The organism is Chryseobacterium lathyri (assembly GCF_003290185.1).
Classification (GTDB): Bacteria; Bacteroidota; Bacteroidia; order Flavobacteriales; family Weeksellaceae; genus Chryseobacterium; species Chryseobacterium lathyri.
In genome coordinates, this window is record NZ_QNFY01000016.1 from 1 (window position 1) to 57,671 (window position 57,671).

At 37.1% G+C, this 57,671-nt stretch carries 37 protein-coding genes (1 of these 37 running past the window's edge); 21 read left to right on the top strand and 16 right to left on the bottom strand.

Annotated elements, in window-relative coordinates; genetic code table 11:
- Positions 1-65: 65 nt before the first annotated feature.
- The 14 genes from DRF61_RS19575 to DRF61_RS19640 all read right to left on the bottom strand — a co-directional run bounded on the left by DRF61_RS19575 (position 66) and on the right by DRF61_RS19640 (position 20,015).
- Positions 66-2,558, bottom strand: coding sequence for a glycoside hydrolase family 95 protein (locus tag DRF61_RS19575; RefSeq protein WP_111960221.1), 2,493 nt, complete (start codon positions 2,556-2,558; stop codon positions 66-68).
- Between the two features lie 48 nt (positions 2,559-2,606).
- The gene (locus tag DRF61_RS19580; protein ID WP_111960223.1) at positions 2,607-3,509 is read right to left on the bottom strand and encodes an alpha/beta hydrolase; all 903 of its coding nucleotides are present in this window, start codon (positions 3,507-3,509) and stop codon (positions 2,607-2,609) included.
- Positions 3,510-3,629: 120 nt separating this feature from the next.
- On the bottom strand, positions 3,630-3,971 hold the full coding sequence (locus DRF61_RS19585; protein WP_111960225.1) for a cupin domain-containing protein: 342 nt from the start codon (positions 3,969-3,971) through the stop codon (positions 3,630-3,632).
- Between the two features lie 15 nt (positions 3,972-3,986).
- Positions 3,987-4,724 (bottom strand): rhamnogalacturonan acetylesterase, encoded by a 738-nt coding sequence (locus DRF61_RS19590; RefSeq protein WP_111960227.1) that lies wholly within the window; start codon positions 4,722-4,724, stop codon positions 3,987-3,989.
- Between the two features lie 137 nt (positions 4,725-4,861).
- Positions 4,862-5,830 carry a pectinesterase family protein gene (locus DRF61_RS19595; protein WP_111960229.1) on the bottom strand — a complete coding sequence of 323 codons (969 nt, stop codon included), beginning with the start codon at positions 5,828-5,830 and terminating at the stop codon, positions 4,862-4,864.
- A 51-nt stretch (positions 5,831-5,881) separates the two neighbouring features.
- A complete protein-coding gene (locus DRF61_RS19600) occupies positions 5,882-6,793 on the bottom strand; it encodes an alpha/beta hydrolase (protein ID WP_111960231.1) in 912 nt (303 codons plus the stop codon).
- A gap of 33 nt (positions 6,794-6,826) precedes the next feature.
- On the bottom strand, positions 6,827-8,494 hold the full coding sequence (locus DRF61_RS19605; RefSeq protein WP_111960233.1) for a glycoside hydrolase family 28 protein: 1,668 nt from the start codon (positions 8,492-8,494) through the stop codon (positions 6,827-6,829).
- A 164-nt stretch (positions 8,495-8,658) separates the two neighbouring features.
- Entirely contained in the window at positions 8,659-10,302 is a 1,644-nt protein-coding gene (locus DRF61_RS19610; protein WP_111960235.1) for a glycoside hydrolase family 43 protein, read from the bottom strand.
- Between the two features lie 51 nt (positions 10,303-10,353).
- Positions 10,354-11,613 carry a glycoside hydrolase family 88/105 protein gene (locus DRF61_RS19615; RefSeq protein WP_111960237.1) on the bottom strand — a complete coding sequence of 420 codons (1,260 nt, stop codon included), beginning with the start codon at positions 11,611-11,613 and terminating at the stop codon, positions 10,354-10,356.
- Between the two features lie 11 nt (positions 11,614-11,624).
- Complete coding sequence (locus tag DRF61_RS19620) at positions 11,625-12,623, bottom strand: DUF4861 family protein (RefSeq protein WP_111960239.1); 999 nt, start codon at positions 12,621-12,623, stop codon at positions 11,625-11,627.
- Between the two features lie 50 nt (positions 12,624-12,673).
- Positions 12,674-14,086, bottom strand: coding sequence for a pectate lyase family protein (locus tag DRF61_RS19625; protein ID WP_111960241.1), 1,413 nt, complete (start codon positions 14,084-14,086; stop codon positions 12,674-12,676).
- Between the two features lie 40 nt (positions 14,087-14,126).
- Positions 14,127-15,149, bottom strand: coding sequence for a pectinesterase family protein (locus DRF61_RS19630; RefSeq protein ID WP_111960243.1), 1,023 nt, complete (start codon positions 15,147-15,149; stop codon positions 14,127-14,129).
- 81 nt (positions 15,150-15,230) lie between these two features.
- Positions 15,231-17,045 (bottom strand): RagB/SusD family nutrient uptake outer membrane protein, encoded by a 1,815-nt coding sequence (locus DRF61_RS19635; RefSeq protein WP_111960245.1) that lies wholly within the window; start codon positions 17,043-17,045, stop codon positions 15,231-15,233.
- A gap of 12 nt (positions 17,046-17,057) precedes the next feature.
- Positions 17,058-20,015: a SusC/RagA family TonB-linked outer membrane protein gene (locus tag DRF61_RS19640; protein ID WP_238601925.1), complete on the bottom strand. Its 2,958-nt coding sequence runs from the start codon at positions 20,013-20,015 to the stop codon at positions 17,058-17,060.
- A gap of 948 nt (positions 20,016-20,963) precedes the next feature.
- On the opposite strand from DRF61_RS19640, the gene kduI reads away from it, so the two are divergent.
- From kduI to DRF61_RS19680, 8 genes are all read left to right on the top strand, one after another.
- Complete coding sequence (gene kduI, locus DRF61_RS19645; protein ID WP_111960249.1) at positions 20,964-21,800, top strand: 5-dehydro-4-deoxy-D-glucuronate isomerase; 837 nt, start codon at positions 20,964-20,966, stop codon at positions 21,798-21,800.
- 8 nt (positions 21,801-21,808) lie between these two features.
- Positions 21,809-22,591: a gluconate 5-dehydrogenase gene (locus tag DRF61_RS19650; RefSeq protein ID WP_111960251.1), complete on the top strand. Its 783-nt coding sequence runs from the start codon at positions 21,809-21,811 to the stop codon at positions 22,589-22,591.
- Positions 22,592-22,609: 18 nt separating this feature from the next.
- A complete protein-coding gene (gene uxaC, locus DRF61_RS19655) occupies positions 22,610-24,007 on the top strand; it encodes a glucuronate isomerase (RefSeq protein WP_111960253.1) in 1,398 nt (465 codons plus the stop codon).
- Positions 24,008-24,279: 272 nt separating this feature from the next.
- Positions 24,280-25,287, top strand: coding sequence for a sugar kinase (locus DRF61_RS19660; protein ID WP_111960255.1), 1,008 nt, complete (start codon positions 24,280-24,282; stop codon positions 25,285-25,287).
- Positions 25,288-25,365: 78 nt separating this feature from the next.
- A complete protein-coding gene (locus DRF61_RS19665; RefSeq protein ID WP_111960257.1) occupies positions 25,366-26,031 on the top strand; it encodes a beta/alpha barrel domain-containing protein in 666 nt (221 codons plus the stop codon).
- A gap of 15 nt (positions 26,032-26,046) precedes the next feature.
- A complete protein-coding gene (locus tag DRF61_RS19670; RefSeq protein WP_111960259.1) occupies positions 26,047-27,576 on the top strand; it encodes an MFS transporter in 1,530 nt (509 codons plus the stop codon).
- 2 nt (positions 27,577-27,578) lie between these two features.
- Entirely contained in the window at positions 27,579-29,042 is a 1,464-nt protein-coding gene (locus DRF61_RS19675; RefSeq protein ID WP_111960335.1) for a tagaturonate reductase, read from the top strand.
- A 6-nt stretch (positions 29,043-29,048) separates the two neighbouring features.
- Positions 29,049-30,662, top strand: a complete 1,614-nt coding sequence (locus tag DRF61_RS19680; protein WP_111960261.1) for a UxaA family hydrolase — start codon at positions 29,049-29,051, stop codon at positions 30,660-30,662.
- Positions 30,663-30,903: 241 nt separating this feature from the next.
- Here the strand turns inward: DRF61_RS19680 and DRF61_RS19685 are convergent, their stop codons facing one another.
- Positions 30,904-31,932 (bottom strand): LacI family DNA-binding transcriptional regulator, encoded by a 1,029-nt coding sequence (locus tag DRF61_RS19685; RefSeq protein WP_111960337.1) that lies wholly within the window; start codon positions 31,930-31,932, stop codon positions 30,904-30,906.
- A gap of 483 nt (positions 31,933-32,415) precedes the next feature.
- On the opposite strand from DRF61_RS19685, the gene DRF61_RS19690 reads away from it, so the two are divergent.
- From DRF61_RS19690 to DRF61_RS19750, 13 genes are all read left to right on the top strand, one after another.
- Entirely contained in the window at positions 32,416-33,795 is a 1,380-nt protein-coding gene (locus DRF61_RS19690) for a rhamnogalacturonidase (RefSeq protein WP_202974508.1), read from the top strand.
- A 47-nt stretch (positions 33,796-33,842) separates the two neighbouring features.
- Positions 33,843-36,647: a glycoside hydrolase family 2 TIM barrel-domain containing protein gene (locus tag DRF61_RS19695; RefSeq protein ID WP_228452551.1), complete on the top strand. Its 2,805-nt coding sequence runs from the start codon at positions 33,843-33,845 to the stop codon at positions 36,645-36,647.
- 2 nt (positions 36,648-36,649) lie between these two features.
- On the top strand, positions 36,650-37,972 hold the full coding sequence (locus DRF61_RS19700; RefSeq protein WP_111960265.1) for a rhamnogalacturonan acetylesterase: 1,323 nt from the start codon (positions 36,650-36,652) through the stop codon (positions 37,970-37,972).
- A gap of 11 nt (positions 37,973-37,983) precedes the next feature.
- On the top strand, positions 37,984-40,761 hold the full coding sequence (locus DRF61_RS19705) for a glycosyl hydrolase (protein ID WP_111960267.1): 2,778 nt from the start codon (positions 37,984-37,986) through the stop codon (positions 40,759-40,761).
- A 146-nt stretch (positions 40,762-40,907) separates the two neighbouring features.
- Positions 40,908-42,713, top strand: coding sequence for a rhamnogalacturonan lyase (locus DRF61_RS19710; protein WP_238601926.1), 1,806 nt, complete (start codon positions 40,908-40,910; stop codon positions 42,711-42,713).
- A 70-nt stretch (positions 42,714-42,783) separates the two neighbouring features.
- Entirely contained in the window at positions 42,784-43,947 is a 1,164-nt protein-coding gene (locus DRF61_RS19715; protein WP_174772303.1) for a glycoside hydrolase family 88/105 protein, read from the top strand.
- Positions 43,948-44,076: 129 nt separating this feature from the next.
- On the top strand, positions 44,077-45,165 hold the full coding sequence (gene rhaT, locus DRF61_RS19720; protein ID WP_111960271.1) for an L-rhamnose/proton symporter RhaT: 1,089 nt from the start codon (positions 44,077-44,079) through the stop codon (positions 45,163-45,165).
- Between the two features lie 329 nt (positions 45,166-45,494).
- Positions 45,495-48,536: a SusC/RagA family TonB-linked outer membrane protein gene (locus DRF61_RS19725; RefSeq protein WP_111960273.1), complete on the top strand. Its 3,042-nt coding sequence runs from the start codon at positions 45,495-45,497 to the stop codon at positions 48,534-48,536.
- Positions 48,537-48,553: 17 nt separating this feature from the next.
- Positions 48,554-50,632: a RagB/SusD family nutrient uptake outer membrane protein gene (locus DRF61_RS19730; protein ID WP_174772302.1), complete on the top strand. Its 2,079-nt coding sequence runs from the start codon at positions 48,554-48,556 to the stop codon at positions 50,630-50,632.
- Positions 50,633-50,941: 309 nt separating this feature from the next.
- Entirely contained in the window at positions 50,942-53,044 is a 2,103-nt protein-coding gene (locus tag DRF61_RS19735) for a bifunctional aldolase/short-chain dehydrogenase (RefSeq protein ID WP_111960277.1), read from the top strand.
- A 224-nt stretch (positions 53,045-53,268) separates the two neighbouring features.
- Positions 53,269-54,549, top strand: a complete 1,281-nt coding sequence (locus DRF61_RS19740) for a sugar isomerase (RefSeq protein ID WP_111960279.1) — start codon at positions 53,269-53,271, stop codon at positions 54,547-54,549.
- Between the two features lie 338 nt (positions 54,550-54,887).
- Entirely contained in the window at positions 54,888-56,273 is a 1,386-nt protein-coding gene (locus tag DRF61_RS19745; RefSeq protein WP_111960281.1) for an FGGY-family carbohydrate kinase, read from the top strand.
- Between the two features lie 3 nt (positions 56,274-56,276).
- On the top strand, positions 56,277-57,425 hold the full coding sequence (locus DRF61_RS19750; RefSeq protein WP_111960283.1) for an alpha-hydroxy acid oxidase: 1,149 nt from the start codon (positions 56,277-56,279) through the stop codon (positions 57,423-57,425).
- A gap of 153 nt (positions 57,426-57,578) precedes the next feature.
- On the opposite strand, the gene DRF61_RS19755 is transcribed toward DRF61_RS19750, so the two are convergent.
- Positions 57,579-57,671, bottom strand: partial view of a nuclear transport factor 2 family protein gene (locus tag DRF61_RS19755; protein ID WP_111960285.1) — the 3' portion only. The gene runs 351 nt beyond the window's last position; only the last 93 of its 444 coding nucleotides appear in the window; the start codon falls outside the window, past its right edge; it ends in the stop codon at positions 57,579-57,581.

Below are 57,671 nucleotides of genomic sequence, written 5' to 3' on the forward strand. Positions count from 1 at the left end.
TTATATAATTATAATATTATTTATTTAATTTGTTAAATCGATTGCATTTTATTAATTGTTTAATTTTATTTTACATCAAAATTGTAGATCTTACCTTTTTCAGTATTTAAATCAAAAACCTGCGTTTCTGGAACTGTAAAACCTTTCAATTCTGCTTTATCAGAAATCAAAGGAGCTTTAATTGAGTTGATCTGGTAATATTCATTCGGATTATTTCCTTTTGAAGGTTTCAGTTGAGTTTGGGTAGCCGAGGCTTCAGAAGCTACCAACACCACATCTTTAGCTGTTCTGATTCTGCAATTTCCTCCTAAAGCTGATTTAATAATTAATTTCGTCAGCTTTGAATTTTTCCATTCTATATCAACCTCAAATCCGCCACGTGCTTTCAGGCCTTTCACTGAACCATTTGGAAGAGCATCAGGAAGTGCCGGTAAGATGTATAGATAGCCGTCATAACTTTGTAGTAACATTTCTGCAATTCCCGATGTACAGCCAAAATTCCCATCAATCTGAAACGGTGGATGTGCGTCCAGAAGATTGGGATAAGTTCCTCCTGACTGACCTTTTGCTTCCAACGGAGCAGGTGTTAATTGGTCTGAAATGAGTTTGAAAGCACGATTTCCATCCAATAATCTTGCCCACCAGTTTACTTTCCAGCCCATTGACCAACCTGTTGATTTATCGCCTCTGTACATCATAGAATTTTTTGCAGCTTCCGTTAAATCAGGATTTCTGAAAGGTGAAATCTGCCCCGAAGGAAACAATCCGTACAAATGCGAAATATGTCTGTGTTTATCATCGGTTCGGTCCATATCCTTCAGCCATTCCTGCAACTGGGCGTGCTGCCCGATCTGCATAGGCGGAAGTTTATTTAACGCTGATTTTACTTCATCCGAAAGATTTTTATCTTCATTTAAAACTTTTGAAGCATTAATAAAATTATTAAAAACATCAAAAACCAACTGATTATCCATAGTCGTTCCCGCCGTAATTCCGACATCGTTTAAATATTTATTTTCGGGTGACATTGAAGGGGAAACCACCAGGTATTTTTTAGAAGAATCCTGTTGAAGAGCATCCAGATAAAATAGGGCACAACCTCTCAATACAGGATAATATTTCTTTAAAAATTCTTTGTCCCCCGTGTATAAATAATGATTCCAGAGATGCTGTGTGAGCCACGCACCGCCCATCGGCCACATCCCATAAAAACCACCATCCACAATTCCGGTAATTCTCCACAAATCTGTGTTGTGATGCATATTCCAACCTCTTGCATGGTACATTTCTTTGGCAGATTCCTGTCCTGTCACCGATAAATCCTGAATCATATCAAACAAAGGTTCGTGCATTTCGCTCAAATTTGTGTTTTCGGCAGGCCAGTAATTCATTTCTGTATTGATGTTGACGGTGTATTTGCTGTCCCAAGCCGGATTCAACTGGTAATTCCAGATCCCCTGTAAGTTGGCGGGCTGAGTTCCCGGTTGTGAAGATGAAATCAAAAGATAACGACCAAACTGAAAATACAAAGCGACCAGATCAGGATCTTTAGAATGGGCGAATTCTTTAATTCTGATATCTGTTGTTTTTTTCGCCTGATCTGTTGTTCCTAAATTTAAATGTACACGGTTAAAATATTTCTGATATTTTTCGGTATGAGCTTTTAATTCCTCATTATATTTTTTGCTTAAAGCTTTGTTTAAATATTCAGAAACTCTCGCATCCGGATTTCCGGAAATATCATTGTATTTTTTGAAATTGGTAGCGATTGAAATATAAATAATCACTTCATCTGCTCCTGAAATGGTTAATTTATTTTGAGTTGAGGTCAATTTTCCACCTTTTAGAACAGGAACAGCTATCGTTTTGAAATTAACTTTTCCGGTTTTATTATCAGCCGAGCCGCTTGTCCCGGTGATCACCAGTTGATTTTTCTCCGTAAAAATTGATTTTTTTAAGTGTGGAGTAGTAGCATTAATTGAAAAATTTAAATTCCCTTTCTTACTGGAAGATAATTTAATCACAACCACATTATCGGCAAAAGAAGTGAAAATTTCACGCTTAAAAGTCACAGCATTTACTTTGTAAGAAACAGTGCTTACTGCTTTTTCAATATCTAAAGCTCTTTCGTAGTTTTTAAAATTTTCATGACCCTTGAAATCTAAAAATAAATCACCCATCGTCTGATAAGGCATCCCGTAGTTCAGGTCTTTTGGCGCTGCTCGGGGATAAGTTGTATTAGAAAGTTTTTGAGCCTGTTCAAACTGACCTTCATTCAATAATTTCCTGATTTTTTGAATACTGTCGAATGTATTTTTCGGAACATTATTTCCCGGTTCACCCGCCCAGATTGTTTCTTCATTAAGTTGAAGATGTTCCTGTGAAACACCGCCAAAAACCATTGCACCGAGCTTTCCGTTTCCGATGGGAAGCGCTTCGTTCCAGTTTTCTGCAGGTTTGCTGTAGGTTAGTTTTAAATTCTGCTGTGCATGAATAGAAATGGAAATTACCGCTCCAAAAGCCAGTGAAAATATTTTATATTGAATGGTTTTCAGCATACTTTGAATTGTTAAATTTTTTGTGATTACCACGAAATAAACTATTAATTACTTATTACCTATCGTTTTCAGCCAGTCCGAGCATAATTTTTTCCAGTTATCAGTTAGCTCTGATCTATTTGTAATTCCAATTTTGTGTTCACCTTCAGGAAAGATAAACAATGCTCCTTTTACTTTATTTTTTGTCATTTCTTGGTAATAAAGAATGCTGTTCATCACAGGAACTGTTTTATCGTTTTGAGCATGAAATAAAACAGTAGGCGGAGTTTTTTCCGTTACCCGGTTCTGCATAGAGTATTCTTTGATCTTTTCCGGAGAAGCATTTTCACCAAGCAAACTATTGCGACTTCCAATATGGGCAAATTCTCCCAAATCAATAACGGGAGAAACAAGAATCGCAAAATCAGGAATGGTAGGAATATTCTCCCAGTCGCCTTTTAATTCTGTATAATCTGTAGAAATATTACTTACCGTTGCAGCCAGGTGTCCACCTGCAGAAGTTCCGATTACTCCAATCTGATCTGATGAAATGCCATATTGCACCGCATTTTTTCTGAGGTATTTTATAGCCGCCTGAACATCCTGTAATGGAGCAATTTCTTTTTGCTTTAAATCAGGAGAGGTTGGTAACCTGTAATTTAAAACAAATGCAGATATTCCCTGCGTGTTGAACCATTTGGCAATTTGATAGCCACCCAGATCATAGGTAAGTTTATAATATCCACCACCGGGAATGACAATGACAGCCATCTGTTTTCTTTCTTCTTTCGGAGGTAAAAAAGCAAAAAGTTCGGTTTCCTTTATTTGTACAATTCTTCCTTCTTTTTCTTCAGTTTTTAATTGCAATCCTTTGGAATTCGGCATTTGACCTTTTGGCCACAAAATGATTTTTTCCTGTGCAGATAATTGATTTATAAGGAAAAATGCTGTAATAAAAATTGCTTTTTTCATTGGTTTTTGATTAAAAAAAGTCTGTATTCTTCTGGTTAATTGCAATGGTGTAAAGTTTCATTAAATGATTCTTTTTTAAGGCGCAAGAAAATCATTTGCGATTAATTAACATTTTCATATTTAAGAATTAAGAAAATCTTCTCTGAACGGTGTAAAAGCATCAATCAACCGTCCTTCTTCCAGACATTTTACCCCATGAAAAATATTGGGCTGAGCGAAAAAACCGTCACCTTGCTGTAAAATTTTCACTTCATCGTTAACAGTTACTTCAAATTTTCCCGATGCAACATAAGTGATCTGCGAATGAAAATGCTGGTGCAAGGCTCCAACCGCATCTTTTTCAAATTTTACAATCACCATCATTATCTGAGAATTGTACCCGACAAACTGACGGGAAACTCCGCCTCCTAAATCTTCCCATCCGGAATTACCGTTGAAAAATGGTTCTTTTTTGAAATTCATTTTTTATGTTTTGCATTATTTAATATATTTTTCCAACCTGATATTCAAGCTTTTCAAATCCTTCAAAGCCAGTTTTGCAACAGTTTCTGCGCCTAATTTTGATAAATGGGTGTCATCAGCTTTTCCTTTTGGATAATATGGATTTTCACCCTCTACAAAATGAAGATGCAGTTTTTTTGAATTTTCCGGACCGTACGCAATTTCCATTTGCTCGGTTAATAACTGCATATCAACGAACGGAACCTTCATATCATTGGCAACCATTCTTACGACTAACGGATATTCTTTGTGTGTATCAATCAAAACACCATTTTCTGTGAAATTTCTCCTGACAATGGAAGTCATCAGAATGGGGGTTGCGCCCTTGGCTCTGGTTTCATTGACGTATCTTTCTAAATTGGCCCTGTATTGAGTGTATGGATTGGTAAATTTAGTTGAATCCTTCAATTTCTGATCATTATGGCCAAACTGGATGATCACAAAATCTCCTTTTTTAAGCTGTTTCATCACTTTATCCCATCTTCCTTCTGTTCTGAAACTTTTTGAGCTTCTTCCGTTCATTGCATGATTCTGGACTTCAATTCCAGTCGTTAAAAATTGTGGCAAAACTTGTCCCCAACCGTGTTCAGGATTTTTATCAGGATTTTCCTTATTCGCCATGGTGGAATCACCAATTAAAAATAGGGTTGGTTTTTGTTGAGCAAATGTTATTATTGATAGGAATAATAATAGTATGCTAAGTTTTTTATTCATCTTACAATTTATTTTTAATTAAACCTGAAAGATGCTTCGGCTAAGCTCGGCATCGCTACAAATGTGCTGTTAAATGAAGCAATTAGTATTAGAGTTGTCATGCTGAGCCCGTCGAAGCATCTTAGTGATTTATTTCATTATTTATTTGGATTCCAGTCACCCAGAATCTTTTCTAGTGTATAATTTTTCAAATCTTTTTTTGTCAATTGCTGCGACCAACTTACCCGTTTTGAAATATTTCCTCCTTCACCTTTACTCCCAAACTCTGCATAATAAGCTGTTTTTTCTTTATCAGGAAACATTTTATCGCCTTTCCAGGGATTCCAGCCTTCCGGAAGGATGTGTTTTCCCATTTCTGTATTGATAAAAACTGTTTTTGCATAGGGTCTCCAAGGTCTTCCCAGATATACTTTTGTGATGCCTTCTTTGGCAATTAATTTACAGTCTAAAAAGACAAAACCGTACTGTCTGTCGGCTTCTGTTGCGGCTGCGGTGATGTAAGAATCGGCTAAACTTTTAATGGTACAGTTCTTAAAAACAACCGTTGCCTGTCCGAAGATAAAGTCAGTTGTTCCTTCGATATAACAGTTTTCAAAATATTGTCTGCTATGATTGGTAGCGGAATAAACCGTGTCCTGACAACCCAGAATTTTAGAGTTTTTAATCACAAAACGGTCACCTTCCACATGAAGAGAAACTGCCTGTCCTTCGTTGCAAGAACTGTTTTGAATCGTTAAATTACTGATTTTAATATCATCACCCATGACCAATAAAGTGTAGGAATTGAAGGTTGTTTTTTTTTCATTAAATGAATCCAATTTTCCTGAAAAATCACTGTTGGTGATTATAGTATTGTCTTTATCTTCGCCTTCTAAAGTGATTTTATGTTTTGAAGAAGGGATGGTAATTTTTTCATTATAAGTTCCGGATTTAATGAAAATCAATGCTTCCGCAGGTCCTAAATCTCTTACTGAATTTATTGCTTTCTGAATCGATGTAAAATCACCGCTACCGTCTTTAGCTACAGTGATTTTAATGTACGGATCATTTTCTGCTAAGAGAAATTGAGTTATCGAAATGAACAGAATTAAAAATAATTTTTTCATAAAACTTTACTTAAGTTGGTCTTAGCCTTAATCTCAAACTTAACTTTTATCCTATTTCAAAACTTTATTTAAAAAGGCAACAGTATAATTCAATGTTTCCGTAAACCAGGGTTCTGCGCTCCAAAATGAATGCGGAGAATCTTTAATTTCGTGAAATCCAGTCGGAATATTATAGCTTTTCAATTTCTTCATCATATCGTCTCTTCCGGCATGAAAACGAGGTTGAGAACTATTAATGAAAAGAGTAGGAGGTGTATTTTTGTTAATATATTCTAAGGGTGAAGCTTCGGTCCAGTTTTTTAAATTGGCACTCCTGTCACCGCCCAACCAATACGAAGCATATGTACTTTCTTCAGCTGCGGGATGAATAAATGAAACAATTCCATCAATATTGATGATTGCCTTAATTTTATTCTTTGATCGTACACCAACCAAAGTTGCAATTTGTGCCCCGGCTGATTCTCCCAACACTGCTATTTTATTTTGATCTAAAGAATATTTTTTTCTGTTTTTCTTTAACCAATGAATGGCCTCCTCAATATCTTCAACTCCGCCGGGATATTTTGCAACATCGGCCAACCGATAACCGACCGCAATTGCAACATAACCTTTTACAGCCAGTTCCATTGCCATGAATTTTTCATTTTCCTTACTTCCCGAAATCCATCCACCACCATGAACCATTGCGATTCCGGGGTGTTTTTTAGATTTATCGACAGGATAATAAATGTCTGCTTTTAATGAAAGTCCATTAATATTGGCATATTCTACATCTTTATCAATCCCTATATTTTTCGGAACCGGCCGATCTATCGGAGTGATAAAAGTGTATTTTTTCTTTAGTTTTTCATAGGTAGTTTCATTGGTGTAAGGAGTTGCATTCGGCCGTTGAATCTGGCCGAATGCTAATGTTCCTCCCATTAAAAAAATAGAAATATAAGTATGTTTTTTGTTAAAAATCATGTTGTCAAATTTTAAATTTTTGAACCACTAAGATTATTTAACCGCATTTTTAGCTACTTCCGTTGCAATAGAAATTGCAGCTTTATCATTTGCAACTTCTTTGGGTAAGAAGATTGCCCCTGATTTATTTCCTAAAACCTTAACCAACGGTTTATTTTGAGACTCAAATTTTACCGTCGCAAGGCTGATGTTTTTGCTGTTGTAGACTGTTGCTCCTGTTCCTTCAGAATATTTCAGCTTCACATTTTTTAATTGAATTCCGTCTGCATCTACGATAGTAAGAGCCTTTTTCGTGTCAAACTGAGAATCTTCGATCACAATATTTTTAAGATTCATTTCAGCTAAGCCGAATAATGTAATCGCTTCGTAAGAATTAACTGCATTGATGTTTTTAAAGAAAATATTTCTAAAAATCGGAGTTTCCTCTGTTACGGGATAAACTTTTTCCGGTGCTTTGTTTTCTTCTTTTTTTTGTCCGTCTTCCAAAACCGGTGAAGCTCCTTCATAGAACATATTGAAGCCAATTACCTGAGTTGGAATATTAATCATATCGATATTTTTGATGTAAATATTTTCAACGATTCCACCTCTTCCCCGTGTTGTTTTGAAACGAAGACCAATATCTGTTCCGATGAAAGTACAGTCGGAAACGTGAATATTTCTAGCTCCTCCGGACATCTCGCTTCCAACGACGAAACCTCCGTGACCGTGGTAAACGACATTGTTTTTAATGATAACATTTTCAGTTGGTATTGCTCTTTTTCTTCCGTCTTCATTTTTCCCTGATTTGATGCAAATCGCGTCGTCACCAACGTCAAAGGTATTATCATAGATTAAAACATTTTTGCAGGATTCCACGTCTACACCATCGCCGTTTTGTGAAAACCAAGGATTTCTAACGGTAAGATTTCTTAAAATGACATTCGAACACATCAACGGATGAAGATTCCATGCGGGCGAATTCTGGAAGGTCGGCCCGTCCAGCAAAACCTTATCACAACCCACCAAACTTACCATTACGGGACGAAGAAAATCTTTAACCGATTTTAGCTCTTCCTTAGAAATTTTATCAGGAACGTTGAAGCTCGAACTGCTTTCAAATCCTTTTTTATAACTTTCTGATGGATACCAGGTTTTACCGTCTGAAGATAGGATTCCTCCGGATTTTACAATTTCTTTCCATTCAGATTCTGATACTTTTCCTTTTTTAATGGCTCTCCAGGCATCACCGCTTCCGTCAATTACACCTTTTCCTGTGATAGCAATGTTGGTTGCATTTCTTGCTGAAATGGGGGACTGGCAGCGGATTGTATTTAATCCTTCAAAACTTACATCAACTAAAGGATAATCGTTTTTGTCTTTGCTAAATATGATGAATGCTCCTTCTTCTACGTGAAGATTGATGTTGCTTTTCAATTCAATTGGTCCTGTTAACCACATTCCGCGGGGAACAACCAATTTTCCGCCGCCTTTTTTAGAAAGATCATCGATTGCTTTTTTGAAAGCTTCTGTATTTTTTATATTTCCGCCTGCAACTCCGCCAAATTGTGTAATGGAAACTGTGTTTGCAGGAAAAGAGGTTTCCACAACCTGAGGCATCTTAAACTCAAGATTCTTGTAAATATCCAGATTCTGAGCATAGATTTGTCCTGAAAACATCATTGCTGCTGCTAAACCGATAACTTTGAGAGACTGCTTCATTTTATTTTTTTTGAGTTTTATTTTTTTGTTATTGTTTTTTCAAAATCTATGTTTATTTTTTCTCCCACAGATTATACAGGTTTTTACGGATCATTGCGCAAATTTTTTAAACTTATAAGTAAAAATATTACATCAACATCTGTGAAAATCTATGGAGAAGACTATTAATTTTTAGTAATTCTAAACCAATCAAAATCCGCATATCCCCCGCGAGGAGCTTTTGCTGTACTTATGCTATACAAACCGACTTTAGCACCAATCCATTTTCCGGGTTTTGCCTGAAAAACGTCACCTACTTTGGTGAAATTTTTTCCATTTTCGCTGTAACTGAACTGGCACAAACCGTTAGGTTCGTTGACATTTACTTTTAAATAGGCCTCGTTTCCTTTTAATTTTGTTTCAAATAAAACCTTTTCTTCGCCGCCTTTATCTGCCTTTTCGGCTCTTCTTAACTGTAAATAAAACCCGTCCTGTTTATTGGTAATTACGATTGATTCGTGATCTAATCCCATCACTAAGAGTCCTGCAGTTTTTCCTTCTTTAGCATCTTCCGGAGTTAATTTAACTTTCGTGGAAGCAGCAAAATTAGGTGCCGGGAATTTTTGAGTTAATAAATTCGGGATGTTCCACAGGTTTTTTTCACCCTCAGGAAGCTTCATTGAAAATAATCTTAAAAATTTCTGTCCGGGAAGTTTGGATGACCAAACAATATTTTCATTCGCACTCCATTGCCATTGTAATCCTAATTTATCTCCATCAAACTCATCTGTTTCAGGAGGCGTAACGACAGGGTAGGATTGACCGATGTTTGGTTTTTTATAGGTTAAAACCGGTTCCCCGATTCCGTTTTTATTATGGTCAGTTCCAATAACCGGCCAGTCTTTTTCCCATTTCATGGGTTGAAGATGAACGATTCTTCCACCTGCATCAACGTCCTGAAAGTGGTAAAACCAATCTTCACCTGAGGGCGTATCAACCCAGGCTCCCTGGTGAGGCCCGTTGATTTTTGTGGAACCTTGCTCCAGAACAACTTTTTCTTCGTAAGGACCGTAAATATTTTTTGATCTCAAGACCAATTGCCAGCCTGTAGCCACTCCGCCTGCGGGAGCAAAAATGTAGTAATAGCCATTTCTTTTATACATTTTCGGGCCTTCAACTGTCGGATGTGCATCGTGACCATCAAAAACATGAACACCCTTATCCAAAACTTTTGTTCCTTCAGGATTCATTTTATTAATTGAAAGTAAACTTTTCACACCTGCGCGGCTCCCTGCCCAACCGTGAACTAAATATGCATTTCCGTCTTCATCCCAAAACGGACAGGAATCAATCAAGCCTTTTCCTTCCATCACCAAAACGGGGTTTTCCCAGGCTCCCAACGGATCTTTGGTTTTCACCATATAAATTCCGAAATCAGGATCACCCCAATAAATGTAAAATTCTCCTTTGTGAAATCTGATGCTTGGCGCCCAAACTCCGTCCCCTCTTTTTGGCGTGGAAAAATGTCCGGCTGGTAAAATATCCTGAATGGCATAATTCACTAATTTCCAGTTGACCATATCTTTTGAATGAAGAATAGGCAATCCCGGAGCTTCATTAAAGCTTGAAGCCGTCATGTAATAATCTTCACCAACACGAATCGCATCAGGATCGGAATAATCTGCATACAAAATTGGGTTTTTGTAATTTTTGCCCTGATCGGCTGTCCAGACCTCGGAAACATAGTTTTTTTCCTGTGCGTTGAGATAGGTTGACGCAACTGAAAGTATTGTGATTGTTGCTATATTTAAAATGCTTTTTGTCCTCATAAAATCAGATTCATTGTTTAGGCAATAGGAATTGGGTTGCAGGTTTTAGTTTTATTTTTCAAATTCTAAACTAGCCAGGATGAACGGTCCTGTTCCTTTTGCATCGTTTGAACGAACTTCTTCATTGATATAGTATTCATACGACCCGTCTCTGTAAGGTTTTCCACCTAAACCGGCTACTGCGCAACATTTATTTAAATTTACCACTCCATTTTCATCAACTGTAATTAAATTTTTGATGATTCCGTCGTACCCCTTTTTAGCATAAGTTTTATAGGATTTTGGAAGATAACCGTTATTGACCGATTTAATAATTGTGTAAACAAACATTGCTGAAGCCGTAGCCTCCGTATAATTTCCTTTTTCTCCTGCTTTATCCAAAACCTGATACCAAAGTCCGCTGTCTTTATCCTGAACTTTGATGATGGCATCGGTGTAAGATTTTATATAAGAAATTAATCTTGCTCTTCCGGGATGATCTTCAGGTAAATAATCCAGGACATCTACCATTGCCATTCCGTACCAGCCCATCGCTCTTCCCCAGAAATTGGGTGAAAGTCCTGTTTCTTTGTTTGCCCAGGCTTGTTCTTTGCTTTCATCCCATGCGTGATAAAGCAATCCTGTTTTTTTGTCTAAAAGATTCTTTTGAACTGAATCAAACTGAAAAACAATATCATTATAAGCTTTGGTTGCTTCTGCACCTTTTACAAAATCTTTCGTGTAGTGCGTGTAGAAGGGCATTCCCATGTACAGGCCATCCAGCCACACCTGGTACGGATATATTTTTTTATGCCAGAAAGATCCTTCTTTGGTTCTTGGCTGCCCGTCAATTTGGGAACGAAGGGTTTGAAGGGCTTTCAGGTATTTTTCTTTTTTCTCTTTCTCGTAAAGATATAGAAGCACATTTCCGCTGTTCAGCATGTCGATATTGTACTTTTCAAGATCGTAGGTAAGAATTGTACCATCTTCTTTGATCAGTTTTTCTCCAAATTCGCTGATGTAATTATAATATTCTTTTTTACCGGTTTTCGCGTAGAGCTGTTCAGCGGCATCCAGAACAATCGCTGATGGATAGGTCCATTTCGGGCTTTTACTGAAATCAAGCATCCAGGATTCCGGAAAACGCTGCATTTCGGAAAGCAACATTCTTTCAGACCATTTCAGGTTTGTAGGAACTATTTTCCCTGCTTTTGAAGCTTCTGTTGAAGATTTTGAAGCGGTTACAGATTTTGTTTGGGCGCAAGCCAAAAATATTCCTGAACCTAAAGCAGCAAGTGCCAATAATCTTATATTATGGTTAATGAAATTCATTATTTTAAACTTTAAAGTTGATTGGTTTTATCTAAAATATCCAGTTTCTTATCTAAATCCTGATAAAATGCTTCTTCTGTTGCTAAGCCGTTTGGTTCCAGAGACCAGGCTCCCAAAAAGTAATAAGAAACATTCTTCACTTTCTTGAAAATAACGGTATGAGTGGATTTTGTCCTAACATATTTATCAAAACTCTTGAGAGGGTAGAAGACAGCCATTCCCAGATTGTCGTCTTTTTTTGTCTCCGTTTGATTGCCGTAAGTGGCGATATAAGCCCATTTTTTATTTTTACTGATTCCTTGTTTTAACGGAATATTTTTAATGGCAACAATTCCGGTACATAACCCTGAAATAGTGTTGCTTAAGTTTAAATCTACTTTTACAAAACGATCTTTATTAAAAATCGTCAGTTTTGACTGTAAATCTATGGCATCACCCCAGGTTTTCCAGCCCTTATAATCGATGGCTGCATAAGATTGATCTTTTTCATTAACTACTTTTACGGCTGTATTTTTTACAACTTTAAAGGTTTCAATAAAGTCATTCTGCTCGTCATATCTTCCGTAAGAACCGATGCCAATGGTACGGCCGGATTTCAAAATATCCTGTCCCCAGGGTGCATCGTGATGATAGGATTCAAAACCGTCTTGTCCGACTTCAGGCAAGGCCAAGGTGTTTACTTTTTTACCGAAAATATCAGTTGCATTCCTCCAGTCTAAATATAGTCTGTAGCCGATCTGGTTGTTTTCCAGACCGATACCTTCATATCTGATATAATAAGAATGATCGGTATGTTCGGCAGGAAGCACAAGCTGGTTGATGTTTTTAAAAGTTCCTCCAATGTACTGATTGCCTTCCCATTTCCCACCTTCTTTTACGGAAAGCTCCGCATATGAAAAGGGAACTTTTGGATTTTCTTTAATTTTTTCAATCACAGAAGTTTGAGCCACAGAAAATGTTGAACTCAAAAATGCTCCTGCAATGACTATTCTAAACAAACTGAATTTCATAATATTTTTTTATTAGATAACTGGTTTTTAACTAAAAGTCTTCATGGTTATTAGTGTTGTCTTTCGGTTATTTTTCTAACCAGATCGTTAAAATATACTTCGATATTATCGTAATTTTTATCTAAATCCCGTCCGTTGGAATTGGCAACTTTAGGATTTAATTTATTTTTAATTTCCCACTCATCAGGCATTCCGTCGCTGTCTGAATCGGGGAGAGGTTTTCCTGGATTTAAATTGGGGAATCCACCTACATCATTTTGAGAATCAATGATTCCGTTGGCACTTCCTTTTGAACCTTTGTAGGTGAAGCTTCCATTTTTCACATCTTTTAAAACGTGCAGATCAATTGCATCTCTCACCAGGCTTGCCCCTCCGATCTGTAAAATTTTCTCATACGCTTCTTTCGCAGAATGAGTTTTCACATTGTCCTGAATCTCATGCGGCTGATTGATTTTAATGGAATTTTTATCTTTATCCGTCAAATTATATGCTTTCATCTGATCAAAAACGCCTATCGTCCAGTTATCCGTTGTGATTTCCGGACTTCCCTCCACAACATTTCCGGTGATGTAATATTTTCCCCAGATGTTATACACTTCAGTTTCTTGTTTTCCGTTTTTATCAATGGCTGCAATCCGTTGTTTTGTCGTGGTTGCAGGGCCGGGTTTGTAATAATTATTAACGAGATTCACATTCATTCCTTCACCTCCGTACACATTATTGTGTCCCCAATTGTAGATCACATTATTCCTGAAATCGGTAAGATCGGTTAATGCAAACTTACTTCCCGCATATTCCCCTAATCTGGGATTTCTGCTATCGTGGTGGGCATATAGATTATGATGAAAAGTCGCAAATTTTCCGCCTGCAATTCCGCCATATCCGTGAGCACCTTTTTCGTGGACAGAATTTCTCAAACTTTCAGAAATCACGCACCATTGAAGTGTAGTATTTTCGTTGACATAAATGGAAACCGTCTCGTCCGTAGACCAGCTCATCGAGCAATGATCGACCATCAGATTTTTGATGAATCTTGCGCCAAAAGCGTCACCCTGATATTTTTTCTGATCGCCCATCCTGAATCTCATGTAGCGGATAATTACGTTATTTGCTGCAACAAAAGTTTCGTAATTGGCAATGGTAATTCCGTCTCCGGGAGCTGTCTGTCCGGCAATGGTGACATCACCTTCTTTTATCTTCAACGGTGATTCCAAGTAAATTGTTCCGCCTGTTTTAAAAATAATATACCTCGGACCTTTTTGGTCTAAAGCGTGCCTTAAAGTACCTTCCGAACCATCATCGTTTAATTTGGTCACGAAATAAATTTTTCCGTCGCGTCCGCCGGTTGTATATCTTCCGAAACCTTCTGCACCGGGGAAGCTTAGGAGGTTTTGAGCTTCAACAAAAGTCAAACTTCCGCATACAATTCCTATCGTCATTATTTTGGTGAAGTGTTTTTTCATGATTGAAAATTCTTTGGTGTTTTTGATGTTCGGGTTGAAATTATTTTAAACTTGTTTTAACGTTCCAAAGGTCTTTTCCTTTGAGAATATTGTCAGTTGTATATTTTTTTCTTTCTTGTTTTGTTAATTGATGCGACCACGAAACTCTTTTTCCAGCATTGGCGCCGGTTCCTTTTGAATTAAATTCTGCATAGAACGTTGTCTTTTCCGCATTGGGTTTGTTCCAATTATGCCATCCTTCCTGTTTTATGGTGGAATTCATTTCACAATCGATGTAAACTGTTTTGGCAAAAGGTCTCCAGGGTCTTCCTAGATAAACTGAATGTTCTTTCGCGTTTCCGATGATTTTAGATTGAATAAAAACAAATCCGAACTCACTTTCCTGTGGAGTGGAGGCGGCTGTGACGTAGCTTGCTGTTTCTTTAGAATAGATCGTGCAGTTTTCAAAAATGGCGGTTCCTGCTCCGAAAATATAGTCGGTTGTCCCTTCGATGTAGCAGTTTTTAAAGTAATTTCTTGAAGGTTTTGTCTTATCTGTTAAATCCTGAACTCCTTTTAAATATAAAGTATCCTGATTTCCTAAAAACCTGCAGTTTTCAAAGGCAATTCTGTCCCCTGAAGTTAAAACAGCAACGGCTTGCCCAACTTTTCCTGAGCTGTTTTCAAACGAAATATTTTTTGCTGTAAAGTTATTTGAATAAATAAAAATTGTTGAAGAACCTGTTGTTCCGATATCTTTTCCTTCCGGATTCTTTTTTGAAGCAAAATCATCGTAAGTGATGATGGTATTTTCGGGATTTTCACCTTCCAGTAATATCGTCCCTTTCGATTCGGGAACGGTAATTTTTTCTTTGTAAACTCCGGCTTTAATTAAAATTTTTGTTCTTGTCTCAGAACCATTTTCAACGGCATCGATGGCTTGTTGTACTGTAATAAAATTGCCTTTTCCGTCTTTTGAAACTACGATAATTTTATCATTGGTTTTAAAAGAAAAAAGACATACCAATATGATTGAAAATATTGAAAATGTTTTAAAATTTTTAATTAAAGAAGAAGTTTTCATTAAATAAATTTTGAGTTAAATACAGACTTCTCTTTATGGGAAGAAGCCTGTATTCTTTGATATGAATATGAAACTTTTTATCTAATAACCGTAATCTTGTGTAAGATTATAATTCGATTGAATAATGTCACTATAAATAGGTAATAATTCTTTTTTATTGGGTTGGAAATATTGTGCAAAACCTTTTACCGGATCAATGATGTATGTTGGCAAAACAGCTGCCCTCCACGCAATTTTAGTATAACCTGCCGGCGTTGCATCCTGAGAAGGCATGTAAAATACCTGAGATTTGTCGCCGCCGGTGAAGAAAATGTCGATATCGTTAACATTTTGCTGTGCAGATTTTGTAGGATCGTAAACCGATTTTTTATAATAAAGATTTAGCGGTACGTTTGCGTATGGTCCGGTTCCGTTTGCAAAAGCTGTCAGCTTCTGTCTTGTTTCCGTAATTTTAGCATCTAGTAGATTCCAACGGATAAGATCATATTTCCTGATTCCTTCTGAACCCAGCTCCAATAATCTTTCTTGAACAATATAATTGAAGAATCCCACTTTGTCTGTAGGAATTGTTCCAACCTGGCCCAGATTTCCTGCGTAAGCCCTGTTTCTCACAAGTTTTACCGCATTAATGGCTTCCTGGGAAGGAGCACTATGAAGTTCGTTATCTGCTTCTGCGAACATTAGCAAAACATCTGAAAAACGTAATAAAGGCCAGTCAACCGCAAGGTTTTGAGAAGGTCCCGTAATGTTCGTCCATGATTTTCTGTATTTTGAATCTGTGAAAGAAATAGCAGTCACTATTTCCGCCTGATTGGAATTATTAACTTTAAAAATTCCTACATTCATATCTCTTCTTAAATCATATTTAGTAAACTCGTAGAAATAAACCGGAAGCGCGTTGATACCGCCTCCTCCTTTCCAGTTGGAATTATCGTCATGCTTTAAGCCGTTGTAATAACCGATCTTACTGTCTGTTCTTGCATTACCACCGAAAGCTCCCACACAGAAAATAATTTCGTTGGTAGCATCCTGTGTATTGGTATGCAAAGCTCTGAAAACTGCTTCGTAGCTTGGATTTAAGCTGTGTTCTCCCGCATGGTTCATGATGTCTTTACATTCATCATAAGCAATCTGATAATAGGCTTGAGGATTTGAACCCTGTGCCATCTGTTGTGGACTTCTTCTCAATGAATATCCCGCTCTTGCCAATGCTATTCTTGCTCTTAAACCTTTAATAAAACCTTTGGAAATTCTGGCATTTGTAGTGCTTCCTTCTGATCTCCAAGGAACTAAAGCAGAAGCCTGGGCCAGATCTGCAATGATTTTTTCATAAATAACATCTCTATCTGTCTTTGGAAGATAAAGATTGTCATAATCCACGGATGGCTTGTCCTGAAAAGGAACATCACCCCAGTTTCTTATTAATTCATAGTAAAACTGAGCTCTTAATGTTAAAGCTTCACCAAGGTAGCGATCCATCATTTTTTTGTCAGCATCGGAACCCGTCTGGTAAACAGGGGAGATCGGAATGTTTTTAATGCAAAGATTCGCTCTTTCGATTCCTGAGTATAGTTTCAAGAAAGGTTTGTTTAATTCTGTATTGGTAGGGCAGGCCCCGAAAGTTGAGATTCCTCTTCTGTCATTACAGTTGTAGTCCCCTGAAGTCCTGAAATCGTCACTGGAATGAGGATAAATTAAGGCTAATCTCTGTCCATACCCATCATCACCTGCCAACTGGTTATAAACACCCACCAAAGCGGTGAAAGTGTCTGAAGTACTATCGAATTGCTGTGCTTCCGCAACACTTGAAAAATTTTCAGGATCCAGATAATCGCTGCATGAATTTATGGTGGTAAGCGAAAGGATACAGCTTAATATAATTATTGTCTTTTTCACGTTTAAGTTTAATTAAAAGGTTATATCAATACCTGTTAAAATAAATCTGCTTCTAGGGTATGCAGCATAATCAACACCCGGAGTCAAAGGGTTTCTTCTCGTACTTGCTTCCGGATCGTAACCGTCGTAACCGGTGATGGTAAATAAGTTATTTACGGTTGCATATAACCTGAAATTCTTAATACCAAGCACTTCTAATGAATCTTTTGGAAGGCTGTAACCTATTGTCACATTATTTAATCTTAAGAAAGAACCATCTTCAATTGCATATGAATGCAGAATGTAGTTTCCTTGCGGAGGCGTCCACATGGTTGTATTGGCGTTCAATGCAGCAAGGGCGGCAGGATCTGTTACTTTTACGCCTTGGTCATTAAACCATCTCCATCTGTCTGCAACTTCTGCAGCCATGTTGTTGTCTCTGTATAAGTATTGAGTGGTAAACTCGATTTTATTGGCATTATAAACCTTATTGCCTACAGAGAAATTGAAAAATAAACTCATATCCCAGTTTCTGTATCTGAAAGTCTGGTTAAACCCTCCGTAGAACTTCGGCTGAGCACTCCCTAGTTCGGTTTGATCGGCTGTGGTGATCTGACCGTCGCCATTTAAATCTCTTAATTTAAGATCCCCCGGTTGGATTGGCTTTGAACCATTCGCGACAGCACTTGCGTTGGGAACACCAGCCTTTAAAGTATAAGCCTGAGTTGTGGGGTTAAAATCAAAATCGCCGATTTCATATCTTCCCTCCGTTTCGTATCCGTAGTAAGTTCCTACCGGATTGCCGACTTTGGCGATGAAATCATATAGATTATTTACCCACCCCGAAGCTACAAGGTAATAATCGTTGCCTCCGGAAACACCTGCTCCTAAGCTTTTGATGATATTTTTGTTAGCTGATATGTTGAAATCCGTTTTCCATGTGAAGTTTTCTTTGTTGACGATAATACCTCCCAACGAAACTTCGATTCCTTTGTTCTGTGTTTTCCCTGAATTTTGATACTGATATTCATATCCTGATGTCTGAGGAATTTTTGCCAGTATCAAAAGATCTTTTGTGTCAGTGATGTACGTATCCAAACTTCCGTATAATCTTCCGTTGAAGAATCCGAAATCCAATCCTAGGTTTTTAGAAACTGTAGCTTCCCAGGTTACATTTTTGTTGGCCAAAGTATTTCCCGTAGTGGCTCCCGGCGTTACACCGCTTCCGAAGGTATATCCGTAATCTGTAGAAGTTGTAAAAAACGTATCATAGAGAAAAGCCGGAATTCTGTTGTTTCCTGCAAGGCCGTATCCGAAACGTAATTTCAATTCATCCAGCCATTCTTTATTTTTAAGGAAATTTTCTTCTTTTATTTTCCATGCTACCGAAACTGCCGGGAAAGTTCCCCATTGGTTACTACCAGGTCTGAAAATACTTGAAGCATCCGCTCTTATGGAAGCTGTTAAAATGTATTTGTTGGCATAAATATAATTGGCTCTGCCAAATAATGAAAACAGCCTTTCTGGTGGTAATGCCGCCGTTCTGGGCGCATCCTGAATCATCCCTGATGGTGGAATTGCAGACTGAATATTGGCAAAAGCTTCATTTGGACTGATAGAAACGGGCAGCCATTTTGTGTAGATGTTTGAAGTTTCTCCGTCTGTCTGCACAGTTTCTTCACCAATCAATAAATCAAGTTTATGGTTCCCGAATTTCTTTGTATAGTTTAAAGTATTGGTATTGGTAATTCTTCTGGTCTGAGACCTTGTAAGCTGTACAATCGGCTGATTGTTGTTGGCCCTCGCGTCACTCGTCACGGTTCCCCAAAACTGATTTACAGCATTATCCCTTTGAACATAACCGACTACACTTCTGAAAGTTAAGTCTTTCGTAATATTATAATTCAAATATCCGTTTAATAATAAATCGTTGGTTCTGTTTTCTTTTACCTCGTTATCATTTAAAATAAGTGGGTTAACAAGATTGGTTAACGTTGAATAATTAGGGTCAAAGTCATCAATCGGTACATTGCTTCCCCCTTCAAAGGGCTGATATCTTACCGCATTTCTCAGTCGGTTTGTCCCCTGAGAACCTGACGCGGAAGTTCCCGCTCCGGAAATCAATTGGCGGCTGTATCTTGCATTGAATCCGGCTTTTAATTTTTTAGAAATGTCAAAATCATATTTAAAGTTGGCCATACTTCTTCTGAAACCTGAATTGAGCATAATTCCATCTTCTTCCACATGGTTTAAAGTCAATGAGAATGCAGACTTGTCTGAACCTCCCAGTAAGCTTAAGTTATGTGTAAAGTTGAATGCTTCTTTTCCAAAAAGCTCATCCTGCCAATCTCTTTTCTTAATATTTCCATATTTTGTAGCCAATTCATCAAACGTACCATATCTCGTGCTGAATGTTGTCTGGTCAGCCAAATCTCCTCCTTTATTGTAAAGCTCATATTGATACATTACAAATTGGTAAGGATCAAGCACCGGAATAGTATTCATAATTTTACGAACACCTGTATAACCGTTGTAATTGATAGTCATTGCAGCTTTTTTACGGCCTCCTTTTGTTGTGATCAAAACAACTCCGTTGGCACCTCTCGATCCGTAGATGGAAGTAGAAGCGGCGTCTTTCAGAACTTCAATTGATTCAATTTCTTTGGGAGAAATGACAGTAAGTGCATTATCCATCTGGATTCCGTCCACGATATAGAGTGGGGCATTGCTCTGTGTAATCGATGTACCCCCTCTTACTTTAATTTCCACGTCAGCGCCGGGAGACCCTTCGCTTGCCATAATCTGTACCCCAGCAACTCTGCCTTGGATGGCCTCTGCAGCGCTGTTTACGGGCATATCTTTTACTTCGTCAGCCTTTACTGAGCCAACGGCATTGGTGACATCTTTTTTGGAAACCTTGGAATAGCCTACCAAAACCACTTCATCGATATTGGTTTCTTTATCCTTTTTCGTCTCCTTTTCTTGAGCCATTGTCAGGACAGGAAATAAAAAGAAAGTTAGATATAACCATTTTATTGATTGTACTTTTTTATCCATTTTGTATCCTTATAGTTTTAATTTTTGGTTGAAAGTTTTCTCAATCGTTTTTGTTTTGTGTGGATTTGTAAGTATTCTACTGATTTTAGTGGCAAATATTTTTCTGAAAGATTTACACATTTTAAAGTGCAATCGATTGCGTAAATTTTCATAATAAATATCTTGGCTTCTAAACTAATATTATTTTTCAATACGCAAAGAAAAAAATATTATTTTTTCATTAATTCGATTGTTGAATGAGGATCAAACTTACAGAGTAATTGATGTTTTTAATTATGTAAAGTATTGAAAATTAATAATTTGTTAACTTGAAATTAGCTTAAATATGAATTGAAAAAAATCAATTTTTCTTTATTCTTTATTAATTTAAAACTTAAAATTTGCTTAAAATCTGACTGTTTTTATCCTTAAAAATTTCCCAAAAATGACAGTCAATATTAATTTTTTTATATTTTTCCTGACTTTTGTCATCTTTTCAGATTAATATTTTAATTGGTTTTTATACTTGATATTAATTGCTCTTATTGTGTGGAATATGTATATTAGTTTTAATATATTGTTATCAAATCAACATCTCTGTTTTATTGTTTTATTTTGGTATGATTTAATATTTAAACAGGATTTGAATATTAATTTGGGTTAATATTATCTATATAATTTCTTTAAAATCTTCTTGCTTTCTCACATTATTTTTAAAATATTAGTCTGTTATTCAGTTATTTATAAATTTAAATTAATTTTTTATTAACTAATTAAAGAATAATTATATATTTAGCAACAAGTATTTCTACAAAGTTTTAGTGTAATTTTATGCAATCGATTACGCAATATTTAACAGGTTTTGATAAAACCGCAAAAAGAAAAGAATAAAAATCAAGCAGTATGACACAATCAGAATTTCGTTACGCCCACCATCCTGAAGATGCCAAAAAGTATACTACGGAAGATCTTAGAAGGGAGTTTCTAATCAATGATTTATTTAATGAAGATAAGATAAAATTAGTCTATACAATGTATGACAGGCTGATTGTAGGAGGTATTATGCCTTCAGCAAAAGCCCTAAAACTGGAACCGACAGACGATTTGAAAGCCGAAAACTTCCTTGAAAGGAGAGAATTAGGAATCATCAATGTAGGTGGTGCCGGAAAAGTAACGGTAGACGGAGAAGTATATGAGCTCGCCAATAAAGAAGCTTTATATATTGGTAAAGGGGCAAAAGAAGTAATTTTTGAAAAATCGGGTAATGCACAACCTTATTTTTACATCAATTCAGCTCCGGCACATCATACTTATCCGACAAAAAAGATCACGAAAAACGAAGCCGAAATTGTAGAATTAGGAGAAGAAAAATATGCCAACAAGCGTACAATCAACAAACTGATTGTCAATTCTGTACTTGAAACTTGCCAGCTTCAAATGGGAATGACAGAGCTTCATCCCGGAAGTGTTTGGAATACAATGCCTTCACATACCCATACCAGAAGAATGGAAGCCTATTTCTATTTTGATTTGGAAGAAGGACAGGCAATCAGTCATTTCTTAGGGCAGCCTCAGGAAACACGTCATATTTTTATGAAAAACCGTGAAGCTGTACTATCTCCGGAATGGTCTATCCACTCAGGAGTAGGAACTTCCAATTATACTTTTATCTGGGGTATGGCCGGGGAAAATATGGACTACGGTGATATGGACGGGATCAAAACTAACGAACTAAAGTAATTTTTCCAATGAATTTATTTGATTTATCCGGCAAAGTAGCGGTCGTTACGGGCGGTACTCACGGATTAGGAATGGCAATGGCAGAAGGTCTTGCCGCTGCAGGTGCTGAACTGGCGATCACAAGTACGACACCATCAAAATTAGAGGAAGCTTTAAACTATTATCATGATAAAGGCTATAAAGCGACCGGTTATCTTTTTGACGTGACGGACGAATTGGAAGCCGCTCAGAAAGTAGCTTTAATGGAGGCTACTCATGGAAAAATAGACATCCTTGTCAACAACGCAGGAATCATCAAACGTATTCCGGCGATTGAAATGGAGGTTGAAGACTTTAGAAAAGTAATTGATGTGGATCTTACGGGACCTTTCATTATGTCGAAATTAGTTGGCAAACATATGATCAAAAGAAAATCCGGGAAGATCATCAACATCTGCTCAATGATGAGTGAGCTTGGTCGTGACAATGTAGTTGCTTATGCTTCTGCAAAAGGCGGCCTGAAAATGCTTACCAAAAATCTGGCGACAGAATGGGCAAAACACAATATTCAGGTGAACGGAATCGGCCCCGGATATTTTGCAACTTCTCAAACCGAACCGATCCGAGTGGATGGGCATCCTTTCAATGATTTTATCATCAGCAGAACTCCGGAAGGAAGATGGGGGAATCCTGAAGACCTTGCCGGAACGGCTATTTTCCTTGCTTCGGATGCAAGCCGATTCATCAACGGACAAATTATTTACGTTGATGGTGGAATTTTAGCGACCATTGGAAAACCTGCTAATGAATAACAACAGAATTAGATTAGAATGAAACCTTTTATTACAGATCAATTTTTACTACAAAATAAATACGCTGAAGAATTATATTTCAAGTATGCAGAAAAGCAACCCATTATTGATTATCATAATCATTTGATTCCTAAAGATATTGCAGAAGACACTGTCTTTGAAAATATCTCAAAGGTTTGGATTGCAGGTGACCATTACAAATGGAGAGCGATGCGTACCATGGGCGTGAACGAAAAATTCATCACGGGAGATGCCTCAGACAAGGAAAAATTTGAAGCTTGGGCAAAAACGGTTCCTTATACATTGAGAAATCCTTTGTATCACTGGACGCATTTAGAATTAAAAAGATATTTCGGAATTGATGAATTATTAGATGCAGACAATGCATCTGAAATTTATGAAAACATCACCGCTCAGCTTCAGACTCCTGAAAAATCGACACGAGGCTTATTAAAAATGATGAATGTGGAATCTCTGTGCACAACAGAAGATCCTACAGATCTATTGAATTATCACCAGGATTTGGCGAAAAGCGATTTTAGTATTAAAGTAAGTACAGCCTTCCGCCCTGATAAAGCGATTTTAATTGAAAACCACAACTTCGCGGATTATGTTTCAAAATTAGGCGAATCGGCCGGAATTGAAATTAATTCTTACCAGACATTGTGCGATGCTTTACTAAAAAGAATTGAATATTTCCATGAAAACGGATGCAGACTGTGCGACCATGGATTGAATAATATTTCTTTCGAAGAATTTACAGAAGCAGAAGTAAGCACGATTTTCAATGATAAATTATCAGGGAAAGTAATCGCAGAAAAGCAGGTAAATCAGTTCAAAACAGCCATTTTATTATTCTTAGGTGAAGCTTATCACAAATTTGGATGGGTTCAGCAGTTCCATTTGGGAGCTTTGAGAAATAATAACGAAAGAATGCACAGAATTCTAGGCCCGGATACAGGTTGGGATTCTATCGGTGACTTCGTTCAGGCTGAAACTTTGTCTAAATTATTAAACACTTTAGACGGAAAAGATAAATTAACAAAAACAATTTTATATAATTTAAATCCTGCTGACAACGAAATTTTCGCGACTATGATCGGGAATTTCAACGACGGCAGTATCAAAGGAAAAGTACAGTTCGGTTCAGGGTGGTGGTTCCTAGATCAGAAAGACGGAATGATCAAGCAGATGAATGCTCTTTCCAATATGGGATTGATCAGTTGTTTCGTCGGAATGCTGACGGATTCCAGAAGCTTCCTTTCGTATCCTAGACACGAATATTTCAGAAGAGTATTGTGTAACCTTTTCGGAGAAGAAATGAAAAACGGGGAACTACCTGATGATATCGAGCTCATTGGTAAAACAATTTCAGATATTTGTTATCATAATGCTAAAAATTATTTTGATTTTTAAATTTCAAATTAAATAAAAATCTCCCGCAGATTGAGCTGATTACGCAGAACTTTTTTAACATAATCATCTGTAAAATTTGCAAAATCTGCGAGAGATAAAAATAAAATTTTAAACCATTAAGGAAGTTTAAGATGTTAAATTGAATTAAGAAAAATCAAATTGATTTTAAATAGTCTTAAGGCAAAGCCAAACTTAACTTTTCTAAACTCCTTAAATAAATCTTAATGGTTAAAAAATAAAAGAAAATTTACCTTAAACGGTTAATTAAAACTATGAGTAACAAAATAGTCACATTCGGGGAAGTCATCATGCGACTGTCACCACCCGGAAACAGAACCATGAAGCAAAGCCATGAAATGGAATTCTTTTTCGGCGGAACGGAGCTTAATGTAGCGGCTTCATTGGCAACAATGGGTTGTGATGTGAGACATATCAGTAGTGTTTCCGATGATTTTGTGGGTGAATCGGCGGTTTCTTTCATCAAAAGTTTTGGAATCGACACGACTTTCATCAACAAAAATGAATACCCTTTAGGTTTGTATTTTTTGGAAGTAGGCTCTTCAGTTCGTGCAAGCAGAATTGCTTACAACAGATTAAACGGTTCTTTTGCAAACATAAAATCTGAACAAATTGACTGGAAAAAAGCCCTTGAAGGCTGCAAATATTTCCACTGGACAGGCATCAGCCCCGGAATTTCCGAATCAGCTTATGAAAGTTTGAAACAAGGTTTACAAATAGCCCGTGAACTGGGAATTGAAGTTACATCTGATCCGGCTTACCGCTCAAATCTTTGGAAATATGGGAAAAACGGGAACGAAGTTTTGAAAGAATTGGTTTCATATTCAACAATTTTCATCGGTGGAGTGAATGAAATTAATGAAATTCTCGGAACCCAGTTTTCATCAGATCAAGAAGGTTTCATCAAAGCCTGTAAAGAATTAAAACAGCAAATTCCTTCTATTCATAAGATTTTCGACAAAATAAGAATCGGCGTTACAGCAAGTTCTCAGCAGACGCAGGGAAGAGCTTTGGTTGAAGAAAATTATTTTGAAACAGAACTTCTGGAAGTGAATCCTGTGGTTGACAGAATTGGGACAGGAGATGCTTTTGCAGCAGGTTTGCTTTATGGTTTAATCAATTTTGATAACGAAAAAGCATTGAAATTTGCCAACGCAGCCTGCGCAATCAAACATACAATTCCTGGAGACATCAATTACTGCAGTGCAGAAGATATTCTGGAAGTAATGAACGGAGATTCAGGAGGAAGAATAAAAAGGTAAATGGCTTTTGGCCACTAACTAAACTATAAAACATTGTCAGGCTGAGCTTGTCGAAGTCTTAATACAAAAGTCAAAAACATGACAAAAATTCAATTAGTTACAAATACCATCATCAACCAGGGAGTTTTGCCTCTATACTATAGTGCTGATGAAATGGTAACTCTGGAAATATTGAGATCGCTTTACAAAGCAGGAATCCGTGCGGTGGAATATACAAGCCGTGGTGAATCTGCCTTGAGTAATTTCACGAAGATGCTAGAAATCCGTAATGCAGAAATGCCGGAAATGCTTTTGGGAATCGGAACAATCAAGAATGTACAACAAGCCGAAGAATATTATAAAGTGGGTGCAGATTTCTTTATCAGCCCGGGTTTTGTACCTGAAGTTGCCGAATTTTTAATTCCAAAAGACCTGTTGTACAGTCCGGGTTGTATGACTCCGACAGAAATTATAGAAGCTGAAAATTTGGGAGTGACTTTCATTAAATTATTTCCCGGAAACGCTTTAGGACCTGGATTTATGAGCGCTATTAAAGATGTTTTCCCGAATCTGAAATTTATGCCGACAGGTGGTGTTGATACGACAAAGGAAAGCATTGAAAGCTGGTTCAAAGCCGGTGTTTCTGCAGTGGGAATGGGAAGCAAATTGGTAAGCAAAGAATTAATGCTTGCTAAAGACTATGCAACTATAGAAAATGAAACAAAAAAAGTGCTGGAAATTATTCAGGCTTTAAATAATAACTAAATTCTTACTATTAATATGAGCTCAGTTAAGTCTCTTAAACCGAGTACATTCAGATGGACGATATGCTTTTTGCTGTTCATTGCCACGACCATTAATTATTTGGATCGTCAGGTTTTATCATTGACATGGAAAGACTTTATTGCACCCGAATTTCACTGGAACAATAATGATTATGGAAATATCACGGCATTATTTTCAATTTTCTATGCGGTAAGTATGCTTTTCGCAGGAAAATTTGTGGACTGGATGGATACCAAAAAAGGTTTCCTTTGGGCGATTGCTATTTGGTCTGTTGGTGCGGTTTTACATGCTTTCTGCGGAATTGCAACTTCAGGAGTTTTAACGGGAAATTGGCTGGTAGGTTTTGTAGAATCTAAAGAAATCATCAGCCGGGTAGACAACGTCGGCTCAATCATCAGTACGAGTGTTACTTTGTTCATTTTTGCACGTTTTGTATTGGCGGTTGGTGAAGCTGGAAATTTTCCGGCAGCGATCAAAACTACGGCGGAATATTTCCCTAAAAAAGACAGGGCTTTAGCTACCAGTATTTTTAATGCAGGAGCGACAGTTGGGGCTTTGGCAGCGCCGGTTACTATTCCTTTTATCGCGAAAGCTATGGGCTGGGAATGGGCATTTATTATCATCGGGGCGTTGGGATTTGTGTGGATGGGACTTTGGGTTTTCTACTATAAAAAACCTCACGAACATCATAAAGTTAACGAACATGAATTAATGTATATTCAGCAGGATCAGGACGATATGCCCAATGAAGATACAAGCATCCCGGAAAAGAAATTTACTTTCAGAGAATGTTTCAGCTATAGACAGACTTGGGCTTTTGCGTTCGGAAAATTCATGACAGACGGGATTTGGTGGTTCTTTTTATTCTGGACACCGGCTTATTTAAGTTCAGTCTACAAAATGGATTCCACGCAAAGTGCATTACCATTATTCGTCCTTTATATGATCACTTTATTGTCAATCATCGGAGGTTGGCTTCCAAAATATTTTGTTGAAAAAAGAGGAATGAACGCGTACACAGGAAGAATGAAAGCAATGTTAATTTTTGCATTTTTCCCTCTGTTAGCACTTTTAGCACAACCTTTAGGTACGATTACCTATTGGATTCCGGTATTGATTATCGGAATTGCTGGAGCAGCGCACCAGGCTTGGTCTGCAAATATTTTCTCGACAGTTGGCGATATGTTTCCTAAAAAAGCCATTGCAACTATTACGGGAATTGGCGGAATGGCAGGTGGAATCGGTTCATTTTTAATCAATAAATCTTCAGGATTATTGTTTGATTACGCTCATAAAGCTTGGACAACCGTTGATGGAATTCCTCTATTGGAAAAATATCCTCAATACATCAACGATCGTTTGCCGGAAGGCTTTTTTGAACAATTAGAAAAGTCAGGAGCGGTTATTTCAGATGGAATTGACAAAGGATACATGATCATTTTTTCAATCTGTGCAGTGGCATATCTAATTGCATGGACGGTGATGAAATCATTGGTTCCAAAATATAAAGTTATAAGTAAATAATGATGGAAAATCAGATAAAACATAAATTAAATCGTGAATTACACGGTTCTCAGGAAAAGCTTCCAATCAAAATTGTACAGTTTGGCGGTGGGAATTTTATGAGAGGATTCACAGATTATGTGATTGATAAATTAAATAAAGAAGCAGGATTTAAGGCAGGAATTGTAAACGTTCAGCCTACGGCAGGCGGTTCGGTTCATAAACTGGAAGAGCAGGATAATTTATACACACTTTTCTCAAGAGGAATTAAAAAAGGTGAGATCATTGATACAAAACAGGTGATTTCTGCGATTCAAAAATCAATTAATCCATATACCAATTACGATAAATTCTTAGCGTTGGCGGAAGAGAAAGAATTAGAATTTATCTTTTCCAATACGACAGAAACGGGAATTGCTTACGATGAATCAGAAAAAAATTACGTCGGTCCGCACAAGAATTTTCCTGCGAAACTAACGGTTTTATTGCATGAAAGATTCAAACACTTCAATGGAGCAGAAGACAAAGGGTTGAGAATTATTCCTTGCGAATTGATCGAAGACAATGCTTTGGCTTTAAAAGAAATTATCCTAAAATATGCCCAACTTTGGAATTTAGATGATAACTTTGTGCAATGGATTGAACAAAGCAATTATTTCCACAATACATTGGTAGACAGAATTGTTCCGGGTTATCCGAAAGATGATGCAGGATCCTACGAGGACCAATTGAATTACGAAGATCAAATGATGGTGGTTTCAGAAGTGTTTTTGCTTTTTGTGATTCAGGACGCGGCAAATTTAAAAGAAAGAATTCCTTTCGATACAATTGACGAGCAAATTTTGGTTGTTGATGATATTCAGCCATACCGTTTGAGAAAAGTGAGAATTTTGAACGGCGGCCATACATTAATGTTGGCTCCGGCAATTTTATCAGGAAAAGAAACGGTAAAAGAATCTATTGATGATCAATTTTTAGGTAAATTCTTAAGTGAAACGATTTTCAATGAGATTAATCCTACATTAGGTTTGGATGAAAGTGAATTGAAATATTTTGCTGAAGAAGTTTTCGACAGATTCAGAAACCCTTTTATCAAGCATTATCAGGCAAGTATCGCCTTGTATTTTGTTTCTAAGTTTAAAGTGAGGATTCTTCCGAGTTTATTGAAATATGTTGAAATTAACCATAAATTACCGCTTAACTTAACCTTTTCATTGGCAAGTTTAATCCGATTCTATCAAGGGAATTTGGGTGAAAAAGCTCTGCCTTTAAATGACGAGGAAGCAATAGTAAACAGATTTAAAGAAATCTGGGCCAACGAAGATTATGAAAAAGTCGCAGAATTGGCGTTAAGCGAAACCATTTTCTGGGACACAGACCTTACAAAGGTAAACGGTTTGAAATCTGCAGTAGCAAAAGCATTGTGGGAAATAGACCATAATGATATCGAAACTGCATACCACAACTTTATACAATTTTATTCTTAAAAAATTATGCAAAAGAAAGTACTGAAAGTAAATCCCAAAGATAATGTAGCAGTGGCATTGGTTGATCTGACGCAGGGAGAAACTGTTACTTTGGGTGATCTTACGTATGATATTATAAAAGACACAAAGGCAAAACACAAATTCGTGACCGAAGATCTTGCGGTTGGAGATGAGATTATTATGTACGGTGTTTTGGTGGGGAAAGCCAGTCAGCCGATCCGGAAAGGAGAGGTTATCACGACTGAAAACGTTAAGCATCAAAGCGCAAAAGTAGAAGGCAAAACAGAAACAACGGCTTGGACTGCTCCAAATGTTGACAAATGGAAAGATAAAACTTTCATGGGGTATCACAGAGAAGACGGACAGGTCGGAACAGAAAACGTTTGGTTATTTTTTCCTTTAGTCTTTTGTGAAAACAGAAATGTTGAGATTTTAAAAGATATTTTTGAAAAAGAATTGTTATTTGAAAAAGTAACAAAACATCAGTTATTATTAAGATCATTAATCAATAATTCTGAAACGGAAACCGCTGTTGAAGAAGATCAGGATTCAAGAGTTTTTAAAAATATTGAAGTTAAATTCATCACTCACCAAGGCGGTTGTGGCGGTATTCGTCAGGATGCGGAAGCGTTGGGAAGGTTATTGGCAGGTTATGTGAATAATCCGAATGTTGCCGGAGCAACGGTTTTGAGCTTGGGATGTCAGAATTTACAGGTTCAGATTTTTACAGATGCATTGCAAAAAATCAGTCCGAACAATAAAAAACCGATCATCGTTTACGAACAACAAAAATCCGGAACGGTTGACGAAATGCTCAACGGAATTATCAAAGATTCTTATGAAGCCATCAAAAAAGCCAATGAAATTGAAAGAAAACCGGCCCCGATTTCAAAGTTAGTTTTAGGATTGGAATGCGGTGGTTCAGACGGTTTTTCAGGAATTTCTGCGAATCCGGTTTTAGGACAATTATCAGATTTAATGGCAGGAATCGGAGGTTCAACCATCCTTTCAGAATTCCCGGAATTATGTGGAGTAGAGCAGGAATTGGTGAACCGTTGCGTCAACGAAGAAGATGCCGAAAGATTTTTACAGTTAATGAAAGATTTTGAAAAATCTGTCGTTGCAGCAGGCTCAGGTTTTGATATGAATCCGTCACCGGGGAATATTAAAGATGGACTCATAACCGACGCCATGAAATCTGCAGGAGCGGCTAAAAAAGGTGGTTCATCACCGATAAATGATGTGTTAGATTTCACGGAATACATTAAAGAACCGGGTTTAAATTTATTATGCACCCCCGGAAATGACGTGGAATGTACAACTGCCTTAGTCGGTTCAGGCTCAAACGTAGTTTTATTCACAACAGGCTTAGGAACTCCGACAGGAAATCCGGTTGTTCCCGTTGTGAAAATTTCATCAAATACTTCTTTGTCACAAAGAATGCCCGACATCATTGATTTCAACACAGGAGACGTAATTACAGGTGAAAAAACAATCGACGAAAAAGCAGAAGAACTTTTAGAATTTATCATCGAAGTCGCAAGCGGAGAGGTAAAAACAAAAGCTGCAATTTTGAATCAAAACGATTTTATTCCCTGGAGACGGGGAGTAAGTTTATAATTGTTTTAATTATATAAATATTAGGGTTGAAAATGCTTTCTACGTTTGTGGGAAGCATTTTCTTTTGGAGTAAATTTAAACATAAATAGTACAAAATCTTCACAAATAAATGCAAAGCCTATATCAATAGGAACGGGCTTTAGCCCGTTTTCAAAAATAATTAGAATCAATGGCTTTAGCCAAAATTTAAATGCAAAAAGATAAGTTTAGATTCTTTTCAGAAATCAAGACAAAAGAAAAATCATCTCCTTTTTGAAGACTTCCTAATATAAAGCTGCGGAGCCAACACCACTTTTTTCTCAATCGAAACACCGGAACCATTCTCTTTTACGCTTTCAATAAACACCTGTCCGGCCATTTTTCCCATGATAACGGGAGTTTGGTCAACAGAACTCATCGGAAGCTCCATAAACTGAGTGAAAGGTTCGTTAGAAAAGCCAATAATGGCAACTTCCTGAGGTATTTTGATCTTACGTTTTTTCAATTCCTGACAAGCACCCAACGCTGCAAAATCACTTGATGAAAAGATGGCATCCGGAACGGATTTTTTATCCCAAAGTTTTTTTACCGCATCAATTCCTTCATCGATCGAACTTCCGGTTGTGATGATGTTTTCCTCTTTTACACTTAGATTATGATCAATTAAAGCCTGTTTGTACCCATTCAGACGTTTTTCATAAATTTCGAGATTAAGATCTCCGGAAAAATGGCAAATATTTCTGTAGCCTTCATTAATCAGGTGTTCCGTTGCCATGTAGCCGCCGCGATAGTCGTCTATAGTTACCGTACTGATGCCTGAAATGTCTTTTTTACGGTCAAAAAATATAATAGGAGTGTTGGTTGTATCCAAAATATTCTGAATATGTGTTGTATCAACAGTTGTCTTAGAAACCGACATGAAAATTCCGTCAACCTGGGCATTAAGCAAGGTGTTTAAGTGCCTTTTCTCAATATTTACATCCTCATGGCTCTGGCAGATAATCACATGATAACCATGCGGAGACAGCTCTTCCTCAATTCCCCGGATTACAGATGAAAAGAAATTGGTATTAATGTAAGGCACGATAATTCCTACGTTTTTTGTTTCCCCGCTTTTCAGAGCTTTGGCAAGGTTATTTTGCTTGTAGTTCATTTCTTTGGCAGTTTTCTTCACCAAATCTTTCGTTGCCTGGCTTATTCTCGGATGGTCGTTCAATGCTCTGGAAACAGTTGCCACACTTACGTTAAGCTTTTTCGAGATGTCATATATTGTGGCATTTTTCTTATTCATACATGCTTTTTCTGAAGTTTTCAGTATGTTCAAAATGACATACATTATAATCGTAAATTTAATCAAATTATGTCTATCAAAAAGGAAATATTATGATTTTATACAAGATTATGAGTGATTAAAATCAGATTAAATCTAAAATATATTGAATTGATTAACTTTTTTGGAAAATAGGTTGATGTTACCCAATGTAATTTTACTCCGGAAGCCTTGAGTTTATAAATCTCATTGATTATTTAAATCTCTAAGTGTAATAAAATCCATCAACATGAAAGAGCAGGATAGTGTACGCTTTCAAAATGTATATTTTTATGAAAATGAAATAAAAGGATGATTTTCGTTAAACCGTCGAAAATTATTGACTGATTTTTTATGAAAAGAAACGGAATAATTTTATTTAAAATGATATTCCTTTATTTTGTCATTCTTTTGAGTACTAAATTTTATTAATAAAAAATCAGGTTCTACAATAAAAAATTAATTATGAAATCTCAAAATACCTTAAACTTCTTATTAACTCTGTTTGTGCTCTTATTGTTTTCATCAGGGGTAAAAAGCCAGGATAAATTCCCCGACGGCATCAAAATTCCCAAATGGTTTAAAGAAAATACACCTACAGACATCAATAAATTAGGAAAAAAATATATTCTTACCGATAATGGAGTTAAAAATGACAGTACGGTTCTTCAGACCAAACAGGTTCAGGCAGTTATTGATCTGGCGGCTAAAAATGGTGGCGGGGTAATCATTGTGCCCAAAGGAACATTTCTGATTAGTTCCGTTTTTTTTAAACAGGGAACGCATTTATATCTGGAGAACGGCGCGAAATTAAAAGGAAGCGATGATATTAGTGATTTTCCGGTTGTAGAAACAAGAATGGAGGGGCAGACTGTAAAATATTTTCCGGCATTAATCAACGCAGACGGGCTGGATGGCTTTACCATCTCAGGAAAAGGAACGCTGGATGGAAATGGATTGCGCTTTTGGAAAGCATTCTGGAAAAGACGCGAGTGGAATCCTAAATGCACGAATATGGACGAAATGAGGCCAAGAATCATTTATATATCTAATTCTAAAAACATTCAGGTTGAAGGGATTACTGTGAAAAATTCCCCTTTCTGGAGCACTCACTATTATAAGAGTGAATTTGTGAAATTATTAAATCTGACAATTTTAGCACCGAAAGAACCGGTGAAAGCACCAAGTACAGATGCCGTTGACATCGATGGCTGCACAAATTTCCTGATTAAAAATTGCTATATGTCGGTCAACGACGATGCGATTGCATTGAAAGGCGGAAAAGGTCCGAAAGCCGATAAAGCTCCTGAAAATGGCGAAAATAGAAACATCATCATCGAAGACAACAGCTTTGGATTTTGCCATAGTGTTCTGACTTGTGGCAGCGAATCTATCCACAATTACAACGTAATTCTGCGTAACTCAAAAGTGAAAGATGCTTCAAGACTGCTACATCTTAAAATGAGACCGGATACGCCTCAACATTACGAATACATTACGGTTGAGAATATAACCGGAAACGTAAAAACTTTCCTGTATGTAAAAGGCTGGAATCAGTTTTTCGATTTGAAAGGAGAAGAAAAACCTAAAAAATCTTTAGCAAACAACATTCTGATAAAAAATATTGACATCAGTTGTGAAACGGCATTCGATGTTGAAAAATCTGATTTGTATGATTTGACAGACTTCACGTTGGAAAACCTAAATATAAAAGCGTTAAAACCCAAAGAGGAAAATTTGGATACGATTAAAAATTTGAAAAAAATTAAAGTAAACGTTACCCAAGTAGCTTCTTTAAATAAGTCATACGACAAAAAAGACGATTCCGACATTGCCGCAAAATGAGTTGTTTTTCCAAAATATTTGTTCTGATATGTTTATGCTCTCAATTATTGCATTCTCAATCTAAGGAAATTCAGTTCCTGAGCGGGACCGATTCTGAGCACACAAAAGAATGGGATTTTTGGATCAATGGTGGGAGGAAATCCGGAAACTGGAACAAAATTCAAGTTCCTTCACAATGGGAACAGCAGGGATTTGGCTCCTACAATTACGGAAGAGATTATGTGACGTATGGTAAACATTTTAAATTTAACGACGAAATAGGCTTATACAAACATAAATTTCTGGTTCCAGGTTCTTGGAAAGGAAAATCGGTTAATATCGTTTTCGAAGGTTCAATGACCGATACCGAAGTGAAGATTAACGGGCAGCTCGCCGGTGAAATTCATCAGGGAGCTTTTTATGAATTTAAATATGATATTTCAGACAAATTAAAATTCGGAAAAGAAAATATTCTTGAAATCAAAGTTTCCAAAATGTCTGCTGATAAATCCGTTAACAACGCAGAACGTCTTGCAGATTATTGGATTTTGGGAGGGATTTTCAGGCCTGTTTATCTGGAAGCAAGTTCTAAGGAAAATATTTCCTGGACAGCTATAGAAGCCAAAGCAGACGGAACTTTTCGCTCAAATATTTATGTAAAAGGAATTGAGTCAGTCAATCAATTAAAAGTTGAAATATTTGATGCTAAAAACATTCTCGTTGGCGAATCTCAGGTTAAAATCGAAAAAGGAGATACTTTAGAACAGATTCAATTCTCCGTTAAAAATCCAAAACTCTGGACAGCAGAAACGCCCAACTTATATAAAGCGAAATTCAGTTTAAAGAAAAATAAAAAAAGCATCTACGAAACTGAAGAAAAATTCGGATTCAGAACCATTGAAATCAAAAAAGGCGACGGAATTTACATCAACGGAACAAAAATTAAAATGAAAGGCATCAATCGACACGTTTGGTGGCCTGAAACCGGACGTTCTGTAAACAAAAATATCGATTTGATGGATGTTCAGCTCATTAAAGAAATGAATATGAACGCCGTTCGCTGCTCCCATTATCCACCGAATAAATCATTCCTTCAGATTTGCGATTCGTTAGGTTTGTATGTTTTGGATGAATTGGCTGGCTGGCAAAAAAAATACAGTACGGAAGTTGGAAAAAAGCTAGTCAGAGAAATGACTATAAGAGATGTTAATCACCCCTCAATTATTTTTTGGAGCAATGGAAATGAAGGTGGACATAATTTCGATTTGGATACAGAATTTGCAAAATATGATTTGTCAAATCGTCCGGTCATTCACGCCCATCATAAACCCGGAAATGCTTTTAACGGGATAGATTGCAATCATTACGAAGATTATTACAGCACAAAAAAAATCCTTGAAGGAGAAAATATTTATATGCCGACTGAGTTTTTGCATGCACAGGATGATGGCGGTGGCGGAACTTCCTTAGCCGATTATTGGGAACTTCACTGGAATTCCAAAAGAGGAGCGGGAGGTTTTCTCTGGGCTTTTGCGGATGAAGGTTTGGTGCGGACGGATTTCAATAATCAAATTGATGTAAATGCCATCAATGCTCCGGATGGAGTTGTTGGTCCGTATCGGGAAAAAGAAGGAAGTTTTTATGCCATTCGGGAAATTTACAGCCCTGTAAAAATTGATTTGAAAGCGCTTCCGGATGATTTTAATGGAAGCATTTCAATTGAAAACCGATATCATTTTACGAATTTAAGTGAATGTAATTTTGAGTGGAAATTGGTGAAATTTAAGACACCTTTTTCTTCCGAATCAGGATTTGAAGTAATTCAAAAAGGAAAAGCAGCATCACCAGATATAAAACCAGCTGAAAAAGGAAATATCAATCTCAATCTTCCTTCAGACTGGAAAGAAAATGAAGGTTTATTATTAATGGCAACCGATCCTTTTGGAAAAGAAATTTATACCTGGACATGGAAAATTGCTTCTAATGATGAAATTTCAAAACAGTTTTCAAAATCTTTAATCAAAGAATTTCCGGTTTCTGTGGTAGAAAATGATTCTTTATTTATTTTAAAATTAGAAGAAAAAGAATTCTCAATTGGTAAAAAAGACGGATTACTGAAATCAGTTATCATCGATAAAAAAGGAAAGAAAACAACCTTTAGGAACGGGCCCATTTTTGTGCATGGAAAAATGGAATTATCTTCAATAAAATCATTTGCAGAAGGGAAAAATCAAGTTGTTGAAGCTTCCGGCAAATACGGAAAGAAAATTTACTGGAAATTGAATTCCAACGGAATTTTAGAACTAAATTATGAATATTCCCTTTCAGGAGATTATCCGTTTGCAGGCGTAAGTTTTGATTATCCTGAAAATTATGTAATGAGTGCAAAATGGCTCGGAAAAGGGCCTTATCATGTTTGGAAAAATAGAACTCAGGGACAGACCTATAATGTTTGGCAGAATTTGAAAAACTCGACACGAACGGGTTTTTCACCTTGGATTTATCCTGAATTTAAAGGATATTACGATGATATTTCGTGGCTGCAGTTAGACACTGCAGAAGGGAAAATCACCATCGGGACAAAAGAAGAAAAGATGTTTGTAAGACTCTTTGATTTTTACGGAATTTATGGGGCAGAAGGTTATCCGAAATTGCCAACCGGAAATATTTCATTTTTAGATGCAATTCCGCCGTTGGGAACTGTTCTGGCTTTTAATATTAATGATAAAACCGAATCTTTAGGACCGGAAAGTGAACTGAATCACCTGACCGGAAAGTTTAAAAGAACACTGTATTTCTATTTCGGTTTACCTGATTTAGGAGATGAAAGGAAGCAGTTTACAATGCCGGAAGTCAATATTTTAACCGATTGATTATGAAAAACTGGATAGGAATTATAACCGTTTTTATTTGTTCATCGATGTTTGCACAACAAACCAATTTTAAATTTGATTTTGGAGGAGGCAGAACTCAGGATGGTTATATTCCCATTACGGAACATTCTAAATTCGACAGAAAAATGGGTTATGGATTTATGGATATTTCCGGCTTGAAGTCCGTTGACAATGGAGGAAATGCATTGACGGGAGATTATATCACCAGCGACAAACCTTTCTATTTTTCGGTGGTAATTCCGGAAGGAAATTATGATATTAAGCTAAACCTAGGCGATTTTAAAGGAACTTCTGAAACAACAGTTCGTGTAGAAAACCGCCGTCTGATGCTGGACGATGTGAAGACAAAAGAAGGTGAAGTTGTCGAAAAATTGATAACCGTTCACATTAAAGACAGTATTATTCGTAACCAAAATGGAATTGAAATTGGGACTGTAAAATTAAAACCGAGAGAAAGAAAATATTTACATTGGGATAATTTACTGACGATTGAATTTAATGATAAAGCTCCAAAAGTTTGTGCAATGACCATCCAACCCAACAAAACAGTGAAAACGATTTATCTCACCGGTGATTCTACTGTCGTAGATGCGCTTTACGAACCGTGGGCATCGTGGGGACAAATGCTGCCGTATTTTTTTGTTCCGAAAGAGGTGGTGATTGCCAATTATGCTGAAAGCGGAGAAACCCTAAAAGCATTTGTAGACCGCCACAGAATCGATAAAATCTGGAATAAAATAAAATCAGGAGATTATTTGTTTATCCAGTTTGGACATAACGACCAGAAATCCGGAAACAGTACGAAATCCGGATATAGAAAAAAATTAAAAGAATGGATTCAGAAAGCTAAGCAATTGGGTGCAGTTCCAGTTTTGGTTACTTCTATGAACCGCCGGGTTTTTGATGAAAACAATAAAATAGTGAATACTTTGGACGATTATCCAACAGCAATGCGTGAAATAGCAAAAGAAGAAAATGTATTCTTGATTGATTTGAATCTGATTAGCCAAACGTTGTTTGAAGCGATGGGAGTGGAAAACTCTAAAAAAGCATTTGTCTATTATCCTGCAAATTCTTATCCCAATCAACCGGATGCTTTGGCGGATGACACGCATTTTAATACATATGGGGCTTATGAATTGGCGAAATGTGTTGTTAAAAGTATTGTCGAGCAAAAATTGCCTTTGAGTAAATTTGTTTCAAAAAATTATATAAAATTTGATCCCCAAAAACCTGATGCTGTCGAAACATTTCATTGGCCGGAAAGTGTCTTTATGGAAGCATTAAAACCCGATGGAAACTAAAAAGTAAGAAAATGAATATTCAGTCTATCATAAAAATAAGTGTATTTTGTTTTGCATTTGGAAATCTTTCCGCACAAAACCCCTGGCCAACCACCACCGAAACGGCAAAACCGTGGACACGATGGTGGTGGATGGGAAATGCAGTCGATGAAGAAGGATTGAATCAACAGCTGACCACTTTAAATAAAGCAGGTTTTGGAGGCGTAGAAATTGTTCCCATTTATGGAGCAAAAGGCTTTGAAAATCAATACATCAATTATCTTTCTCCGGAGTGGATGAAAATGCTCCAATTCACTACAAACAAAGCAAAAAGCTTGAATATGGGAGTTGATATGGCCGTCGGAACAGGCTGGCCGATAGGTGGCCCTCAGGTTGATGAAGAAGATGCAGCCACAAAAATGATGGTTCAGACGTACATGATTTCATCAGGCGAAAAATTTTCAGGAAAAATTGCCTTGAAAGATGAGAAACAGAAGAATTTAAAAACAATAAAATTAGATATTGTAACTGCTTACAGCGAAAAAAATGAAGCGGTTGTCTTAACCGATAAAATTTCAAACGACGGCTCTCTCAATTGGAAACCGGATTCGGGAAAGTGGACCATCTATGCAGTTTTTACGGGGAAAACACTTCAAAAAGTGAAACGCGCAGCTCCAGGCGGTGAGGGCTTTACCCTAGATCATTTTTCACCTGATGCAACGAAAGATTATCTTAAAACTTTCGATCAGGCTTTTGGAAATTCAAACTACGGAATCCGTTCTTTTTTCAATGACAGTTACGAAGTTTATAATGCCGACTGGACTCCGCATTTTAAAGATGAATTTAAAAAAAGGAGAGGATACGATTTAAGTCCATACATCAAATATCTTGTCAGTAATGAAGAAAATGAGATAACGAGTAGAATCAAATCAGATTACAGGGAAACCCTGAGTGAATTGATTTTGAACAATTTTACCAAGAATTTTACAAGCTGGGCCCATTCCAAAAACTCAAAAAATACCAATCAGGCACATGGTTCGCCCGGAAATTTACTGGATTTGTACGCAGCAGTTGATATTCCTGAATCTGAAACTTTCGGAAGCTCTATTTTTGAAATTCCTGGATTGAGAAGAGACAGTGCAGATGTTCAAAAGTCAGATATTCCTGATTTCAATATGCTGAAGTTTGCGTCATCGGCTGCAAATATTACCGGAAAGCAATTAATTTCAAACGAAACTTTTACCTGGCTTACTGAACATTTTAAAACATCCTGGTCGCAGGCTAAACCGGAGGTTGAGCAGGTTTTTTTATCCGGGATTAATCACGTTTTTTATCACGGTACAACCTATACGCCGGCGGATGTTCCTTTTCCGGGATGGCTGTTTTATGCTTCAGTTAATTTTGTCCCAGAAAATAGTTTGTGGCCCCATTTGACGGGATTAAATTCTTATGTTGCACGTACACAAAGTGTTTTGCAGAGTGGGAAATCTGATAATGAGCTGTTGATGTACTGGCCAATTTATGACCAATGGGCCAGTCCGAAAGGGAAGGATGTAACCTTTAAAGTTCATAACGTGGAAAAATGGCTGCAGCCAGCTCCGATGTATGAGAATTTGACGAAGCTGAACAAAATGGGCTATTCTCTTGATATGATTTCTGATAAAATGATAGGAGAATCAGAATCGGAAAACCGGAAAATCCAGATTGCAGAGGGAGGATCTTCCTATCAGGTTTTAATCATTCCTGAATTAACTTATTTGCCAGAAACTACGTTAATTAATATTCTTAAATTAGTTCAAAACGGTGCTTCAGTTATTTTTCAAAACGAACCAAAAGATATTCCCGGATATTTTGAAATCGAAAAAAGGAGAGCAACATTAAAATCTTTGTGGGCCCAGATTCCGTTTCAGAATCAGGGAGGAAATATGAAAATTGCCACATTTGGAAAAGGTAAAATTGTATTAAACTCCGATGTTGAGAAAGGGTTGGAATATTTAAAAATAAAGGGAGAAAAATTAACGGAAACCGGATTGAAATTTGTGAGAAGACAGTTTGATGGCGGAAAATACTATTTCATTGTTAACCATACTGCAAAGGAAATCAGTCAATTTATTCCTATAAATGATACAGGAAATCAAACGGTGATCATGAATCCGGAAAACGGAGATTTCGGAGTGGCGGAAACACAAAATAATTCCGTGAGAATTCAGCTGAAATCCGGGCAGTCTTTAATTCTAAAAATTAATGAAACCACAGATCGCTCAATTCCAAAATGGGAATATATTGAAAAGACAGATTTTCCCATCAATTTAAATCAAAATTGGCAACTGACTTTCAAAGAAGGCGGCCCCGAACTTCCAAAATCAAGAAACTTAAAAAAACTGGAACCCTGGACGAATTTTTCACAAGATCCCTTAACACAGAGTTTTTCGGGAACTGGTGTTTATACAACGGAATTAAATTTAAAAAATAAAAAGGCAGACGATTATCTTTTGAAATTTGATAAATTGTATGAAAGTGCCAAAGTAATCGTAAACGGTCAGGAAGCAGGAATTGTCTGGAGTATTCCTTTTGAAATTAACATTGGGAAATATCTGAAAAAAGGAAAAAATACCATTAGTATTGAAGTTTGCAATTTAATGGCCAATAGAATCCGATACATGGATCAGAATAAAATTCAGTGGCGTAATTACCATGAAATCAATTTTGTAAATATTGATTATAAAGCTTTTGATGCTTCCAACTGGAAAGTTCAGCCTTCCGGCTTGGATGGACAAATTCAGTTATTTCCATTATACTATTCGAAATAGAATAAAACATGAAACAGAGTATATTAAAATAATTTGCGCAATCGATTGAATTGTGTTAATTTAAATCATTGAGAATTATGAATATAAAATATAACTTTATTTTACTGATAATTCTTTTTTCACAGCTCCTTTCAGCACAAAGGCAAATGGAGTTTTTAAAAAGAGGAATTGTTGCAATACCTTCCGGATCAGGGGTTTTTGTGAGTTGGCGTTTGCTGGGCACAGAACCTCAAAATATCCCGTTTGATTTATACCGTATCGAAAATAACAAAAGCAAAAAACTGAATGAAAAACCATTGGTTAACGAAACCAGTTTTTTAGATAAAACGGCAGATAAAACAAAGAATTACACTTATTTTGTGAAATCCAGCACCAAGAATCAGGAGATTGATCAGGATTCTGCGAACTATGCAGCTAGTCAGAAACCCTATTTTTCAATTCCGTTAAAAACTCCGGTTGGATATACGCCAAACGATGTTTCTGTTGCGGATCTGGACGGTGACGGTGAATATGAAATCATCCTTCATCAAACCGGGCAATCCAAAGACAACAGCCAGAAAGGTTTTACAGATGAACCGATTATTCAGGCCTATAAATTGAATGGTAAATTTTTATGGGAAATTAATTTAGGGAAAAATATTAGGGAAGGCGCACATTACACACAGTTTTTAGTGTACGATTTAGACCAGGACGGTAAAGCAGAAGTGGTCATGAAAACTGCAGACGGAAGCAAAGACGGTAAGGGGAAATGGATCGGAGATCCTACAAAAGATTATAGAAATGAAAACGGATTTATCCTTTCAGGCCCTGAATTTCTGACTGTTTTTAATGGAGAAACAGGTGAGGAAATTAATACCGTTAATTATATTGTTCCCAGATTTCAAGGCAGCTTAAATCCTACTCCCGAACAGCTTACAGAAACCTGGGGCGATGCGAAAGGGAACCGTGTAGACCGGTTTTTGGGCGCAGTTGCTTATCTGGATGGCAAAACGCCGAGCATTATTATGTCTAGAGGGTATTATACACGAACAGCAATCGCAGCCTGGGGTTATAAAGATAAAAAGCTCAGTTTGAGATGGCTGTTTGATACGGAAAGCTCGGAAGAAAATAAAAAATTCCGTGGTCAGGGAAACCATAATTTGAGCATTGCCGATGTTGATAACGATGGGAAAGATGAAATTGTCTTTGGAGCAATGACGGTTGATGACAACGGAAAAATACTGAACAGCACAGGCTTTGGTCACGGTGATGCTTTGCATGTTGGTGATCTGGATCCTTCTCATCCCGGACTGGAAATTTTTGATATTCAGGAGAGATTTGATGATGCTGGTGTGCACTTCAGAGCGGGTGCAACGGGAAAGGTTTTATGGAAACTACCATCTTTAGTGTACAGCAAGCAAGGAAAATTCCAAGGTCCCGGAAGAGGATTGTCTTTAAACATAGATCCCCGTTTTCAAGGTTCGGAATCCTGGGCTGCCGGAGCCGGGCTGAAAGGCATTTACGATACTAAAGGAAATAAGATCAGCGATAAAAATCCTGCCTGCAATATGGGGATTTATTGGGACGGAGATTTTTTAAGCGAAATTTTGGACGGAACTTCCGTGTCAAAATGGGATTGGAATAATGAAAAAACAAATATAATTTTTGACGCTAAAGATTTTCAGTGTGAATCAAACAACGGGACCAAGAAAAACCCTTCTTTGGTTGCCGATTTATTTGGAGACTGGCGGGAAGAAGTGATTTACAGAACCTCAGATAATCAGGAACTTCGGATTTTCAGTTCGACAATTCCGACGAATCACCGTTTGTACACACTGATGCATAATCCGCAATACAGATTGAGCATTGTTTGGCAAAATGTAGGCTACAACCAGCCTCCTCATACTGATTATTATCTGGATGAATCCGTTTCAAAGGTTCCTGCACCGGATATTTATACCATTAAGCCTTAAAATAGGTCTTGATGGTTTATAATTGAACAAATATTTAAACAAATACATTGTAAAAAAAATAAATATAATTATGAAGAAAGTACTAATGAGAGGCGCTCTTTTTGCGTTGATTTTCGGAATTTTATCCTCTTGCTCAGTTCAAAAGCAAACGAATGCAAAGAACGTTAGTCTTCCGGATAAAAAAGAAGTTTTGGAAGTTTCACGGAGGGCAAATCAATATTTCATGAACAAATGGCCAGATCCGGGAAAGGAAGTTGTCGGCAAAAAAGTATGGCCAAGCAATCTGTGGACGAGAGCTGTTTACTACGAAGGATTAATGGCTTTGTATAAAATAGATCCTAAAAAAGAATATTATGATTACGCCATCGACTGGTCTCAAAAACACAACTGGGACATGATGCGTGATACATATACCCGTAATGCCGACAATCAGGCTTGCGGACAAACATATCTGGACCTTTATGAAATAGACGGAAGAAAAAATCCGGAGAGAATAAAATTCGTGAAAGCTTCGATGGACAGTATGATTGCTTCCAAAAAATCAGATGACTGGTGGTGGATCGACGCGCTCCAAATGGGGATGCCAATTTTTACGAAACTGGGCAGGATTACAGGTGAACAAAAATATTTCGATAAAAATTACGAAATGTATTCCTTTACGAAATATAAGCACGGTGGAAATGGTTTATATAATCCAAAAGATAAACTTTGGTGGAGAGACAAAAGCTTTGTTCCGCCTTACACAGAACCCAACGGCGAAGATTGCTACTGGAGCCGTGGAAATGGATGGGTAGTTGCTGCTTTGGCTCGTACACTGGAAGATACACCAAAATCCGACCCGCATTATCAGGAATATTTACAAGATTATAAAGATCTGTTATCAGCTTTGCTTCCAATCCAAAGAGAAGATGGTTTTTGGAATGCAAGTTTACATGACCCTAACAATTTCGGAGGCAAAGAAATGACGGGAACCGCTCTGTTTATATACGGAATGGCATATGGTATTAATAAAGGCCTGATTGATAAAAAAACGTATTTACCCGTTGTTATAAAAGCCTGGAACGCTATTGTAAAAGATTCTGTTCAGCCTGATGGATTTTTGGGTTGGGTACAGGGAACAGGAAAAGAGCCTAAAGACGGTCAGCCACTTGCCATTGACAAACAGCCTGATTTTGAAGATTATGGATTAGGCTGTCTGTTGCTTGCAGGAAGCGAAGTTTATAAGTTAAAGTAAACCAACATTTGTTTGATTACATAGAATCTTTGATTTCAAGACAAACAATTATTATTATAGCATGACACTACAAGATGCGCAATCGATTTCATAGTATTAATTTTCAAATTCAATCCATAAGATAAAATTATGAATGCATTATTAGGAGTTTTTTTTCACTTCTTAGGAGGTTTTTCTTCGGGGAGTTTTTACTTGCCCTATAAGAAAGTAAAAGGCTGGTCCTGGGAAACCTATTGGTTGATAGGAGGAGTTTTTTCCTGGATCATCGTTCCGCCGCTTGCGGCATTTCTTACCATCCCTAATTTTTGGGAAATTATCCTGAATGAAAGTTCTTCCATATTGGGGCTTACGTTTTTGTTTGGTGCTTTGTGGGGAATTGGAGGTTTTACTTATGGCTTGGGGGTTCGGTATTTGGGAGTAGCACTCGGAAGCAGCATTATTTTGGGGCTTTGCATGGTGTTTGGCTCGCTGGTTCCTTCTATTTATTATGAATTTTCTCCGCAAACAGGAAAAGATAATATCGGTTTATTGTTTTCCAGCAAATGGGGCCAGTTTGTTCTATTAGGGCTTCTGGTTTGTGTAGTTGGAATCATTATCAGCGGAAAAGCAGGGATGATGAAGGAAAGAGAACTGCAAACCGATTCAACAGATCCTCACGGTGTAGAAGTAAAAACGGAGTATAAATTCGGATTGGGATTAATTGTTTCTATCATTTCCGGAGTTTTAAGTGCGTGCTTCAACTTCGGACTGGAGGCCGGAAAGCCAATGGCAATCGTAGCCAATGAATTATGGAAAAATTCTAACCCGGGACAGGGAGAATTCCTTTTTCAAAATAATGTAACGTATGTTGTTGTGCTTTGGGGCGGAATGGCAGTCAACCTTGTAGGCTGTTTGTATTTAGCCATTAAAAATAAATCATATACCGATTATACCAAAAGAAACGTACCGGTTTTACGAAACCTGATTTTCTGCGCGCTTGCCGGAACTATGTGGTTTTTACAGTTTTTCTTTTACGGTATGGGCGAAAGTAAAATGGGCAATGGCGCCAGTTCGTGGATTTTACACATGGCATTTATCATTTTTATAGCTAATTTATGGGGAATTATCATCAAAGAGTGGAAAGGAGTTTCTAAAAGAACCATTACTACCATTGCTGTTGGAATGATCGTCATGTTTATTTCTATTTTGATGGTAGGATACGGAAACTCTTTGAGATAAGCTTCATTTACGATTTAACATTATCATTTGTATAGTTTCAGAGTTAGAATTTTAACTCCTTTAGAGGCACTGATTTTTTCAGTGTCTTTTTATTAAAAATAATTTAACTCTAAAAAAGGATTGTCTATTTAAAATAGGAACTTTTAATTCACGGTTTAGTTAAGTATTGTACTGAATAATTGATAATTTACGGTTTTTTTATTATTTATTTGAAATATAATTTAAATATTTCTGGTTAATCATGATAAATTATGAATGTTTTAATACAGGATATTGCAGGATGCCCGAATTTTTGTAACGGTGTATTTTGGTAACATAAAAATTAACATATGTCTTTGATAGTTAAACACAAAAATATAAAGCGAATAGTGTTTCCGGCATTTATGCTTTCAACAAGTTTTGTCTGGGGGCAAAAGGCAGTAAATGATACTGTGAAGAATGGTATAAAAGATATTGAGGAAGTGGTCGTTATTGGTTATGGTAAAGTTAAGAAGTCGGATTTAACGGGATCTGTTTCTTCAGTTTCTGCAAAAGATTTAGCAGCTACACCGGCAATGAATGCTTTACAGGCACTGCAGGGAAGAGCTGCAGGTTTGAATATTGTGACAGCGGGTGGTGCTCCGGGAGCCAGCGCAAATGTTACAATCAGGGGAGGTTCTTCCATTACTCAGAGTTCTGATCCGCTTTATATTGTAGACGGCTTCCAATTGGATAACGCTTTGAATGTGATTAATCCTAATGATATTGAAAGTATAGATGTGCTAAAAGGAGCTTCTGCCATTGCCATTTATGGTGCCCGTGGTTCCAACGGTATTATTGTTATTAAAACTAAAAGCGGGAAAAAAGGAAGAACGGTTGTCAACTACAATACTTTCATGTCATTTGATATGCTTTCAAAAAAACTGGATATGCTTTCAAATCCAGAACAATATGTAAAATATCAATACGAATTGGGAGTGCTTCAGTCCAAACCATCAGCGTGGAGTAATGTTTTTGACAATAATTTGGGTACAGATTCACCAGGATTTTATTCAGGAGCCTATCAGAGAATTGCCAATCGCTACGGATCTGCTTCTGCATTAGACTGGCAGGAAAAAATGTTGGGAGGAACAGGTTTAACTCAGAACCACAACGTAAACGTTTCTGCCGGAAACGATAAAACACAGGCATTCATTAGTTATAATTACAATAAGCAGGAGGGTTTGCTTCAAAATTATAGCGAAACAAGAAATTCATTACGTGCCAATATCACTTCAGAGTTGTATAAAGGGGTAAGAGTAGATTTCAACACCATGTTTACGAACAATTCTGTAAACGGGGGAGGTGCTTATTCAGGAATGAAAAAAATTCTTCTTCAGCCTATCACCGGGGGAACATTATTTACTCAGGATCAGTTGTTCAACACTCAGACTTTCCCGGATTTTTCAGCTTTAGATTCTGGGTTCGATACAGAAAACCCATTCATAGAAACCCAGGCATCTACTTCGAACAAACGTACAAGAACATTCGTAGCCAATGCAGGTATCGAATTTGACTTTCTGAAAAACTTCACATGGAGAACCGCCGGACAATATAGCTGGACAAACAGTAAATCAACATCATTTTCAGATCAGAATTCCCGTGCCTTTCTTACAGATCCTATCAACACAGGGATTAACGGAAATATTGCCAATGCGGAAACATTCCGTTATCAGATCACCAATACTTTGAATTATAATAAAACTTTTGGTGAAAAACATAAAGTAAATGCTTTAATCGGGAACGAAATCTGGTATGAAGAATCCGAAGGAAGCAGCATGAGGCTTACAAAATTCCCATATCCTAATTTCGGATTGGATGATATTGCCAACGCAACGGTTGCCGATAAAAATACAGATAGATCAAGCAACAGCTTACTTTCCTATTTTGCCCGTGTGAATTACAACTATGATAATCGTTATTTAATTACAGGAACAATACGTGCAGATGGTTCTTCAAAATTTGCAGAAGGTTCTCGCTGGGGATATTTTCCGTCTGTAGCAGGTGCATGGCGTGTTTCTCAGGAAAATTTCTGGCAGGGTCATAAGATCGATAAAATCGTTAATGATTTTAAATTAAGAATTGAATATGGGGTTACGGGTAACAATGGAGTTGCTAATAACTTATGGAGAACCAATGTTTTACTTACAGATTATCCAATGAACAATACTCAGGGATATCCGGCATACGTTACAAGTACAAACTGGGGAAATCGTGATCTTCAGTGGGAAGAGCTGAGAACAACCAATATTGGTGTAGATTTAGCTTTTTTTAAAAACAGAATTAAATTAACCTCCGAATGGTATAATAATAACGTAAGCAAAATGCTTTTCGAAAGTGTACTTCCCGTTTCTTCAGGATATTCAAGACAATACCAGAATATTGGTTCTATGAGAAACAGGGGGATGGAATTCACACTAAATACGGTGAATTTAAGATCAGAAAATTTCAGATGGACAACAGATCTTAATATCTCTTTCAATAAATCTAAAGTTCTTTCTCTTGAAAACGGACAACTGAATAAAACATTCAGCGTAGGAGGCAGCAGAACGGGAATGGTGACTTACTACGCAACTGTAGGAGAGGAATTAGGAGATATGTACGGATATATTTATCAGGGAGTATATACCACGGATGATTTTACTCAAAATCCGGACGGATCATTAACCTTAAAACCGGGAGTTGTAAAACCTTCAACCGGAACTCCTAAACCGGGAGATATGAAATTTGCTGCTGATAATGAAGCAGGAGATCAGTTTACAAGAAAAATGCAGAAGATCGGAAACGGTACTCCGGACTTTATCGGGGGAATCAGTAATAATTTCTCTTACAAAGGCTTTGACCTGGCCGTATTTATGAAATTCAGCGTTGGGAATGATATTTACAATGCTACTAAACAAAGTTTAAGTCCATATGCAATGTTCCAGAATGTTCCTTCAGAATTCGGAAACAATTATTATCATTTGATTGATCCTAATACGGGACAGGCAACAACTAATCTCATCAGGCTTAAAGAACTAAACCCGGATGAAAATTCAAGACTTTGGAGTCTGAGCAATGCAAATACTGTAAATATTGCTTATCCATCATCATATTATGTAGAAGACGGTTCTTATCTGAGAATTTCCCAGGTAACATTAGGATATTCTTTTCCCAAAGAGTTTTTAAATAAAGTGATGCTGTCTAATGCCCGTATTTATTTTACAGTTAATAATTTGGCTACAATTACAGGGTATTCAGGGTATGATCCTGAAGTTACGGCGGCAAGCGGGGTGACTGTTACACCTGGATATGACAGTTCTACATATCCTCGTTCAAGAAGCTATGTTCTTGGTCTTAATTTAACTTTCTAATATGTAATATTTAAATCATGAAAAATATATATAATACTCCCATATTTCTAAGAAAACTAGTCATTCTTCCCTCAATTTTCGTAGCCGTTTTAGCAATGAATTCATGCAGCGAAGATTTTCTGGATCAGCCTGCTTATAATTCATTGGATACAGAATCTGTATTTAAAAATATAGATACTGCAGAGATGTTTGTTCTGGGGTGTTACAGAGGTATAGTTCCAACTGAAATGTATTATCAGCTGGGGGCAGGAGACACCGTAACCCACTCCTCAGAAGATGGTTCTACAAATAATTCCAAATATAATATTGCCAACTATCAATATGATGCCTATACTCCGAATACAGTTACAGGGATTTACTCTGCGATGTATGCGGTTATTGAAAGAACAAATATTGCAGTGAGCGGATTAAGCAAAATGGAAGCAAGCACAAAACGTGATGCTTTATTGGCTGAAGTGAAGGCCATTCGTGCATTTTGTTATTATAATTTAATTCGCGTTTACGGAGACGTTCCTTCGGTTTTTAAACCTCTGGATGAGATGGATCCGAATGACCCAAATACATTATATCCAAAACGTACTTCAAGGGACGAGATTTACGATCGCATCATTGCTGATCTTCAGGAATCTGTAGTAAACATTCCAAATTTTGGACAAAGTGGATATGCAACAACAGAACGTTTAACGAAACAGGGAGCTAATGCCTTATTGGCGAGAATTGCCCTTTATGCAGCAGGGTATTCCCTTCGTTGGGACCTGAATACCGGAAGCGGGGCCATGATGTCGCGTCGTAGTGATAACAGCAGAGTTCAGCAGTTGTACCAGATTGCAGACAATGCCTGTGCTGCTATTATCAACGGAGGGACAAATACTTTGGTTCAGGCCCAGGGAGGCAAAAGTGGTTTTGAAGCGCTGTGGTTCAATTTCTGCCAGAGAAAATTTTCAGTGACAAACTCAGAAATTCTTTGGCAAGTTGCTGAATATGGGGCAAATACAAACTCAGCTTTTGGAGTGTACGCCAATGAGGGTTCCCGTGGAGGAACGTATGGATCAAGAAAGGCACTACAATTCATTCTTCCTAGTTATTATCTGTCTTTTAACCAGGGAGATACACGTAGAGATGTTTCTTGTACTTCTTACAGTGTATACTTCTTAAATAATGGTTCAGCAGGGGATACCTGGGTGAATGCCGGAACTACATTTTCCTGCATTCTGTCAGGTAAATTCAGGATGGGATGGTGTGTTGCGCCTCAGGCGGCAGATGCACGTAATTTAAATATTCCTATTTTAAGATATGCGGATGTTTTATTAATGTATGCAGAAACCCAGAACTATTTAAACGGAGGGCCTACTGCTGCGGGAACTTCTGCTTTAATGCAGGTAAGAAACCGTGCAGGAATCGGGGCTATATCGGTTCCGTCTGGTCAGCAGGCATTTGAAGCCGCTATTGTTCAGGAGCGTAAATGGGAATTTGCAGGAGAGTTTAATCTTCGTACAGATTTGATCAGAATGAATCGTTTGGCAAGCGAAATTGATGCGACAAGGCAGGCGATGAAAAACTTGTCAAACAAAACGGGAGCCTATGCAAATACACCTGTTTACCGACTTTATAAACTTGAAAAAAATGCACAGGTTTATGGTGATCCGTTTTTGGCATTAAAATATATTGATATTACGAGTCCTGCAGAAATTGCAGTAATTACTAATGTTCCGACGAGTTCTACAGGCTTCGCGAATTATCAGACCGCATTAAGAGCTATTGCAGTAGCACACGGACAAGCCACAACAACGGATGACAAATGGTATCCTGCAAATATGTTCCAGGCTTATAACAGTACATTTAACAGCAATGCAAAAAGGACAGCCGGATTTATAGGAGCTGCTGCAGGCCAGCTTCAGATCGGGAGTATCATCTACACCAAGCCAACAGGCTCAGCAGAAAACGGAGGAACATATCCCAACTGGATAGAAGGCGGGGGAGACGGTCTTTTCTACGGATTTGTACCGAATAAAACAGAATTGCTTCCTTTTGCTGCACAGTCGGCAGGTCATCCGTTGGTTGATAATCCAAATCTGAGTCAATTGCCCGGATATTAATTCAAATAAAATTTAACATTAAGAAATTTAGAATGTATGATTTAAGGGTTTAAGCTAAAATGTTATGCTTCAAAAACATTTTGGATGTTCCTTAATAGTTCTTAACCTTTTACATTTCTTAATGGTTACAATAAAAACAACCATAACCACAAAATTATTAATCAAAATAACCGGAATCAGATTGATATAGAATTCATTTATTTAAACGTTAATTTATCTTTAAATAAAGCATTTAGCAGTATAGTACGGGATGCTATAAAAAATATTACGATCTAATTTTGGTTAAAATTTAGAAATATAAGATAACAAATGGAAAAAGTAAAAGCATTTAATTACGTAGACTATTTATGGGATGAAAACAAAGCGGCATCTTTAGGAAATGATCAGGTGGCTTTATTTTTATACCGCTCAAACATATTAGGGGCAGATTTAAGAATTACCAATTATGGAGGAGGGAACACAAGTTGCAAAACCATTGAAAAGGACCCGTTAACCAACGAAGAAGTTGAGGTAATGTGGGTAAAAGGTTCAGGTGGCGACATCGGAACTTTGACTAGAAAAGGAATTGCCGGATTATACACAGAAAGACTGAGAAACCTGAAAAATGTGTACCAGGGCTTGGCAGATGAAGACAGAATGGTAGGCTTATTTAATCACTGTATTTTTGATCTGGACAGCAAAGCGCCCTCTATTGATACGCCTTTACATGGTTTACTTCCATTCAGACATATCGATCACCTTCATCCGGATGCTTTAATTGCGGTAGCTGCTGCAAAAGACAGCGAAAGAATTACAAAAGAAATCTGGGGCGATACAATGGGCTGGGTTCCATGGCAGCGTCCGGGTTTCGACTTAGGATTGCAATTGGAAAAATGTTTAAACGATAATCCTGGAATCCGAGGAATTGTTTTGGGCAGCCACGGATTATTTACCTGGGGGGATACTTCTTACGAATGTTACATCAACAGTTTGGAAGTTATCGAAATGGCTTCTGAATATATTGCTAAAAAAATCGAAGAAAAAGGGCAGGTTTTTGGCGGACAAAAAGTGGAATCTCTTCCAGCTAACGAGCGTAAGAATAAAGCAGCTCAATTGATGCCGTTGTTACGCGGTTTAGCTTCATCTGAAAGCAGAATGGTTGGCCATTTTATAGACAGCGATGTTGTGTTAGAGTACATCAATAGTAATGATTTGGAGCGTTTAGCACCACTGGGAACTTCTTGTCCGGATCATTTTTTACGTACGAAAATTCAGCCTTTAGTTTTAACTTTAGACAAAAATGAAGATTTAACTGATTCTAAAGCTGTTTTAGAAAAATTAAATCCTCTTTTCGAACAATACAGACAAGAATACAAAGAATATTACGAAACCTGCAAGCACCCAAACAGCCCCGCAATGCGTGATCCGAACCCTGTGATCATCATTTACCCGGGAGTGGGGATGTTCAGTTTTTCAAAAGATAAGCAGACAACGCGTGTTGCAAACGAATTTTACGTAAATGCAATCAATGTAATGCGTGGTGCAGAAGCCATTTCTGAATACACTTCTTTACCGAGACAGGAAGCATTTGACATTGAATACTGGTTGCTTGAAGAAGCGAAACTTCAGAGAATGCCCAAAGAAAAGCCATTGTCAAGAAAAATTGCAATCGTAACCGGAGCCGGAGGTGGAATCGGACAGGCTATTGCAGACAAAATGGTTCAGGAGGGCGCAGTAGTTGTTTTCACAGACCTGAATCAGGAAGCTTTAGATTCTGTTACAGAAAAATACAGCAAAGATCAAGCTGTAGCCGTAACTTGTGACGTGACCAATGAAGAAGCGATTGTCAATGCTTTTAAAGATACAATTTTAGCATTTGGTGGAGTAGATATCATCGTTCATTCTGCTGGTTTAGCGATTTCTAAATCTTTGGAAGATACTACAACAAAAGATTGGGATTTATTAGAAAATGTTTTGGTAAAAGGTCAGTTTTTGATAGTGAAAAATGGTGTGGAAATCATGAAAAAGCAAGGTTTAGGAGGAGATATCGTTAATATTGCAAGTAAAAACGGATTGGTTGCCGGACCGAATAATGTAGCTTACGGAACTGCAAAAGCAGCCCAACAACACATGACAAGATTATTGGCAGCAGAATTGGCAACGGATAAAATTCGCGTCAATGTGGTAAATCCTGACGGTGTAATCGTAGGCAGCAAAATCTGGGAAGGAGCCTGGGCAGAAGGCCGCGCAAAAGCAAACGGAGTTACTATTGAAGAACTGCCTGCATTTTACGCAAAAAGAAATTTATTAAATGAAATTATTCTTCCTGAAGACATTGCCAACGGAGTTTTCGCCTGTATCGCAATATTAGATAAAACGACAGGAAACATCATCAATGTAGATGGAGGAATGGCAAATGCATTTCCAAGATAATAGATTAAAAAAATTAATACAAAAGCCTTTTTTGACACTTAAGTTGATTAAGTTAACTGTAAAATGTAAAAAAGAGCACCTAAGTTTTTTTTGAAAATCTTTGATTTTCTTCTTATGTGGACTTTTTATTTTCATTGATTTAAACTTTTTTAAAGCTTAAGTGTTCCAAAATGTTTAAAAATAAGAAGCTTTTGTGTCTATAAATCAATTCAAAAAATCAAATTATGATTATAGGAAAAGATATCATTGAACAATACAATACAACAGAAATTGAAAACTTTACTGCAGATTTTGATTTTCTACAAAATAAATTAACAAAATCAGGAGCAGATGTTGCTGAGATTGTCAATAAAATTGCTGATTTTCAAGTAGCCATTCCGAGTTGGGCTTTAGGAGCCGGAGGAACAAGGTTCGGGAGATTTTCTTACGGTGGTGAACCTTCTTCTTTAGAACAGAAATTAGATGATGTAGGATTGATTCATGCTTTAACGCATTCTGCAGGAGCTGTTTCGTTGCATATTCCTTGGGATATCCCGGGTGATGTGAAAGCCATTAAAGAAAAAGCTGCATCTCACGGACTTGTTTTTGATGCCATGAATTCCAACACTTTTCAAGATCAGGCAGGAGCTAAACAATCTTATAAATTTGGTTCTCTGAACTCTGTGAATGAAGATTCTCGGGCTTATGCCGTAGAGCACAACAAAGAAGTGATCAGAATCGGAAAAGAATTAGGTTCCAAAAGCTTAACCGTTTGGTTGGCGGACGGAGCAAGTTTTCCTGGACAATTGAATTTCCAGACGGCTTTGTCGAATACTGAAAAAAGCTTAAAAGAAATCTATGCAGGAATGCCTGAAGATTGGAAGCTTTTCATAGAATATAAACCTTACGAGCCGAATTTTTATTCAACAACCATTCAGGATTGGGGAACTTCGTTTATGCTGGCCAATGCTTGTGGAGAAAGAGCTTACACATTGGTAGATTTAGGACATCATTTACCGAATACCAATATTGAGCAGATCGTTGCAACCTTAATGTACAAAGGGAAATTAGGAGGTTTCCACTTCAACGACAGCAAGTATGGAGATGATGATTTGACGGTAGGTTCCATTAAACCTTACGCTTTATTCTTGATTTTTAACGAATTGGTATATGGAATAGAAAATAATCCTCAAAATCCTTACCCGGCTTGGATGATCGATGCAAGTCACAACATTAAAGACCCGTTGGAAGATTTGTTACAGTCTTTGGAGGCCATTTTAATTGCTTATGCACAGGCACTTTTGGTTGATCAGAAAGCATTAAAAACAGCCCAATTAAACAATGATGTCGTTGGTGCTCAGGATATTCTGCAGAATGCCTACAGAACAGATGTTCGTCCGTTATTAAGAGCTGCAAGGTTGCAGACAGGGGCGGCTTTAGATCCGATCGCAGCTTACAGAAATTTAAAGGTAAGAGAAAATTTAATTACCGAAAGAGGCTTAGAAACCAAAGCAACGGGATTATAAAATCCTGTTTTAAAATTGATAATTTCAACTTTTGAGTGCAATCGAAAGTTTTTATTATATGTATCCTTATTTTTTTATCATTAAGGTTGAAAGTGTTTGGATGTAGGATTTAGCTTTGCTGCTTAAGAAATAAGTGGATTTTTTCTTAATACATCTTACCATCTGAACACTCCTTAATGGTGTTTAAAACAAAATTAGTATGCTTTGCTGAGTAAAACGCCTTGCGAACTTAAAAACGTACAGTAGTCAAATGAAACTTTGTGGACTCTGCGTTTAAAAAATAGATTGCTTTGTCGCTTTGCTCCTCGCAATGACAAAAATAAAAATTCATCCCAAGAATGTCTAAAAAAAAGGTAACCATAGTATTTGATATTGGAAAAACCAATAAAAAGTTCTTTTTATTCGATAAAAATTATAAAGAAGTTGTTCGGGAATATACAGAATTACCGCTCACCACTGATGAAGATGGTTATCCCACGGAAGATCTTGCAGCCCTGCAAAACTGGATAAAAGATAATTTTAATGCCATTCTTGATAATGAAAAATATGAAGTAAAAGCAATCAATTTTTCCACATATGGAGCAAGTTTCGTGCATCTGGATCAGAAAGGAAATGTTCTGACTGCACTGTACAATTACACCAAACCGATGGATCAGGAAATTCTTGATTTATTTTATGAAAAACATGGAAGCAAACTGAAAATTGCCCGCGAAACAGCATCACCTCAGGCAGGAATGTTGAATTCAGGTCTGCAATTGTTTTGGTTGAAATATAAGCATCCTGAAATATTCAAAAAAATCCGCTACAGTCTACATTTACCTCAGTATTTATCATATTTGTTTACCGGAATTGGTGTATCAGAATTTACGTCAATAGGCTGTCACACCAACTTATGGGATTATGACAAAGCTGATTACCACGAATGGGTGTATGAAGAAGAAATAGATGCTTTATTGCCACCCATTGTACCGACTTCGGCAAGCATCAATACATCTTACAGAAATAAAAAAATTAAAATTGGTGTTGGAATCCACGACAGTTCTTCCGCGTTGCTGCCTTATATTTTAAGTAAAAAAGATCCTTTTTTATTGCTTTCTACAGGAACCTGGAGTATTTCTCTGAATCCGTTTAATGATGAAAGCCTTACTGATGAAGATATAGAAAATAATTGCCTGAATTATATGCGGATAGATGGGAAACGTGTAAAAGCATCTCGTTTTTTCATGGGAAACGAATACAAAATTCAGGTTGAAAAATTATGTGCTTATTACGGAAAAGAATATGGTTTCCACAGAGAAGTACAGTTTGATCAGGATTTGTATTTGCGTTTAATGAAAAATAAAAATATTTATTTTCGCTTTGAAGGAATTATTTTAAAACGAAAAATGATCAGTGAAACAGATTTAAAATCATTTGCAACTTTCGAAGAAGCGTATCACCAATTGATGATCGAACTGATGGATTTACAGATTCATACGATTACAAATGCAATCGGAAATTCAGATATTGAAAACATTTACATCGATGGCGGATTCACCGGTAATGATGTATTTATGAAACTAATGTCTCATCATTTTCAGCATTATAATGTGATGTCTACACATTCTCCGTTGGGTTCTGCTTTGGGAGCTTCCATGGTGATTTCCAACAAGAAAATAGACGAAACTTTTTTACAGCAGCATTATCAGATGAAAGTGCTTCAACCGTTAATTCTTAATTTATAAATCATGTCATTTCCATTTGATACCCGTTACGCTTCACTTGAACTTTTAATTGAAAAGGCAAAAAAAAGAATGCCTCGCTTCGCTTTCGAATATCTGGACGGAGGTTGTAATGAAAACATCAACCGAGACAGAAATACGAGTGAATTAAGAGAAGTTTTGCTTCGTCCACGTTATCTGAATAATTACAGCGAAACCAGCATGGAAACTGAATTATTTGGAGTAAAATATTCTGCGCCATTCGGGATTTCTCCTGTAGGTTTACAAGGATTAATGTGGCCAAATGCACCGGAAATTTTAGCCAAAGCAGCTTTTAAACATAATATTCCTTTCATATTAAGTACTGTAACGACAAGCAGCCTTGAAAGAATTTCCGAATTAACAGAAGGAAAAGCCTGGTATCAATTATATCATCCAAGAGAAGAGTGGTTGCGCGATGATATTCTTGACCGCTGTGAAGCTTCAGGTTATGATGTACTTGTCGTTTTGGCAGATGTTCCCACTTTCGGATACAGGGCAAAAGAAATCCGGAATGGGTTAGCCATGCCTCCTCAATTGAATTTCCGAAACGTTTCCCAGGCTTTGGTAAAGCCACAATGGTGTTTAGAGATGCTGAAATATGGCGTTCCGAGCTTTAAAACAATGGAAAAGTATATGGATAAAAATATGAATGTGAAACAGCTGGGACAGTTCATGAATTCTACGTTTTCCGGAAGATTGAATCCGGACAGAATCAAGGCTATCCGTGATAAATGGAAAGGAAAGCTGGTCATCAAAGGGGTCGCTTCAGACGAAGATGCTGCAGAAGCTGTACGATTAGGATTTGATGGAATGATCATCTCCAATCACGGCGGAAGACAGCTCGATGCCGGAGAATCTACGATTGCCGTAGTGAAAGAAATCAGCGAAAAATATAAAGGTCAGATCAAAATAATGATGGATAGCGGCGTAAGAACCGGTCCTGATGTTGCCCGTGCTTTAAGTTGTGGTGCAGAATTTACCTTTATGGGAAGGACTTTTATGTATGCAGTGGGAGCTTTAGGTGAAAAAGGCGGTGATCATATCATTGAAATGCTTAAAATGCAATTCAGACAGGTTCTGGAGCAGGTTTGCTGTGAAAAACCGGAAGATTTACAAAACTTTAGAGTGAAATAAAATTTTTCAGGTTTTGTTACTATTCAATAGAAATAGGCTTTAGTCCATTTTCAATAAGAAATTCTACATTTGGCTTTAGCCAAAAACCTACACTAAAATAAAAAAATTCGCAAGCTAGCTTTGCGAATTTTTGTTTATCAAAATCTTGATAATTTATTTTTTCTTTTCAGATTTTACGGCTTGTCTGGCTAGTAATTTCCAGTCGTTTTTCACTTTTGCCCAAACCAATAATACATCCAAAGCTAC

Bases quoted from the DNA above. Each gene is read 5' to 3' on its own strand.
- DRF61_RS19575 (WP_111960221.1), bottom strand. From the start codon at position 2,558: ATGCTGAAAACCATTCAATATAAAATATTTTCACTGGCTTTTGGAGCG.
- DRF61_RS19580 (WP_111960223.1), bottom strand. From the start codon at position 3,509: ATGAAAAAAGCAATTTTTATTACAGCATTTTTCCTTATAAATCAATTA.
- DRF61_RS19585 (WP_111960225.1), bottom strand. From the start codon at position 3,971: ATGAATTTCAAAAAAGAACCATTTTTCAACGGTAATTCCGGATGGGAA.
- DRF61_RS19590 (WP_111960227.1), bottom strand. From the start codon at position 4,724: ATGAATAAAAAACTTAGCATACTATTATTATTCCTATCAATAATAACA.
- DRF61_RS19595 (WP_111960229.1), bottom strand. From the start codon at position 5,830: ATGAAAAAATTATTTTTAATTCTGTTCATTTCGATAACTCAATTTCTC.
- DRF61_RS19600 (WP_111960231.1), bottom strand. From the start codon at position 6,793: ATGATTTTTAACAAAAAACATACTTATATTTCTATTTTTTTAATGGGA.
- DRF61_RS19605 (WP_111960233.1), bottom strand. From the start codon at position 8,494: ATGAAGCAGTCTCTCAAAGTTATCGGTTTAGCAGCAGCAATGATGTTT.
- DRF61_RS19610 (WP_111960235.1), bottom strand. From the start codon at position 10,302: ATGAGGACAAAAAGCATTTTAAATATAGCAACAATCACAATACTTTCA.
- DRF61_RS19615 (WP_111960237.1), bottom strand. From the start codon at position 11,613: ATGAATTTCATTAACCATAATATAAGATTATTGGCACTTGCTGCTTTA.
- DRF61_RS19620 (WP_111960239.1), bottom strand. From the start codon at position 12,623: ATGAAATTCAGTTTGTTTAGAATAGTCATTGCAGGAGCATTTTTGAGT.
- DRF61_RS19625 (WP_111960241.1), bottom strand. From the start codon at position 14,086: ATGAAAAAACACTTCACCAAAATAATGACGATAGGAATTGTATGCGGA.
- DRF61_RS19630 (WP_111960243.1), bottom strand. From the start codon at position 15,149: ATGAAAACTTCTTCTTTAATTAAAAATTTTAAAACATTTTCAATATTT.
- DRF61_RS19640 (WP_238601925.1), bottom strand. From the start codon at position 20,015: ATGGCTCAAGAAAAGGAGACGAAAAAGGATAAAGAAACCAATATCGAT.
- kduI (WP_111960249.1), top strand. From the start codon at position 20,964: ATGACACAATCAGAATTTCGTTACGCCCACCATCCTGAAGATGCCAAA.
- DRF61_RS19650 (WP_111960251.1), top strand. From the start codon at position 21,809: ATGAATTTATTTGATTTATCCGGCAAAGTAGCGGTCGTTACGGGCGGT.
- uxaC (WP_111960253.1), top strand. From the start codon at position 22,610: ATGAAACCTTTTATTACAGATCAATTTTTACTACAAAATAAATACGCT.
- DRF61_RS19660 (WP_111960255.1), top strand. From the start codon at position 24,280: ATGAGTAACAAAATAGTCACATTCGGGGAAGTCATCATGCGACTGTCA.
- DRF61_RS19665 (WP_111960257.1), top strand. From the start codon at position 25,366: ATGACAAAAATTCAATTAGTTACAAATACCATCATCAACCAGGGAGTT.
- DRF61_RS19670 (WP_111960259.1), top strand. From the start codon at position 26,047: ATGAGCTCAGTTAAGTCTCTTAAACCGAGTACATTCAGATGGACGATA.
- DRF61_RS19675 (WP_111960335.1), top strand. From the start codon at position 27,579: ATGGAAAATCAGATAAAACATAAATTAAATCGTGAATTACACGGTTCT.
- DRF61_RS19680 (WP_111960261.1), top strand. From the start codon at position 29,049: ATGCAAAAGAAAGTACTGAAAGTAAATCCCAAAGATAATGTAGCAGTG.
- DRF61_RS19685 (WP_111960337.1), bottom strand. From the start codon at position 31,932: ATGAATAAGAAAAATGCCACAATATATGACATCTCGAAAAAGCTTAAC.
- DRF61_RS19690 (WP_202974508.1), top strand. From the start codon at position 32,416: ATGAAATCTCAAAATACCTTAAACTTCTTATTAACTCTGTTTGTGCTC.
- DRF61_RS19700 (WP_111960265.1), top strand. From the start codon at position 36,650: ATGAAAAACTGGATAGGAATTATAACCGTTTTTATTTGTTCATCGATG.
- DRF61_RS19705 (WP_111960267.1), top strand. From the start codon at position 37,984: ATGAATATTCAGTCTATCATAAAAATAAGTGTATTTTGTTTTGCATTT.
- DRF61_RS19710 (WP_238601926.1), top strand. From the start codon at position 40,908: ATGGAGTTTTTAAAAAGAGGAATTGTTGCAATACCTTCCGGATCAGGG.
- DRF61_RS19715 (WP_174772303.1), top strand. From the start codon at position 42,784: ATGAAGAAAGTACTAATGAGAGGCGCTCTTTTTGCGTTGATTTTCGGA.
- rhaT (WP_111960271.1), top strand. From the start codon at position 44,077: ATGAATGCATTATTAGGAGTTTTTTTTCACTTCTTAGGAGGTTTTTCT.
- DRF61_RS19725 (WP_111960273.1), top strand. From the start codon at position 45,495: ATGTCTTTGATAGTTAAACACAAAAATATAAAGCGAATAGTGTTTCCG.
- DRF61_RS19730 (WP_174772302.1), top strand. From the start codon at position 48,554: ATGAAAAATATATATAATACTCCCATATTTCTAAGAAAACTAGTCATT.
- DRF61_RS19735 (WP_111960277.1), top strand. From the start codon at position 50,942: ATGGAAAAAGTAAAAGCATTTAATTACGTAGACTATTTATGGGATGAA.
- DRF61_RS19740 (WP_111960279.1), top strand. From the start codon at position 53,269: ATGATTATAGGAAAAGATATCATTGAACAATACAATACAACAGAAATT.
- DRF61_RS19745 (WP_111960281.1), top strand. From the start codon at position 54,888: ATGTCTAAAAAAAAGGTAACCATAGTATTTGATATTGGAAAAACCAAT.
- DRF61_RS19750 (WP_111960283.1), top strand. From the start codon at position 56,277: ATGTCATTTCCATTTGATACCCGTTACGCTTCACTTGAACTTTTAATT.